Source organism: Geodermatophilus sp. URMC 65, from assembly GCF_053502545.1.
Map to the genome: position 1 here is coordinate 4,651,365 of NZ_CP199954.1, position 57,671 is coordinate 4,709,035.

At 74.2% G+C, this 57,671-nt stretch carries 52 protein-coding genes and 1 riboswitch (2 of these 53 cut by a window edge); of the genes, 30 read left to right on the forward strand and 22 right to left on the reverse strand.

Features of this window, described 5'->3' with window-relative positions; all coding sequences use genetic code 11:
• The 7 genes in view from sufB to ACWIX7_RS22535 are tightly spaced (at most 15 nt apart) and all read left to right on the forward strand, a layout consistent with a single transcriptional unit that may run on beyond the window.
• Positions 1-1,029 carry the 3' portion of a Fe-S cluster assembly protein SufB gene (sufB, locus tag ACWIX7_RS22505; protein WP_448618620.1) on the forward strand. Its footprint begins 414 nt before the window's first position, so only the last 1,029 of its 1,443 coding nucleotides appear in the window; its start codon lies beyond the left edge, outside the window; it ends in the stop codon at positions 1,027-1,029.
• On the forward strand, positions 1,029-2,348 hold the full coding sequence (gene sufD / locus ACWIX7_RS22510) for a Fe-S cluster assembly protein SufD (RefSeq protein WP_448618621.1): 1,320 nt from the start codon (positions 1,029-1,031) through the stop codon (positions 2,346-2,348). Before sufB ends, sufD begins: the two co-directional genes overlap by 1 nt.
• A 3-nt stretch (positions 2,349-2,351) precedes the next feature.
• On the forward strand, positions 2,352-2,705 hold the full coding sequence (locus ACWIX7_RS22515) for a non-heme iron oxygenase ferredoxin subunit (protein ID WP_448618622.1): 354 nt from the start codon (positions 2,352-2,354) through the stop codon (positions 2,703-2,705).
• 15 nt (positions 2,706-2,720) lie between these two features.
• Positions 2,721-3,524, forward strand: a complete 804-nt coding sequence (gene sufC / locus ACWIX7_RS22520) for a Fe-S cluster assembly ATPase SufC (RefSeq protein WP_448618623.1) — start codon at positions 2,721-2,723, stop codon at positions 3,522-3,524.
• The gene (locus ACWIX7_RS22525) at positions 3,521-4,861 is read left to right on the forward strand and encodes a cysteine desulfurase (RefSeq protein WP_448618624.1); all 1,341 of its coding nucleotides are present in this window, start codon (positions 3,521-3,523) and stop codon (positions 4,859-4,861) included. Before sufC ends, ACWIX7_RS22525 begins: the two co-directional genes overlap by 4 nt.
• Positions 4,861-5,358, forward strand: coding sequence for a Fe-S cluster assembly sulfur transfer protein SufU (gene sufU, locus ACWIX7_RS22530; RefSeq protein ID WP_448618625.1), 498 nt, complete (start codon positions 4,861-4,863; stop codon positions 5,356-5,358). Before ACWIX7_RS22525 ends, sufU begins: the two co-directional genes overlap by 1 nt.
• Positions 5,355-5,744, forward strand: a complete 390-nt coding sequence (locus ACWIX7_RS22535; protein ID WP_448618626.1) for a metal-sulfur cluster assembly factor — start codon at positions 5,355-5,357, stop codon at positions 5,742-5,744. The genes sufU and ACWIX7_RS22535 overlap by 4 nt, the downstream gene beginning before the upstream one ends.
• Positions 5,745-5,833: 89 nt before the next feature.
• Here ACWIX7_RS22535 and ACWIX7_RS22540 read toward each other — a convergent pair whose 3' ends face one another.
• A complete protein-coding gene (locus ACWIX7_RS22540) occupies positions 5,834-7,630 on the reverse strand; it encodes an SCO7613 C-terminal domain-containing membrane protein (RefSeq protein ID WP_448618627.1) in 1,797 nt (598 codons plus the stop codon).
• A 71-nt stretch (positions 7,631-7,701) separates the two neighbouring features.
• Complete coding sequence (locus ACWIX7_RS22545) at positions 7,702-9,858, reverse strand: SCO7613 C-terminal domain-containing membrane protein (protein ID WP_448618628.1); 2,157 nt, start codon at positions 9,856-9,858, stop codon at positions 7,702-7,704.
• Between the two features lie 127 nt (positions 9,859-9,985).
• On the opposite strand from ACWIX7_RS22545, the gene ACWIX7_RS22550 reads away from it, so the two are divergent.
• The 5 genes from ACWIX7_RS22550 (at position 9,986) to ACWIX7_RS22570 (ending at position 15,354) form a co-directional block, all read left to right on the forward strand.
• Complete coding sequence (locus ACWIX7_RS22550; protein WP_448618629.1) at positions 9,986-11,587, forward strand: ABC-F family ATP-binding cassette domain-containing protein; 1,602 nt, start codon at positions 9,986-9,988, stop codon at positions 11,585-11,587.
• Between the two features lie 203 nt (positions 11,588-11,790).
• Positions 11,791-12,018 (forward strand): helix-turn-helix domain-containing protein, encoded by a 228-nt coding sequence (locus ACWIX7_RS22555; protein ID WP_091150986.1) that lies wholly within the window; start codon positions 11,791-11,793, stop codon positions 12,016-12,018.
• A 73-nt stretch (positions 12,019-12,091) separates the two neighbouring features.
• Positions 12,092-12,868 carry an enoyl-CoA hydratase/isomerase family protein gene (locus ACWIX7_RS22560; RefSeq protein WP_448618630.1) on the forward strand — a complete coding sequence of 259 codons (777 nt, stop codon included), beginning with the start codon at positions 12,092-12,094 and terminating at the stop codon, positions 12,866-12,868.
• Between the two features lie 85 nt (positions 12,869-12,953).
• Complete coding sequence (locus ACWIX7_RS22565; protein ID WP_448618631.1) at positions 12,954-14,846, forward strand: ABC transporter ATP-binding protein; 1,893 nt, start codon at positions 12,954-12,956, stop codon at positions 14,844-14,846.
• Positions 14,847-14,889: 43 nt separating this feature from the next.
• On the forward strand, positions 14,890-15,354 hold the full coding sequence (locus ACWIX7_RS22570; protein ID WP_448618632.1) for an SgcJ/EcaC family oxidoreductase: 465 nt from the start codon (positions 14,890-14,892) through the stop codon (positions 15,352-15,354).
• Between the two features lie 151 nt (positions 15,355-15,505).
• Here ACWIX7_RS22570 and ACWIX7_RS22575 read toward each other — a convergent pair whose 3' ends face one another.
• From ACWIX7_RS22575 to ACWIX7_RS22590, 4 genes are all read right to left on the reverse strand, one after another.
• A complete protein-coding gene (locus ACWIX7_RS22575) occupies positions 15,506-15,820 on the reverse strand; it encodes a DMT family transporter (RefSeq protein ID WP_448618633.1) in 315 nt (104 codons plus the stop codon).
• 10 nt (positions 15,821-15,830) lie between these two features.
• A riboswitch (guanidine-III (ykkC-III) riboswitch) is annotated at positions 15,831-15,896 on the reverse strand.
• A gap of 28 nt (positions 15,897-15,924) precedes the next feature.
• Positions 15,925-16,641 (reverse strand): sirohydrochlorin chelatase, encoded by a 717-nt coding sequence (locus tag ACWIX7_RS22580; RefSeq protein ID WP_448618634.1) that lies wholly within the window; start codon positions 16,639-16,641, stop codon positions 15,925-15,927.
• Between the two features lie 70 nt (positions 16,642-16,711).
• Positions 16,712-17,473: an SDR family oxidoreductase gene (locus ACWIX7_RS22585; RefSeq protein ID WP_448618635.1), complete on the reverse strand. Its 762-nt coding sequence runs from the start codon at positions 17,471-17,473 to the stop codon at positions 16,712-16,714.
• A gap of 9 nt (positions 17,474-17,482) precedes the next feature.
• Entirely contained in the window at positions 17,483-20,332 is a 2,850-nt protein-coding gene (locus ACWIX7_RS22590; RefSeq protein ID WP_448618636.1) for an aconitate hydratase, read from the reverse strand.
• A 314-nt stretch (positions 20,333-20,646) separates the two neighbouring features.
• Between ACWIX7_RS22590 and ACWIX7_RS22595 the strand changes: the two genes are divergently transcribed.
• From ACWIX7_RS22595 to ACWIX7_RS22630, 8 genes are all read left to right on the forward strand, one after another.
• A complete protein-coding gene (locus ACWIX7_RS22595; RefSeq protein WP_448618637.1) occupies positions 20,647-21,381 on the forward strand; it encodes an SIR2 family NAD-dependent protein deacylase in 735 nt (244 codons plus the stop codon).
• Positions 21,378-21,689 (forward strand): hypothetical protein, encoded by a 312-nt coding sequence (locus ACWIX7_RS22600; protein ID WP_448618638.1) that lies wholly within the window; start codon positions 21,378-21,380, stop codon positions 21,687-21,689. Before ACWIX7_RS22595 ends, ACWIX7_RS22600 begins: the two co-directional genes overlap by 4 nt.
• Positions 21,686-22,108 (forward strand): DUF1772 domain-containing protein, encoded by a 423-nt coding sequence (locus ACWIX7_RS22605; protein ID WP_448618639.1) that lies wholly within the window; start codon positions 21,686-21,688, stop codon positions 22,106-22,108. The genes ACWIX7_RS22600 and ACWIX7_RS22605 overlap by 4 nt, the downstream gene beginning before the upstream one ends.
• Before the next feature lie 94 nt (positions 22,109-22,202).
• Entirely contained in the window at positions 22,203-23,738 is a 1,536-nt protein-coding gene (locus tag ACWIX7_RS22610) for an AMP-binding protein (RefSeq protein ID WP_448618640.1), read from the forward strand.
• A gap of 242 nt (positions 23,739-23,980) precedes the next feature.
• Positions 23,981-25,333 carry an NlpC/P60 family protein gene (locus ACWIX7_RS22615; RefSeq protein WP_448618641.1) on the forward strand — a complete coding sequence of 451 codons (1,353 nt, stop codon included), beginning with the start codon at positions 23,981-23,983 and terminating at the stop codon, positions 25,331-25,333.
• A 289-nt stretch (positions 25,334-25,622) separates the two neighbouring features.
• Positions 25,623-26,912 carry an AAA family ATPase gene (locus tag ACWIX7_RS22620; protein ID WP_448618642.1) on the forward strand — a complete coding sequence of 430 codons (1,290 nt, stop codon included), beginning with the start codon at positions 25,623-25,625 and terminating at the stop codon, positions 26,910-26,912.
• Entirely contained in the window at positions 26,909-27,973 is a 1,065-nt protein-coding gene (locus ACWIX7_RS22625; protein WP_448618643.1) for a DUF58 domain-containing protein, read from the forward strand. Before ACWIX7_RS22620 ends, ACWIX7_RS22625 begins: the two co-directional genes overlap by 4 nt.
• 55 nt (positions 27,974-28,028) lie before the next feature.
• A complete protein-coding gene (locus ACWIX7_RS22630; protein WP_448618644.1) occupies positions 28,029-28,985 on the forward strand; it encodes a VWA domain-containing protein in 957 nt (318 codons plus the stop codon).
• Between the two features lie 53 nt (positions 28,986-29,038).
• On the opposite strand, the gene ACWIX7_RS22635 is transcribed toward ACWIX7_RS22630, so the two are convergent.
• From ACWIX7_RS22635 to ACWIX7_RS22650, 4 genes are all read right to left on the reverse strand, one after another.
• Positions 29,039-30,520, reverse strand: coding sequence for a glycosyltransferase family 2 protein (locus tag ACWIX7_RS22635; protein WP_448618645.1), 1,482 nt, complete (start codon positions 30,518-30,520; stop codon positions 29,039-29,041).
• Positions 30,517-31,155: a hypothetical protein gene (locus ACWIX7_RS22640; protein WP_448618646.1), complete on the reverse strand. Its 639-nt coding sequence runs from the start codon at positions 31,153-31,155 to the stop codon at positions 30,517-30,519. Before ACWIX7_RS22640 ends, ACWIX7_RS22635 begins: the two co-directional genes overlap by 4 nt.
• A 173-nt stretch (positions 31,156-31,328) precedes the next feature.
• Positions 31,329-32,300 carry a quinone oxidoreductase family protein gene (locus tag ACWIX7_RS22645; protein ID WP_448618647.1) on the reverse strand — a complete coding sequence of 324 codons (972 nt, stop codon included), beginning with the start codon at positions 32,298-32,300 and terminating at the stop codon, positions 31,329-31,331.
• A gap of 99 nt (positions 32,301-32,399) precedes the next feature.
• The gene (locus ACWIX7_RS22650; RefSeq protein WP_448618648.1) at positions 32,400-33,407 is read right to left on the reverse strand and encodes a GlxA family transcriptional regulator; all 1,008 of its coding nucleotides are present in this window, start codon (positions 33,405-33,407) and stop codon (positions 32,400-32,402) included.
• 102 nt (positions 33,408-33,509) lie between these two features.
• On the opposite strand from ACWIX7_RS22650, the gene ACWIX7_RS22655 reads away from it, so the two are divergent.
• The 4 genes from ACWIX7_RS22655 to ACWIX7_RS22670 all read left to right on the forward strand — a co-directional run bounded on the left by ACWIX7_RS22655 (position 33,510) and on the right by ACWIX7_RS22670 (position 37,527).
• A complete protein-coding gene (locus tag ACWIX7_RS22655; RefSeq protein WP_448618649.1) occupies positions 33,510-34,262 on the forward strand; it encodes an SDR family oxidoreductase in 753 nt (250 codons plus the stop codon).
• A 64-nt stretch (positions 34,263-34,326) separates the two neighbouring features.
• Positions 34,327-34,785 (forward strand): hypothetical protein, encoded by a 459-nt coding sequence (locus ACWIX7_RS22660; protein ID WP_448618650.1) that lies wholly within the window; start codon positions 34,327-34,329, stop codon positions 34,783-34,785.
• 92 nt (positions 34,786-34,877) lie between these two features.
• The gene (locus ACWIX7_RS22665; protein WP_448618651.1) at positions 34,878-36,218 is read left to right on the forward strand and encodes an alpha/beta fold hydrolase; all 1,341 of its coding nucleotides are present in this window, start codon (positions 34,878-34,880) and stop codon (positions 36,216-36,218) included.
• A 271-nt stretch (positions 36,219-36,489) separates the two neighbouring features.
• Positions 36,490-37,527, forward strand: a complete 1,038-nt coding sequence (locus ACWIX7_RS22670; RefSeq protein ID WP_448618652.1) for a serine hydrolase domain-containing protein — start codon at positions 36,490-36,492, stop codon at positions 37,525-37,527.
• Positions 37,528-37,627: 100 nt separating this feature from the next.
• Here ACWIX7_RS22670 and ACWIX7_RS22675 read toward each other — a convergent pair whose 3' ends face one another.
• Positions 37,628-37,780, reverse strand: coding sequence for a Zn-dependent oxidoreductase (locus ACWIX7_RS22675; protein ID WP_448618653.1), 153 nt, complete (start codon positions 37,778-37,780; stop codon positions 37,628-37,630).
• 122 nt (positions 37,781-37,902) lie between these two features.
• Positions 37,903-39,303, reverse strand: a complete 1,401-nt coding sequence (locus ACWIX7_RS22680) for a glucose-6-phosphate dehydrogenase (RefSeq protein WP_448618654.1) — start codon at positions 39,301-39,303, stop codon at positions 37,903-37,905.
• 332 nt (positions 39,304-39,635) lie between these two features.
• Here ACWIX7_RS22680 and ACWIX7_RS22685 point away from each other — a divergent pair, with 332 nt between their 5' ends.
• A complete protein-coding gene (locus ACWIX7_RS22685) occupies positions 39,636-40,466 on the forward strand; it encodes an oxidoreductase (protein WP_448618655.1) in 831 nt (276 codons plus the stop codon).
• Here ACWIX7_RS22685 and ACWIX7_RS22690 read toward each other — a convergent pair.
• From ACWIX7_RS22690 to ACWIX7_RS22700, 3 genes are all read right to left on the reverse strand, one after another.
• Positions 40,444-40,734, reverse strand: a complete 291-nt coding sequence (locus ACWIX7_RS22690) for a hypothetical protein (protein WP_448618656.1) — start codon at positions 40,732-40,734, stop codon at positions 40,444-40,446. The genes ACWIX7_RS22685 and ACWIX7_RS22690 overlap by 23 nt on opposite strands.
• Before the next feature lie 201 nt (positions 40,735-40,935).
• Positions 40,936-42,933 (reverse strand): amidohydrolase family protein, encoded by a 1,998-nt coding sequence (locus tag ACWIX7_RS22695; protein WP_448618657.1) that lies wholly within the window; start codon positions 42,931-42,933, stop codon positions 40,936-40,938.
• A gap of 1,579 nt (positions 42,934-44,512) precedes the next feature.
• Positions 44,513-45,577 carry a DUF2332 domain-containing protein gene (locus ACWIX7_RS22700; protein ID WP_448618658.1) on the reverse strand — a complete coding sequence of 355 codons (1,065 nt, stop codon included), beginning with the start codon at positions 45,575-45,577 and terminating at the stop codon, positions 44,513-44,515.
• Positions 45,578-46,076: 499 nt separating this feature from the next.
• Here ACWIX7_RS22700 and ACWIX7_RS22705 point away from each other — a divergent pair, with 499 nt between their 5' ends.
• Together ACWIX7_RS22705 and ACWIX7_RS22710 are read left to right on the forward strand one after the other, a co-directional pair.
• Complete coding sequence (locus ACWIX7_RS22705; protein WP_448618659.1) at positions 46,077-46,901, forward strand: alpha/beta fold hydrolase; 825 nt, start codon at positions 46,077-46,079, stop codon at positions 46,899-46,901.
• Between the two features lie 234 nt (positions 46,902-47,135).
• A complete protein-coding gene (locus ACWIX7_RS22710; protein WP_448618660.1) occupies positions 47,136-48,314 on the forward strand; it encodes a 3-deoxy-7-phosphoheptulonate synthase in 1,179 nt (392 codons plus the stop codon).
• Positions 48,315-48,327: 13 nt separating this feature from the next.
• On the opposite strand, the gene ACWIX7_RS22715 is transcribed toward ACWIX7_RS22710, so the two are convergent.
• The 5 genes from ACWIX7_RS22715 to ACWIX7_RS22735 form a co-directional block, all read right to left on the reverse strand.
• On the reverse strand, positions 48,328-48,465 hold the full coding sequence (locus ACWIX7_RS22715) for a hypothetical protein (RefSeq protein WP_448618661.1): 138 nt from the start codon (positions 48,463-48,465) through the stop codon (positions 48,328-48,330).
• 77 nt (positions 48,466-48,542) lie between these two features.
• The gene (locus ACWIX7_RS22720; protein ID WP_448618662.1) at positions 48,543-49,193 is read right to left on the reverse strand and encodes a maleylpyruvate isomerase family mycothiol-dependent enzyme; all 651 of its coding nucleotides are present in this window, start codon (positions 49,191-49,193) and stop codon (positions 48,543-48,545) included.
• A 37-nt stretch (positions 49,194-49,230) separates the two neighbouring features.
• Positions 49,231-50,208, reverse strand: coding sequence for an NAD-dependent epimerase/dehydratase family protein (locus ACWIX7_RS22725; protein ID WP_448618663.1), 978 nt, complete (start codon positions 50,206-50,208; stop codon positions 49,231-49,233).
• An 8-nt stretch (positions 50,209-50,216) separates the two neighbouring features.
• A complete protein-coding gene (locus ACWIX7_RS22730) occupies positions 50,217-52,787 on the reverse strand; it encodes an alpha/beta fold hydrolase (protein ID WP_448618664.1) in 2,571 nt (856 codons plus the stop codon).
• Complete coding sequence (locus ACWIX7_RS22735; protein ID WP_448618665.1) at positions 52,784-53,809, reverse strand: 3-oxoacyl-ACP synthase III; 1,026 nt, start codon at positions 53,807-53,809, stop codon at positions 52,784-52,786. The genes ACWIX7_RS22730 and ACWIX7_RS22735 overlap by 4 nt, the downstream gene beginning before the upstream one ends.
• A gap of 202 nt (positions 53,810-54,011) precedes the next feature.
• Between ACWIX7_RS22735 and fabG the strand changes: the two genes are divergently transcribed.
• The 3 genes from fabG (at position 54,012) to ACWIX7_RS22750 (ending at position 56,725) form a co-directional block, all read left to right on the forward strand.
• Positions 54,012-54,716, forward strand: coding sequence for a 3-oxoacyl-ACP reductase FabG (gene fabG / locus ACWIX7_RS22740; protein ID WP_448618666.1), 705 nt, complete (start codon positions 54,012-54,014; stop codon positions 54,714-54,716).
• Positions 54,716-55,489: an enoyl-ACP reductase FabI gene (fabI, locus tag ACWIX7_RS22745; protein ID WP_448618667.1), complete on the forward strand. Its 774-nt coding sequence runs from the start codon at positions 54,716-54,718 to the stop codon at positions 55,487-55,489. Before fabG ends, fabI begins: the two co-directional genes overlap by 1 nt.
• 69 nt (positions 55,490-55,558) lie before the next feature.
• A complete protein-coding gene (locus tag ACWIX7_RS22750; protein WP_448618668.1) occupies positions 55,559-56,725 on the forward strand; it encodes a ferrochelatase in 1,167 nt (388 codons plus the stop codon).
• A 159-nt stretch (positions 56,726-56,884) separates the two neighbouring features.
• Here the strand turns inward: ACWIX7_RS22750 and ACWIX7_RS22755 are convergent, their stop codons facing one another.
• Positions 56,885-57,295 (reverse strand): hypothetical protein, encoded by a 411-nt coding sequence (locus tag ACWIX7_RS22755; RefSeq protein WP_448618669.1) that lies wholly within the window; start codon positions 57,293-57,295, stop codon positions 56,885-56,887.
• Between the two features lie 80 nt (positions 57,296-57,375).
• Positions 57,376-57,671, reverse strand: partial view of a hypothetical protein gene (locus ACWIX7_RS22760; protein ID WP_448618670.1) — the end only. The gene runs 454 nt beyond the window's last position; only the last 296 of its 750 coding nucleotides appear in the window; its start codon lies beyond the right edge, outside the window; the stop codon is at positions 57,376-57,378.

Here is a 57,671-nt window from a genome sequence, read left to right on the forward strand (position 1 = left end):
GAGTCCGAGGTCGTCTACCACCAGATCCAGAAGGAGCTGGAGGACCAGGGCGTCGTCTTCCTGGACACCGACACGGCCCTGCGCGAGCACGAGGACATCTTCAAGGAGTACTTCGGCTCGGTGATCCCGTCCGGCGACAACAAGTTCGCCGCGCTGAACACCGCCGTGTGGTCCGGTGGCTCGTTCATCTACGTGCCGAAGGGCGTGCACGTCGACATCCCGCTGCAGGCCTACTTCCGCATCAACACCGAGAACATGGGCCAGTTCGAGCGGACGCTGATCATCGTCGACGAGGGCGCCTACGTGCACTACGTCGAGGGCTGCACCGCGCCGATCTACAAGTCGGACTCGCTGCACTCCGCGGTCGTCGAGATCATCGTCAAGAAGAACGCGCGCTGCCGGTACACGACCATCCAGAACTGGTCGAACAACGTCTACAACCTGGTCACCAAGCGGGCGATCGCCCACGAGGGCGCGACCATGGAGTGGGTCGACGGCAACCTCGGCTCCAAGGTGACGATGAAGTACCCGGCGGTCTGGATGACCGGCGAGCACGCCAAGGGCGAGGTGCTCTCCATCGCCTTCGCCGGCGAGGGCCAGCACCAGGACGCCGGTGCCAAGATGGTGCACGCCGCGCCGAACACCTCCTCGACCATCGTGTCGAAGTCGGTGGCCCGCGGCGGCGGCCGGACGTCCTACCGCGGTCTCGTGCAGATCGACGAGGGCGCGCACGGGTCGAAGTCGACGGTGAAGTGCGACGCGCTGCTGGTCGACACGATCAGCCGCTCGGACACCTACCCGTACGTCGACGTCCGTGAGGACGACGTGGCCATGGGCCACGAGGCGACGGTCTCCCGCGTCAGCGAGGACCAGCTCTTCTACCTGATGAGCCGCGGCCTGTCCGAGGACGAGGCGATGGCCATGGTGGTGCGCGGGTTCGTCGAGCCGATCGCCCGTGAGCTGCCCATGGAGTACGCCCTCGAGCTGAACCGCCTGATCGAGCTGCAGATGGAAGGTGCCGTCGGCTGATGTCGGCCAGCGACAACGTCAACACCACCGGTCTCACCACGGATTCGGCCACCCTCGCCGGCGAGCTGTTCGGCGAGGGGGTCGGCACCCAGGCCGGCCCGCCCGCCACCCCGGCCGCGGGCACCGGCACCGCCGGCCAGGCCGCACCGGGGGCGCACTCGCACGGCGGGACGGCTCCGACCGGCTCGCCCGCGGAGCGCTTCACCTCGACCGACCCCGACGCCTTCGGCGTGCCCACCGGTCGCGAGGAGACGTGGCGCTTCACGCCGATGCGGCGGATCCGCCCGCTGCTCGACGGCGCGCCGTCCGACGCGCACCTGACGTGGACGACGGACCTGCCCGAGGGCACCGAGCTCACCAGCGTCGAGGCTGACGACCCGCTGCTCAAGGGCCTGCCCGAGCCGGTCGACCGGCTGGCGGCGCTCGCCCGCCGGCGCGCGGGCGGAGCCGCCCTGCTCCGGGTGCGTCCCGAGGCGGTCCTCGACCGCCCGGTCACGCTCGCCCTGGCCGGCACCGGTTCCGACGACGTCGTGTGGGGCCAGCTCGTGATCGAGGTCGGCGCCTTCGCGCAGGCGACCGTCGTCCTCGACCACAGCGGCCTGGCGAGGTACGCCGGAGGTGTCGCCGTCCTGGTCGGGGACGGCGCGCAGGTGGCCCTCGTGTCGGTGCAGGACTGGGCACCCGGTGCCGTCCACGGCGCGCAGTACGACGCCGTCATCGGCCGCGACGCCTCCTTCACCCAGACCGTGGTCACCCTCGGCGGCGACCTGGTGCGCTTGGTCAGCAACGTGCAGTACGCCGGTCCGGGCGGCTCGGCCGACCTGCTCGGTGTGTACTTCTCCGACGAGACCCAGCACCAGGAGCACCGGCTCTGGGTCGACCACGCGGTGCCCAACTGCCGCAGCAACGTGCTCTACAAGGGCGCGCTGCAGGGCGAGGGTGCGCGCACGGTGTGGATCGGCGACGTCCGGATCCGCCCGTCGGCCACCGGCACCGACACCTACGAGCTCAACCGCAACCTGGTGCTCACCGACGGCGCCCGCGCCGACTCGGTGCCCAACCTGGAGATCGAGACCGGCGAGATCGTCGGCGCCGGCCACGCCAGCGCCACCGGCCGCTTCGACGACGAGCAGCTGTTCTACCTCTGCTCCCGGGGCATCGACGCCGAGACCGCGCGCCGCCTCGTCGTCCGCGGGTTCTTCGCCGACGTCGTCCAGCGCATCGGCATCGACGAGCTGCAGGACCGGCTGATGCGCACCATCGAGACCCGCCTCGGCGCCCTGCCCGGGCTCGACGAGCAGCCGGTCGAGGTGGCCTGACCCATGGCCTTCGAGCGGGTCTGCGCCCTCTCCGAGGTGCCGGAGGACGGCGCCCTGCGGGTCGAGCTGTCCGACATCGACATCGCCGTCGTCCGGTTCCAGGGCGAGGTCTACGCGGTCCAGGACGTCTGCTCGCACGCCGAGGTCCCGCTGTCGGAGGGCGACGTCGAGGAGCTCGACGGCGCCCCCACCATCGAGTGCTGGCTGCACGGGTCGTGCTTCGACCTGCGCACCGGCGAGCCCACCAACCTGCCGGCCACCGAGCCGGTCGACGTCTACCCGGTCCGCGTGGAGGGGGAGGACGTGCTCGTCGACACCGAGTCCGACGGCCGCCTCCGGCTCGCGGCCGGCAACTGAGGAGCGAGAAGAGAAGTGTCCGTTCTGGAGATCCGCGACCTGCACGTCAGCGTCGGCGAGGGTGACGACGCCAAGGAGATCCTCCGTGGTGTCGACCTGACCATCCGGTCGGGCGAGACGCACGCGATCATGGGGCCGAACGGGTCGGGCAAGTCGACCCTGGCCTACTCGATCGCCGGCCACCCGAAGTACACGATCACCGGCGGCACGGTGACCCTCGACGGCGAGGACGTCCTCGCGATGACCGTCGACGAGCGGGCCCGCGCCGGCCTGTTCCTCGCCATGCAGTACCCGGTCGAGGTCCCCGGCGTCTCGGTGTCGAACTTCCTGCGCACCGCCGCCACCGCCATCAAGGGCGAGGCCCCCAAGCTGCGCACCTGGGTCAAGGACGTCAAGACCGAGATGGCCGGCCTCGAGATGGACCCGGCGTTCGCCGAGCGCAACGTCAACGAGGGCTTCTCCGGCGGCGAGAAGAAGCGCCACGAGATCCTGCAGATGCGGCTGCTCAAGCCGGCCATCGCGATCCTCGACGAGACCGACTCCGGCCTGGACGTCGACGCGCTGCGGGTCGTCTCCGAGGGCGTCAACCGCACCCGCGGGGAGGGTGACGTCGGCGTCATGCTGATCACCCACTACACGCGGATCCTGCGCTACATCAAGCCCGACTTCGTGCACGTCTTCGTCGCCGGCCGGATCGTCGACGAGGGCGGCCCGGAGCTGGCGGCCAAGCTCGAGGACGAGGGCTACGCCGCCTACGTCAAGGACTCCAACGAGCAGGCGAGCATCGAGAAGGCCGCCGCGGAGGTCGTTCAGGCATGACCCAGACCGTCTCGCGTCCCGGTGCCGGGGCGCAGAAGGCGCCCCTGCCTCTGGACGTCGAGGCGATCCGGGCGGACTTCCCGATCCTGTCCCGTACCGTGCGGGACGGGAAGCGGCTGGTCTACCTGGACTCCGGGGCCACCGCGCAGAAGCCGATCAGCGTGCTCGACGCCGAGCGCGACTTCTACCTGACCTGCAACGCCGCACCGCACCGGGGCGCGCACCAGCTCGCCGAGGAGGCGACCGCCCGCTACGAGGCGGCCCGCGCCACCATCGGGGCGTTCATCGGTGCGCCGGCCGAGGAGGTCGTGTTCACCCGCAACAGCACCGAGGCGATCAACCTGGTCGCCTACGCGCTGTCGAACGCGGCCACGGCCAAGGAGGAGCAGTTCCGGCGGTACGCCGTCGGGCAGGGCGACGAGATCGTCGTCACCGAGATGGAGCACCACGCCAACCTGGTGCCCTGGCAGCAGCTGTGCGAGCGCACCGGCGCCACGCTGCGCTGGCTCGGGCTGACCGACGGCGGCCGCCTCGACCTCTCCGACCTCGGCACCGTGGTCAACGAGCGGACGAAGCTGGTCGCGGTCACCCAGCAGTCGAACATCCTCGGCACGATCAACCCGCTCGAGGACATCGTCGCCCGGGCCCGCGAGGTCGGCGCCCTGGTGCTGGTCGACGGCGCGCAGTCGGTGCCGCACCAACCGGTCGACGTCACCACGCTCGGCGCGGACTTCCTGGTGTTCTCCGGGCACAAGATGCTGGGCCCGACGGGCATCGGCGTGCTGTGGGGCCGCTACGAGGTGCTCGATGCGCTGCCGCCCTTCCTCACCGGCGGCTCGATGATCGAGGTCGTGCGCATGGAGGGCAGCACCTTCATGCCGCCGCCGCAGCGCTTCGAGGCCGGCGTCCCCATGACCGCGCAGGCGATCGGGCTCGCCGCCGCGGTCGAGTACCTGCAGCAGCTCGGCATGGACCGGGTGCAGGCGCACGAGGAGGCGCTCACCGCCTACGCGCTGGAGAAGCTGGCCGAGATCCCCGGCGTCACGGTGATCGGCCCGCCCGACACCGTCGCCCGCGGCGGGGCGGTCTCCTTCACCGTCGAGGGCATCCACCCGCACGACGTCGGCCAGATCCTCGACGACCTCGGCGTCGAGGTGCGGGTCGGCCACCACTGCGCCTGGCCGGTGGTGCGCCGCTACGGCGTCCCGGCCACGACGCGGGCCACCTTCTACGTGCACACCGGCTACGACGACATCGACGCCCTGGTCGACGCCGTGCGGGAAGCCCAGCGCTTCTTCGGCGTTGTACCTGCCGTGACACCGGGTGAGGCGAGCTGATGCAGCTGCAGTCGATGTACCAGGAGATCATCCTGGACCACTACCGCAATCCGCACGGCCGCGGGCTGCGCGAGCCGTTCGAGGCCGAAGTGCACCACGTCAACCCGACGTGCGGTGACGAGGTCACCCTGCGGGTGCACCTGGACGGCGACACCCTCGCCGACGTCTCCTACGAGGGGATGGGCTGCTCGATCAGCCAGGCGTCGGTGTCGGCGATGTACGAGCTCGTCATCGGCCGGTCGGTGCCCGAGGCGCTGGAGACCGGCGAGCACTTCATGACGCTGATGCAGAGCAAGGGTGACGCGTCGGTGGCCGAGAAGCTCGAGGACGAGCTGGAGGACGCCATCGCGTTCGCCGGCGTGTCCAAGTACCCAGCGCGGATCAAGTGCGCGCTGATGAGCTGGATGGCCCTCAAGGACGCGTCCGCCCGCGCGCTGGCCGCCACCCCCGCGTCAGCCACCCACCCCACCACTCCAGCCGGAGGCGACAGGGCATGAGCGAGACCACCGAGAACGCCACCCCGGCGACCGACGGGGCGCCCGGCGACCTGCCGGCCTACAAGTCGGCGCTGCTCGAGGACGTCGAGGAGGCCATGCGCGACGTCGTCGACCCCGAGCTCGGCGTCAACGTCGTCGACCTCGGCCTGGTCTACGGCATCGACGTCGTCGACGAGGTGGCCGTCATCGACATGACGCTGACCTCGGCGGCCTGCCCGCTGACCGACGTCATCGAGGACCAGGCCCGGCAGGCTCTCACCGGCGGCCCCGGCCCCGGCCTGGTGGACGACGTGCGGATCAACTGGGTCTGGATGCCGCCGTGGGGTCCGGACAAGATCACAGACGACGGCCGCGAGCAGCTGCGCGCCCTCGGCTTCCGCGTCTGAAGCAGGACACCCGCGCGATCATGGCGCCGTGACCACGTCGTCCGACCGGACGGTGGTCACGGCGCCATGATTGCCTCCGGGATCTCCTGTCACCGCATGTCCGCCAGACGGGCGTCGAAGCCGGCGACGGGGTACCGCTCGCGCCGGGCGCCGACCGCTAGCAGCACCACGCCCACCACGAGCGCCCCGGCCACGGGCAGCGGCAGCGCCCGCACGGCCAGGCCGAGGGCCAGCGCCACGATGGTCCAGGCGGCGACCAGCAGGGGAGCGCGCACCGCCCGCCACGCGGCCGCGGCCATCACCGCGGCGGCGACGAGGAGCACCAGCACCGGGCGGGTGCTCCCGGGTGTCATGACCGCCCACACCACCGACGGCACCGCCGCGACCAGCAGCCCCGGACCCCACGCCGGCCAGGACGGTCCGCCGGCCAGCCGCGGCCCCGCAGCGAGCAGCAGCCCCAGCGCCGCCGGCAGCGTGTACGCCTCGACCACCGACCAGCCCGCGAGCGCGGCGGCCGTCCACGCGGCTCCCACCAGCTGGGCGGCGCCCGCCCGCCACGCAGGGGATCCCTCGGGCTGGCCCCTGCGCGGGTCCGGCGTGTGCCACACGAACCAGCCCCAGGCGGAGGTCAGCAGTCCCTGCGCGGCCAGCTGCACTGCCAGCATCGTGCGGTCCCGGGCGACGACCAGCAGCACCACGGCCAGGGCCGCGCACACCGCGCCGGTGACGACGGTGGCCCGCCGGGTCCGCGGGTCGAGCACCAGGCCCGCGCCGAGCGACGCCGCGTAGAGCACGCCCAGGCATCCTGCGGCTCCGCCGACGCCGACCAGCCCGCTCGCGGCCGCGACCAGTGCCGCAGCGGCCAGACAGCCGACCGCCGCGGGGACGGCGACCGGCCGGTCTTCCCCGCGCAGCGCCGCGACCAGCACGCACGGCAGCGCGGTGAGCACCAGCAGGAGGACCAGCTCCAGCCACCGCGATCCGGCGACCAGCTGACCGACGCTCAGCACCACGAGCGTGCCGCCGGCGGCGAGGGCCGCCGGCAGGAACAGTCCGCGCACCCAGCCGGTCAGCAGCGCCGCGGCGGCCGCGGCGATCAGCACCCCGGTGTAGCCGGCCAGCAGCACCGCACCGGGTCCAGGGGCGCCCAGGGCACCGCAGAGCGCCGCGCCCGAGACCGTGCCGGCCAGCACGGGGACGGCGACCGGTGGCCCGAGCAGCGGCTCCAGGGTGCGCACCAGCCGGGCGGCGACCAGCTCCAGCGCCGCGGCGACGGTGAGCGCGGCCGACGTCCAGCGGGCGGCCGCGTCGCCGCTCCACGCCGTCCCCAGGGCGCCCACCACACCGGCCACCCACCACGGCGCGGCGGTCACCAGGGAGACCCGCGCGACGAGCCGTCGGGCGCCGAGAGCGACGCCGAGCCCGACCAGTGCCACGGTCAGCAACTCGGCGGTGCGGACGACGCCGGCCCCGGATCCGTCCAGCGCGCGCACCGCGGCCAGCTGCAGGGCCAGCCAGGCCGCCAGCGGCCAGGTGGCGGGACGCCGGAGCAGGCGGGCGAGGACGAGGAAGACGCCGCCCAGCACGAGCGGGGGGACGACGGAGCCGCGCAGCAGCGGGGTCCCGGCATCGGCGCCCAGCACGGCCAGCGCCACCGCGGCGGCGGCCAGCGTCTCCTCGGTGGCGCGCAGCCGGGCGTGGGACCCCCACGCCGAGGCACCGGCGGCCGCGGCGGCCAGCGCGAGCAGCAGCACCCGCGCGGACCCGCCGCCGTAGACCGCGGCCGCTGCCCCGCCGGCGCTGACGACCAGCACGGCGCCGACGACCAGCAGCAACTGCGACGGACGGGCGCGGTAGGGGAGCGGCGGCACCGGCGCTGAGCCCACGACCTCCCCTTCCTGCGACCCTGCGACCGGTCCACGGTAGGGCGGCGCGACCCCCGGCGCGCTCCGGTCGCTCAGCGCATCTGCGCCACCCAGGCCACCGCCTCGCGGGCCTGCTGCCGTCGGCGCTCGTAGGTCGCGCCCAGCGCCAGCAGGAGCAGGCCGACCACCGCCAGCGTCAGCCACCGCGGGGCCAGTGGCGCGTAGGGCGTCAGCCGGCCCAGCACAACGAACGCCAGCGACGCGGCGCCCACCACGAACGGCGCCTGCCGGTGCGTCACCGTGCCGACGACGGTCAGCGCGCCGGCGGCCACGACGACGAGCCCCAGCCGCAGCGCCGAAGGCTCCGCGACCGCCACCAGGGCCGAGGGGACCAGCGCGGTGGCCACCGCAGCGCCCTCGGCCGCCCACGACCGGGCACCGGCCCGCAGCTGCGGCAGGGCCACGACGAGGAGACCCGCCGCGGCCGGCAGCGTGTAGACCTCCACCGTCTGGACCGCTGCGCCGCCCGCGGCCACCCAGCAGGCCACTACGAGGTCGACGACGGCGAGCACGGCCACGTCGCGCCGATGCGCCACGAGCGCGTAGGCCCCGGCTGCGGCGCCGGCGACGGCGAGCTGGACGGCCACCTGGCCCCAGGCCCCCGTCTCCGCCGAGGACACCGCGGCCAGCAGCGTGGCCAGCGCCGCCGCGCCCGCCCCGGCCGGCTCCTCGGGCGTACCGGCCCGGGCCGCGGCCAGCGCGAACCCGGCTGCGGCGACCAGCACGACCAGGAGACCGGCGACGGCGGCGCCGAGCCACCCCGCGTCCCGGGCGAGCAGCACCGCCCCGACCGGGCACAGCAGCGCGGCGACCGTGGCCTGCGGCCGGAGCCCCGGCAGCCGGACCGCGGCCAGCGCCGCGGGGACCGTGCCGGCGAGGGCGACGAGACCGAGGACGCCGGCGTGGCCGTCCGCCGCCAGCAGCGCCGCGCCGCCCGCGGCGAGCAGGCCACCGGCGGGCACCAGGGCGGCCAGCGCCGTCCGGTGCGGCGCGGCGGGCACGGCCGCGGTGAGCAGGACGAGGCCCAGCGCGGCGGCCGCGACCCAGCTGGGCAGGTCGGCCCGGGCCAGCGCGCCGGTGAGCGCCAGGGCGGTGGCGGTGGCTCCTGCGGCGGCCACGGCCGGGGCGGCGGGGAGGCGGCCGGCCAGCCGCGCGTCCTGCCGCAGCAGCAGCCCGACCGCGCCGGCGGCCGCCAGCAGGGCGGTCGTGGTCCACGCGTCGACCGTCGTCCCCGTCCAGGCCACGAGCACGCCGCCGACCGCCGCCGCGGCCGCCCACAGGGCGGCCAGCACCTGCGCGACCGGTGCCAGCAGCCGGCGCAGGCCCAGCAGGACGACCACGTCGAGCAGCGCGGCGCCCAGCACGGCCGCCACCCCGGCCGCCCCGGTGATGGCGTCCTCGGGGAGCAGCAGGAGCGGGACGAGCTGCACCGCGAGCAGGGCGACCAGCGGCCAGGTCACGGTGCTGCGCGTCAGCCGGCTCGAGCCCAGCGCCACCGCCGCGACGAGAGCACAGGAGACCGCGGTCCACAGCCGCACCGGGACGCCGTCCAGACCCCACAGCCCCAGCGCGTGCGCTGCGCCGAGGTCGACGGCGAGCAGCGCCGCTCCCGCCGCGGCCAGCGCCTCCTCGGTGGCCCGCAGGCCGCGGCGCGCCGTCCACGCCGAGACGCCGCAGGCGGTGGCGGTGACGGTCGCCATCACGGCGGACTGGAAGACCAGGCCCAGCCGGGTCCAGGCGACCGCGACGAACGCGATGCCGGCGGCTACGACGAGCAGCGCCCCCAGACCCAGGAGCACCTGCTGCGGGCTGACCCGGCGCGGCGGCCGGCCGGGCGGCGCGGGGGACAGCGGCGGTGGAGCGGCGACCGGTGGCTCCGGGGGAGCGGGGGTGGTGACCTGGGAGACCGGAGCGGTGACCTGGCGGACCGGGGTGGCGAGCACCGCTGACGGCGCGGGGGCCGGGGCCGGGCGTGGCGGCGCGGTCGTCGCCGTCCGCAGCGTGGTCAGGAGCCGGTCGCGGTCGCGCTCCAGTTCTTCGATGGTCGCCCCCATGCGGGCGACGACGCGGGCCGCCTCGCCGACGGCGGGCAGCCCGCAGGAGGGGCAGGGTGCCGGCCCCGGTCCGGCGCTCGGCAGGCCGCACACGGGGCACGGCAGGCCCCACGAGGGGCCGGACGTCGAGGTCATGGCCGAGATGGTGGCGTGTCGTGGGTCCGCGTGGGAGCCGCTTCCCCCGTCTGTGGACGACGGGCTGCCGCCGACGTCACCCGGAACTCGGTCGGGTGCGGGCCGCCGAGCGCCTATCCTGGGATCGGTGATCACGACGACCGGCCTCGAGCTGCGCGCCGGGGCACGCGTCCTCATCAGCGACGCTGACCTCCGCGTGCAGCCCGGCGACCGCATCGGCCTCGTCGGCCGCAACGGCGCCGGCAAGACCACCACGCTCACCACGCTCGCCGGCGAGCGGCTGCCGCACGCCGGCAAGGTGGCGGTCACCGGCGAGATCGGCTACCTGCCGCAGGACCCGCGCAGCGGCGACCTCGACACCACCGCGAGCGACCGCGTGCTGTCCGGCCGCGGGCTCGACGTGCTGCGCGCGCAGATGACCAAGGCGCAGGTCGCGATGGCCGAGCCCGCCGACGACACCGAGCGCGACCGGGCGGTGCGTCGCTACGGGCGCCTCGAGGACCAGTTCGCCGCGCTCGGCGGGTACGCCGCGGAGAGCGAGGCAGCGCGCATCTGCACCGCGCTCGGGTTGCCCGACCGCGTGCTGGGCCAGCCGTTGCGCACCCTGTCCGGCGGTCAGCGGCGCCGCGTCGAGCTGGCCCGCATCCTCTTCTCCGACGCCGAGACGCTGCTGCTCGACGAGCCCACCAACCACCTCGACGCCGACTCGATCACCTGGCTCAAGACGTTCCTCGCCGCGCACAAGGGCGGCCTGATCGTCATCAGCCACGACGTCGAGCTGCTGGACGCCGTCGTCAACAAGGTGTGGCACCTGGACGCCAACCGGGCCACGGTCGACGTCTACAACCTCGGGTGGAAGCCCTACCTCGCCCAGCGGGAGACCGACGAGCGCCGGCGGCGGCAGGAGCGGGCCAACACCGAGCGCAGGATCGACGCGCTGACCGCGCAGGCGGACAAGATGCGCGCCAAGGCCACCAAGGCCAGGGCCGCGCAGAGCATGGACAAGCGCGCGCAGCGGCTGGCCGCGGGGCTCGAGGAGGTCCGCGTCGCCGACCGGGTGGCCAGGCTGCGCTTCCCGACGCCGGTGCCGTGCGGGAAGACGCCGCTGACCGCCGAGGGGCTGTCGAAGAGCTACGGCTCGCTCGAGGTCTTCACCGACGTGGACCTGGCCGTCGACCGGGGGGCGCGGGTCGTCGTGCTGGGGCTGAACGGCGCCGGGAAGACGACGCTGTTGCGGATGCTGGCCGGCACCGAGGCGCCCGACACCGGCGAGGTGAAGGCCGGGCACGGGCTGCGCGTCGGCTACTACGCGCAGGAGCACGAGACCCTCGACCACGACCGCTCGCTGCTGGAGAACATGCGCGCGGCCGCCCCGCAGAGCACCGACACCGAGCTGCGGCGGATCCTCGGCGCGTTCCTGTTCTCCGGGGACGCCGCCGACCAGCGCGCCGGCACCCTCTCCGGCGGCGAGAAGACCCGGCTGGCGATGGCCACGCTCGTCGTCTCTGGCGCCAACGTGCTGCTGCTCGACGAGCCGACCAACAACCTCGACCCGGCCAGCCGCGAGCAGGTGCTCGACGCCCTGCGCACCTACGCCGGGGCGATCGTGCTGGTCACCCACGACGAGGGCGCGGTGCGCGCCCTGGACCCGGACAAGGTGATCCTGCTGCCCGACGGCACCGAGGACGCCTGGAGCGAGGACCTCGCGGACCTGGTCGAGCTGGCCTGAGCCACCGGGGCGGCCGCCTGGGGAGGCGGCCCTGCGCCGGTGGGTGGAGTCGGTCCCCCCGATCACCCGTTCGCGTGGCCGACGTCGCCCTCCTGGGTGATCATGAGGAGGTGGGACGCCGAGGTCAGCGGGGCCCGGCGCCGACGGGACGAGCAGCCTCGACGGGCCACGGGCCCGCGGCTGGTTGCTGACGGAGGGGAGTCATGGCCGACTCGAGCACCGCGGATCTCAGCAAGGGCAAGCGCATCACGGGGGGCGACCGCACGTCACTGGCCGACGAGCTGCGCAAGCGCTACGACGGCGGGGAGAGCATCCGGTCGCTGGCGTCGTCGACCAACCGGTCCTACGGCTTCGTGCACCGGCTCCTGTCGGAGTCCGGCGCCACCCTGCGCAGCCGTGGGGGAGCCAACCGGAACAGCAAGAAGAGTTGAGCGAGCCCGCGAGCTCGACCGGGGACGGAGCACCTGCGGGCAGGCGGTCGACGAGCGTCAGCGAGGAGGACGCGTGACCGGTCCCGACCAGGACGGGTGGGTGAGGACGGCGCGCGACGGCGCCGTCCTCACCGTCACTCTGGACCGGCCGGACCGGCTCAACGCGCAGACCCCCGCCACCTGGGCGGCCCTCGCCGCCGTGGGTGCCGCCCTGGACGACGGCGTGCGGGTCGTCGTCGTCCGCGGCGAGGGGCGCTCGTTCTCCGCGGGGCTGGACCGCAGCCTGTTCAGCACCGACCCCGGCACCGCCGGCGGCCTCGGCGAGCTGGGCCGGCTGCCCGCCGAGGAGACCCAGGAGCGCATCCGCCGCTACCAGGGCGGGTTCCGGTGGCTGCGCTCGCCGGGGGTCGTCTCCATCGCGGCGGTGCAGGGGCACGCCATCGGCGCCGGCGCGCAGCTCGCGCTCGCCTGCGACCTGCGCGTGCTCACCGAGGACGCCGACCTGCGGCTGCCCGAGGCCACCCTCGGGCTGGTGCCGGACCTCACCGGCACCAGCACGCTCACCGAGCTGGTGGGCTACTCGCGGGCGATGGAGATCTGCCTGACCGGCCGCCCGGTGCCGGCCGCCGAGGCGCTCGCCCTCGGGCTGGCCAATGCCGTCGTCCCCGCCGAGGCGCTCGACGGGGCGGTCGGCGCGCTGGTCGCCGCGATCACGGCGGCGCCCGTGGGGGCCAGCCGGGAGACCGCGGCACTGGTCCGCTCCGCCGTCCGCAACGACCCCGAGACCCAGGACGCCGCCGAGCGGGCCGCCCAGACCCGGCGCCTGACCGAGCTGGTCGGCGGCCGCTGAACCGTCGGAGCGCACTGCCAGACTGCCTCCGGAACAGCCCGCCCGGTGGGGGTGTTGGCCGGTCGGGAGAGGGGGTGGCATGGACATGAGCGGTCCCATGACCTCCATGGCGGCGATGCGGTCCTTCCGCCGCGACCCGTCGGTCGTCGCGCGGGAACTGCCCAAGGGCACCGTCCGGCGCATCCTCGGCATCGCCCGGCCCTACCGGCGCGACCTGACCTGGTTCGTGCTGCTGGTCGTCGGCTCGTCGGTCATCGGTGTGCTGACCCCGCTGCTGGCCGGGCAGATCGTCAACCGGATCGCGAGCCTGCAGGGGACGACGGGCGACATCGTCCGCATCGCGCTGGTCATCGCCGGTCTCGCGGTCCTCGACGCCGGCATCTCGCTGGCCACCCGCTGGTTCTCCGCGCGCATCGGCGAGGGCGTCATCTACGACCTGCGCAGCCGGGTGTTCGAGCACGTCCAGCGGATGCCGGTCGCCTTCTTCACCCGCACCCAGACCGGAGCGCTGGTCAGCCGGCTGAACAACGACGTCATCGGCGCCCAGCAGGCCTTCACCTCGACGCTGTCCGGGGTGCTCTCCAACGCCATCGGCCTGGTGCTCACCGCCGGCGTCATGTTCTCGCTGTCCTGGCAGATCACCGCGCTCTCGCTGGTGCTGGTGCCGGTCTTCGTGCTGCCCGCGCGCCGGATCGGCCGGCGGCTGCAGGAGATCACCCGGGAGTCCTACGGGCTCAACGCCTCGATGAACTCGACGATGACCGAGCGGTTCAACGTCGCCGGCGCGCTGCTGGTCAAGCTGTTCGGCCGGCCCGAGGCGGAGGCCGAGGGGTTCCGGGGTCGGGCCGCCCGGGTCCGCGACATCGGCGTCCTCTCGGCCATGTACGGCCGCACCTTCTTCACCGCGCTCACCCTCGTGGCGGCGCTGGCTACCGCGCTGGTGTACGGCCTCGGCGGCTGGCTGGCCTTCACCGGGTCGCTGAGCCCCGGCGACGTCGTGGCGCTGGCGCTGCTGCTCTCCCGGTTGTACGGCCCGCTGACGGCGCTCTCCAACGTCCGGGTCGACGTGATGAGCGCGATGGTCAGCTTCGACCGCGTCTTCGAGGTGCTCGACCTGCAGCCGATGATCCGCGAGGAGCCCGACGCGGTCCCGCTGCCCGACGACGACCGGTCGATCGAGTTTGAGCACGTCTCCTTCAGCTATCCCTCGGCCGCGGACGTCTCGCTGCCGTCACTGGAGGACGTGTCGTTGCCCGAGCACGGCGGGCCGGCGGCGGTGCTGCGCGACGTCTCCTTCCGCGTCGAGCCGGGCCAGCTCGTCGCGTTGGTCGGCCACTCCGGCGCGGGGAAGTCGACGATCGCCAACCTGGTGCCGCGGCTGTACGACGCGACCAGCGGCACGGTGCGGGTCGGCGGCATCGACGTCCGGCGGGCCACGCTGGCCTCGCTGCGCGACGCGATCGGCGTGGTCACCCAGGACGCGCACCTGTTCCACGACACGATCCGCGCCAACCTGCTCTACGCCCGGCCGCAGGCGACCGACGACGAGCTGTGGGCCGCGTTGGGCGGCGCCCGCATCGCCGGGCTGGTGCGGTCGCTGCCCGACGGCCTGGACACCGTGGTCGGGGACCGCGGCTACCGGATGTCCGGCGGGGAGAAGCAGCGGCTGGCGATCGCGCGGGTGCTGCTCAAGGCGCCGGGCATCGTGATCCTCGACGAGGCCACCGCGCACCTCGACAGCGAGTCGGAGGTGGCGGTGCAGCACGCGCTGGACACCGCGCTGGAGGGCCGGACGTCGCTGGTGATCGCGCACCGGCTGTCCACCATCCGCAGCGCCGACCAGATCCTCGTGGTCGACGAAGGTCGCATCGTGGAGTCGGGCACGCACGCCGAGTTGCTGGCGCTCGGGGGCCGGTACGCCGACCTCCACCGCACCCAGTTCGCCGTCGGCGAGGGGCGAACGGTCGGCGCGGCGTGACCACTACCGTCACTCCTGTCCCAGCAACGCAGGAGGAGCCAGCGTGACGTCCGCGCACCCGAACGACGCCCAGATCCGTGCGCTCTACGCCCAGTTCCTCGACGGCTGGAACCGGCGCAGCGGCGCCGCGGTCGCGGCCGCCTTCGCCGACGACGGGGACATCATCGGGTACGACGGCACCCACCACCACGGGCGTCTGGCCATCGCGGCCGACTTCCGGCAGATCTTCGGGAGCCACCCGACGGCCGCCTACGTCGCGGTGATCCGCTCCGTGCGTCCGGTCGCGCCGGGCGTCGCGATGCTGCTGGCCCACGCCGGGATGATCCCGCCCGGGGAGAGCGACATCGACCCGCGCTACCACACGGTTCACACGGTGGTCGCGGTCGACGAGGGCGCCGGCCGCTGGCGGATCTCCCTGCTCCAGGCCACCCCGGCGGCGTGGCAGCAGCACCGGGGGGGCCGCGAGGCGCTGACCCAGGAGCTGCGGGGGCTGCTCGCAGCCCAGTGACCTGCGGATCCGTCGTCCTCGGTACAGCGACTGCAGGAACCGGTACCCGGAGCGGCTCTGCTGGCATCTCCCGCCTGCCCCGTCCCGGGCCCCGCCCTGAGCCCGAGAGACGGGGTCCTCCTCGAGGCGGGGGGAGAAGGGTGGTCCCTTCTCAGTGCAGGACCTTGAGCCCCACGACGCAACCGACGATCCCGGCGAGCAGCAGCAGCTTCACCGGGGACACCGCCTCCTCGCCGGACACCATGGCGATCACGACGGTCAGCACCGCGCCGATGCCGACCCACACCGCGTACGCCGTCCCGACGGGCAGCTCACGCATCGCGTAGGCGAGCCCCACCATGCTCAGGACCAGGGCGACGACGAACACCACCGACGGGGCGAGGCGGCTGAACCCCTCGGAGCGGCCGAGGGCGGTGGCCCAGACGGCCTCCAGCACACCGGATAGGACGAGCACGAGCCAGGACACGACGCCTCCACGGGCGCCGTCTTGTCGCTGTCCGGGTACGGCACCGCTCGTCCGGGGGCCCGTGAGCAGGCCCGTCCCCATGGTCCCAGACCGCGGGCTGTCCGTCAGACGGACCAAGCGGCGACCGCGGCGTCGTAGCGGTCGAGCAGGACGGCGGCGATGCGGTCGTCGGGCAGCAGGGGAGCGGTGAGCACGTCCGCACCGGCTCCGCGGAGCTTGTCGTGGAAGTGACCGGGTGCCAGCAGGTAGGCGGCGAGCACCACCCGCCGGGCGCCGGCGGCCCGGGCGGCGGCGACCGCCTCGGGCACCGGGGGCTGCGCGGCCGAGCCGTAGCCGGTCGTCACCGGACCGGTCCAGCGCTCCTGGAGCGCCGCCGCGGTGGCGCCGACGTCGGCGACCGAGCGCGGGTCGCTGGAGCCGGCCGCGGCGAGCACCACACCGGTGGCCGGGTCGTCGGGGTCGGCGCCGGCAGCGAGCAGCCGGTCGTGCAGGACGGCGACCAGCCGCGGGTCGGGGCCCAGCGGACGGGCGGCGTGGGCCGCGGCGTGCTCCTGCACGGCCCGCGCGATGTCGACGTGCACGTGGTAGCCGCCGGACAGCAGCAGCGGGACGACGACCGAGGGCCGCCCGTCCCCGGCCAGGCCCGCGACGACGTCGGCCACCGTGGGCGGCTGCACGTCGACGAACGCCGCGGTGGTGACCAGGCCGGGGCGTAGATCGCGGGCGGCGAGGGCCAGCTCGGCGATCAGCCGCCGGCCGGTGGGGTTGCGAGTGCCGTGCGCGCAGGCGACCAGCACCGGGGTATCGGTCACGGTGTCCATGGGTTCACCTCCGCGGCCGCTCCGCTCCTCGCTCGCTGGCGCTCGCTGCGATGCTCACGCCCACGTCGGCTCACGGTGTCCTCAGCCGGCCGCCGTCCACCGCGACGGAGGTGCCGGTGACGTAGGAGGCGGCGGGGGAGAGCAGGAAGGCGGCCACCCGGCCGAACTCGGCGGGCTCGCCGACCCGGCCCAGCGGGATGCCGGCCTCGGCGCAGGCGCGGGCGCGGGCCGGGTCACCGGAGGCGTCCTCGCGCCCGACGACCAGCTCGGTGGCGAAGGTGCCCGGCAGCAGCCCGACCACCCGGATCCCGCGGGGGGCCAGCTCGTCGGCCAGTTGCTTGGCGGTCATCGCCAGGCCCGGGCGCAGACCGTTGGAGACCGCCAGGTCGGGCAGCGGGGAGCGGGCCGAGGTGGAGAGCACGAAGCCGATCACGGCGCCCGCGCCGAGGTGGGGGACCAGCGCGCGCACCAGCCGGAGCGGGCCGAGCAGCACGGCCTCCATGCCGTCCCGCCATGCCTCCTCGGGGGTGTCCAGCACGGTGCCGGGATCCGGGCCACCGACGCTGATCAGCGCGCCGTCCACCCGGCCGAGCCGGTCCCGGGCGGCGGCGACCAGCCGCTCGGCCGTGTCGGCGGCGGTGAGGTCGGCCGCCAGGCCGTGCGCCGCCGGAGGTCCGCCCAGCGTGGCGACGGCGGCGTCCACGGCGTCGGCGGCGCGTGCGCTCACCAGGACGCGCGCCCCGTCAGCGACGAGGGCCTGGGCCGCCGCGAACCCCAGCCCCCGGCTCGCGCCGGTGACCAGGTATCCGCGGCCGCCCAGGCCCAGGTCCATGCGGTGTCGTCAGCCGCGCAGCGAGCGCAGCACGTACTGCATGATCCCGCCGTTGCGGTAGTAGTTCGCCTCGCCGGGGGTGTCGATCCGGACGGTGGCGTCGAACTCCACGTCGCCGGCCTGCACCTTCACCGTGCGGGGCGTGCGGCCCTCGTTGAGCTCGGTGATCCCGGTGATCGTGAACTCCTCGTCGCCGGTCAGGCCGAGGGACTCCCGGTTCTGGCCCGCGGGGAACTGCAGCGGCAGCACGCCCATGCCGATGAGGTTGGAGCGGTGGATCCGCTCGTAGCTCTCGGCGATGACCGCCTTGACGCCCAGCAGCGCCGTCCCCTTGGCCGCCCAGTCGCGCGAGGAGCCGGAGCCGTACTCCTTGCCGGCGAGCACGACCAGCGGGATGCCCTGCTCCTGGTAGGCCTGCGAGGCCTCGTAGATCGACGTGGTCTCGCCGGTGAGGTGGTTCCTGGTGACCCCACCCTCGGTGCCGGGCACCAGCTGGTTGCGCAGCCGGATGTTGGCGAAGGTGCCGCGGATCATCACCTCGTGGTTCCCGCGCCGGGAGCCGTAGGAGTTGAAGTCGCGCCGCTCCACGCCGTGCTCGCGCAGGTACTGACCGGCCGGGCTGTCGGCCTTGATCGAACCGGCCGGCGAGATGTGGTCGGTGGTCACCGAGTCACCGAGCACGGCCAGCGTGCGGGCGCCGGCGATGTCCTGCACCGGAGCCGGCTCGGCCGGCATGCCCTCGAAGTACGGAGGACGCCGGACGTAGGTGCTCTCCGGGTCCCACGCGAAGGTGTCGCCGGTCGGCGTGGGCAGGTTCTGCCACTGCTCGGTGCCGGCGAAGACGTCGGCGTAGTCCTTGCTGAACATCTCCGCCGAGACGGCCTCGTCGATGACCCGCTGGACCTCCTGCGGCGAGGGCCAGATGTCGTGCAGGAAGACGTCGTTGCCGCCGGGGTCCTGGCCCAGCGGGTCGTTGTTCAGGTCGACGTCCATCGACCCGGCCAGCGCGTAGGCGATCACCAGCGGCGGGCTGGCCAGGTAGTTCATCTTCACGTCCGGGTTGATCCGGCCCTCGAAGTTGCGGTTGCCCGACAACACCGAGACGACCGCGAGGTCGGCCTCGTTCACCGCGTTCGACACCGGCTCCGGCAGCGGGCCGGAGTTGCCGATGCAGGTGGTGCAGCCGTAGCCGACCAGGTAGAAGCCGAGCTTCTCCAGGTACGGGGTGAGCTCGGCCTTCTCGTAGTAGTCCATGACGACCTTGGACCCGGGGGCCAGCGTCGTCTTCACCCAGGGCTTGCTCGTCAGGCCGCGCTCGACGGCGTTCTTGGCCAGCAGGGCCGCGCCGATCATCACCTGCGGGTTCGAGGTGTTGGTGCAGGAGGTGATCGCGGCGATCACCACGTGGCCGTGGTCGACGAAGGTCTCCGTGCCGTCCTCCAGGACGACCTTGGTCGGCTTCGACGGGCGGTCGGGCACCCGGTCGGGGACGACGTTGTGGTGCGGCTTGCCGGCCTCGCCGTTGCCGTGCGCGAACGGGCTGACCGGGTCGGACGCGGGGAAGGACTCGGCCGAGGCCTCGTCGGCCGCCGACTCCACGCCGTAGGGCTGCTCCTGCTGCGGGACGCCGGGCTTGCGGTCCTCGCCGCCGGTCTGGTCGTCCTGCACGTAGTCGGCGAGCGCGGTGCGGAACGAGGGCTTCGCGTCGGTGATCGCCACGCGGTCCTGGGGCCGCTTCGGGCCGGCGATGCTGGGCACCACGGTCGCGAGGTCCAGCTCGAGGTACTCGGAGAACGCCGGCTCGCGGGAGGGGTCGTGCCAGAGGCCCTGCGACTTGGCGTAGGCCTCGACGAGCTGGACCTGCTCCTCGGAGCGGCCGGTGAGCCGCAGGTAGGTGATGGTCTCCTCGTCGATGGGGAACATCGCCGCCGTGGAGCCGAACTCCGGGCTCATGTTGCCGATCGTGGCGCGGTTGGCCAGCGGCACCGCGGAGACGCCCTGGCCGTAGAACTCGACGAACTTCCCGACCACACCGTGCTCGCGCAGCATCTCGGTGATGGTGAGGACCAGGTCGGTGGCGGTGGCGCCGTCCGGCAGCTCACCGGTGAGCTTGAAGCCCACGACCCGGGGGATGAGCATCGAGACGGGCTGGCCGAGCATCGCGGCCTCGGCCTCGATGCCACCGACGCCCCAGCCCAGCACGCCCAGGCCGTTGACCATGGTGGTGTGGCTGTCGGTGCCCACGCAGGTGTCGGGGTAGGCGACGACGCGGTCACCCTCCTGGCGCGGGAAGACCACCCGGGCCAGGTGCTCGATGTTGACCTGGTGGACGATGCCGGTGCCCGGGGGGACGACCTTGAAGTCGCTGAAGGCGCCCTGGCCCCAGCGGAGGAACTGGTAGCGCTCGCCGTTGCGCTGGTACTCGATCTCGACGTTGCGCTCGAAGGACTCCGGCGTGCCGAAGACGTCGGCGATGACGGAGTGGTCGATGACCAGCTCGGCGGGCGCCAACGGGTTGATCTTCTGCGGGTCGCCGCCGATCTCCGCCATGGCCTCGCGCATGGTGGCCAGGTCGACGATGCAGGGGACGCCGGTGAAGTCCTGCATCACCACGCGGGCCGGGGTGAACTGGATCTCCTGGTCGGGCTCGGCGTTCGGGTCCCAGTTCGCGATCGCCCGGATGTGGTCGGCGGTGATGTCCGCGCCGTCCTCGGTGCGGAGCAGGTTCTCGAGGAGGACCTTGAGGCTGAAGGGCAGCTTCTCGGAGCCCTCCACTGCGTCGAGCCGGTAGATGTCGTAGTCGGTGCCGTCGACGCTCAGCGTCGCCCGCGCTCCGAAGCTGTCCTTGCTGGCTACCACTTCTCTGCGCCTACCCCTCAGCTGGTCCGTCGCGCTGCTTGCCACCCCGCATCATCCCAGGGCCCCGCCATCCTGCAGAGGTGAGGCGACCCTTCCTCGTCCCGAGGGGCTCCTCCGGCCCCTCGATGATCAGGTGAGCTGGTCGATCCGGCTCCTGGCTCAGCACCGGTGGTGAGCCAGGAGCCGGATCGGTGATCCGGGCTGATCGTCGGGGAGAAGCTCCTACGGTGGACGACGTGACCGGGCTTGCGGGGTCACGCAGGGACACAGCACCGTGGCAGCACGGCGCTGACGAGCGCCAGCGAGGAGGTGACGTGACACCTCCTCGCTGGCTGACCGGCGCGCGGCGCGTGACCGTGCTCACCGGCGCGGGCATCTCCACCGACAGCGGCATCCCCGACTACCGGGGGCCCAACGGCCTGTGGACCCGCGACCCGGACGCCGAGAAGCTCGTGACGCTGTCCTACTACGTCGCCGACCCCGACATCCGCCGCCGGGCGTGGCTGATGCGCCGCGACACCGCGCCCGACGCCCGCCCCAACGCCGGGCACGCCGCGCTGGTGGACCTGGAGCGGCAGGGCCGGCTGCGGGCGCTGCTCACCCAGAACGTCGACGGGCTGCACCAGGCGGCCGGGTCGTCACCGGAGCTGGTCGTCGAGCTGCACGGCACGGTGCACGCCGTCGCGTGCCTGGCCTGCGGCGACCGGACGACGATGGCCGAGGCGCTGGCCCGCGTCGCCGCCGGCGAACCCGACCCGTCCTGCCGCGTCTGCGGAGGCATCCTCAAGTCGGCCACGGTGAGCTTCGGCCAGGCGCTGGACCCGGCGGTCATCGAGGCCGCGGCGGAGGCGGCGACCGACTGCGACGTCTTCCTCGCCGTCGGCACCTCGCTGACCGTGCACCCGGCGGCCGGGCTGACCGACCTGGCGCAGCAGTCCGGCGCGCGGGTCGTCGTCGTCAACGCCGAGCCGACCCCCTACGACGTCGTCGCCGACCTGGTCGTGCGCGAGCCGATCGGGACGTCGCTGCCCCGGCTGCTGGCACCGTGACGCGGGACGAGCTCCACGCCCGCTACCGGGAGCTGGTGGACGACGAGCTGCCGCGGCGGGCGCGGGAGGGCCGCTGGGTGGTGACCGCCGACCACTGCTTCGGGCGGATCCTGCTCGACCACGCCGTGGGCGGACGCTGGTACGACGCCCTGGACCGGCGCCGCTCGCCGGCCTCCGCCCAACTGGACGACGACCAGCTGGCCGCCGCGGTCGCGCTGACCGAGCGGGTGCTCGCCGAGGGCGACCCGCTGCTGCGCGAGCTCGACGCGCAGAGCCTGGCCTGGCGCGACAAGCGACCGAAGCGGTGACCCTGCTCGCCGTCCACCTGGCGCTGACCGCCGCCTACGCCGGCTTCCAGTGGACCGTGCGGGCGCTGGTCTACCCGCAGTTCGCGCTCGTCCCGCCGGCGGTCTTCCCGGCCTACGAGCGCTGCCACCAGCAGCGGATCACCCGGGTCGTGGGCCCGTTGTTCGCCGGTCAGGGCGTCACGACGTCGTGGCTGCTCGCCGCCCGCCCGGAGGGGACGCCGCTGCTGCCGGTCCTCGTGGGTGCCGCCTGCCTGGCCGTCGTCCTCGGGGCGACCGCATGGGGCGCCGTCCCGCTGCACCGCCGGCTCGGGGCGGCGTGGGACGACGCGGCGTACCGGCGGCTGCTGCGGGTCGACACCGTCCGCGCGCTCGCGGCCACGACCGGGAGCGCCGCCGCACTGGCCGCGTTGCTCGGCTGAGCCGAGGACCACCGGACCGGGACCGGCCGCTAGCGTGATCGGCACCACGTCGAGCGGCCGGCCGGCTGGTCGGCCCGAGGACCCGGGAGCTCCGATGCGCGTGCCCTTGACCACCCGAGACTTCCTCGACCGCGCCGAGCTGGTCTACGGCGACCGCGTCGGGATCGTCGACGAGCCCAACCAGCCCGCGCCGTCGCTGGGTGACGTCACCTACCGCGAGGTCGCCCGCCGCGCCCGCGCCATGCAGGCCGCCCTCGACGGGCTGGGCATCGGCGAGGGCGACCGGGTGGCGGTCGTCAGTCACAACGCCGGGCGGCTCATCGAGCTGCTGCTCGGCGTCCCGTCGTCGGGCCGGATCCTCGTGCCGATCAACTTCCGGCTCTCCCAGGAGGAGGTCAGCTACATCGTCGGCCACTCCGGGGCTCGTGTCCTCTTCGTCGACCCGGAGCTGGAGTCGTCGCTCAAGCCCGTCGAGGCCGAGCACCGGTTCACCATCGGCGAGGAGTACGAGCAGCTGCTGCGGTTCGACGTCGAGCCACGACCGTGGTCGGAGCCCGACGAGGACGCGACCGCCACGATCAACTACACGAGCGGCACGACGGCGCGGCCCAAGGGCGTGCAGATGACCCACCGCAACGAATGGGTCAACGCGGTCACCTTCGGCATGCACATGCAGGTCAGCGACCGGGACGTCTACCTGCACACGCTGCCCCTGTTCCACTGCAACGGCTGGGGCATGCCCTACGCCCTGGCCGGCCTCGGCGCCCGCCAGGTGGCCCTGCGCAAGGTGGAGGGTGCGGAGATCCTGCGCCGCGTGGAGCAGCACGGCGTGACGTTGATGTGCGGGGCGCCGGCCGTGTGGAGCGCCGTCCTCGACGCCGCAGCCTCCTGGGAGGGGGAGATCCCCGGACGCGACCGGGTGCGCATCGTGGTCGCCGGCGCGCCGCCGCCGTCGCGGACCATCGCCCGCATCGAGGAGGAGCTGGGCTGGGAGTTCAACCAGATCTACGGCCTCACCGAGACCGCCCCGCTGGTCACCGTCAACCGGCCGCGTGAGGAGTACGACGCCCTCGAGCCGGAGGAACGGGCCAGGAAGCTGTCCCGCGCCGGCGTCCCGGCGCTCGGCACCCGGATGAGGACCAGCGAGTCCGGCGAGGTGCTGGTGCAGAGCAACACGGTGCTGGCCGGCTACTGGAACAACCCGGATGCCACGGGCGAGGCCCTCGAGGGCGGCTGGTTCCACACCGGGGACGGCGGCAGCATCGACGACGGTGGCTACCTCACCATCTCCGACCGCAAGAAGGACGTGATCATCACCGGCGGCGAGAACGTCTCGTCGATCGAGGTCGAGGACGTCCTCTTCAGCCACCCGGCGGTCGCGGAGGTCGCGGTCATCGGCGTCCCGGACGAGAAGTGGGGCGAGATGGTGACCGCCGTGGTGGTCGTCGCCGAGGGCCGGCAGGTCACCGCCGAGGAGATCGTCGCCCACTGCCGGGGCCGCATCGCCGGCTACAAGATCCCCAAGCGGGTGGAGTTCCGCGACGAGCTGGCCCGCACCGCGACCGGCAAGATCCAGAAGTTCAAGCTGCGGGAGGCCTTCTGGTCGGACTCCGACCGCCAGGTCAACTGAAGAAGGACCCCGTCCGCCCCACCCTTCGCAAGCTCAGGGCGGGGCCCGGGACGGGGCCGCCCTGCCCCCGCCACTCGCGAGCTCCAGGCGGGCCGCAACGGGGCCGCGTCTGACACCCCATTTCCGGCGGCGGCCTCCCCCCATGTGGGGAGTGCCCGTTCAACCCCTTCTCCGATCTTGTCGTTCCGGCACCGGAGCGCGCCTCCGGGCGCCGGTCGACGAGGTCGTGAGGAAGGTCGGACGTGGGCAGGACGGACGAACGGGAGAGCCATCCGAGGCGCTCCGGGTGGCTGGTGCGCGGAGCCGGGGCGGCGGTCACCGCCCTGGTCCTGGCCGGCCTGGTCCCGGGGACGGCCGTGGCCGCCCCCGGGGACGACGAGGTGGCCGCCGCGCAGAGCGAGCGCGACGCCGCGGCCGCCCGCGTCGGCGCGATCAGCGCGCAGCTCGCGCAGGCCCAGGAGCGGGTGGACGCCGCCCGGCGGGGCGCGCAGATCGCGCTGCAGGAGTACGAGGTCCGGCAGGCCGCGCAGGAGGAGGCGCGCGTCGCGGCGGACGCCGCCGCCGCTGCTGCCGAGCGGGCTGCTGCCGAACTGGGCCGCGGCCGGGACCAGGTGGTCGCCTTCGCGCGGTCGAGCTACATGCAGGGCAGCACCAACCCGGGTGCGGCCGCGCTGGTCACCGCCGAGGGTCCGGCCCAGCTGGTGGAGCGGGCCGCGCTGCTCGAGGCCGCCGGCGGCCACCGGGCCGACGTCGTCGCCGAGCTGACCGTCCTGGAGCAGCAGGCCGCCGCGGCGGACGACGCGGCGCAGACCGCGGTGCGGGCGGCCGACGAGGCCGAGGACGCCGCGGCCGGGGCCCTGGCCAGCGCCCAGGAGCAGGAGGTCTCAGCGCGCGCCCAGGCCGCCGAGCTCGCCGACCGGCGCCAGGTGCTGGAGGCCGAGCTGGCCGAGGCCCAGGAGCTCCTCTACGGCGCCGAGGGTGCGGCTGCCGCGGCAGCTGCAGCCGAGGCCGCGACCGCCGCGGCGCAGGCGCGCCCGCCGGCGCCGAGCACGCCGTCGGCCTCCTCGTCGGCGGGGTCCCCGACGCGGAGCGCGCCGTCCTCCGGGTCGTCGTCCTCCGGCTCGTCCTCCGGCGGCGGCTCGCCGACCGGCACGGCCACCACGGCCGGCGAGCCCACCGGGTCGGTGGTGCAGCGGGCGATCGCGGCGGCGAAGAGCCAGCGCGGGCTGCCCTACAGCTGGGGCGGCGGGAACGCCAACGGCCCGACGTGGGGCATCCCGCCGGACACCGACGTCTTCGGGTTCGACTGCTCGGGCCTGACCGAGTACGCCTACGCGCGGGCCGGCGTCCGGATCGGCGGTACCAGCCGCGAGCAGTACTGGCGCTTCCGCGACCGGACGGTGGCCGCCGACGACCTGCAGCCCGGCGACCTGGTGTTCTGGGGCGAGACCGCCGACCACACGTCGATCTACCACGTGGCGCTCTACATCGGCGGCGGTCAGGTCGTCCAGGCGCCGCAGAGCGGGGACGTCGTGCGCATATCGAGCATGTGGTTGGGCAGCGACTACTACGGCGCGGTCCGGCCGACGGCTTAGCGCGGGCGTGGTCCGGGCCTGGAGATGGGGCGTCGGGCAGCCACGGGGGGAGCTGCCCGACGCAGGACCGAGGCTAGCAGTCGGCGGAGGCTGCGGGCAGGTGTGTGCACGCGACCCGTGCTCCCCGGGCGTCGTTCACCGTGGGTGCCCGGTCGGCTCGCCCGCGTGCGCGGCCAGCTGGCGCCCAGGAACGTGTAGGACACTGGCGGGGACGGGCACGCCGTCCGTCGTCGGCCCCATGGCGTCCTGTCGGACGCGGGGCCGTGGACCGGCTCGACCAGGGAGTTCCGTGAGCAGCGCCGCCAGCACCTCGCTCGACCAGTCCGCCGGGCAGCTGGTCCCGCCGTCGGTCGATGCCGCCCGCCTGGAGCGGGTGCTGTTCGAGATCAAGCGGGTGATCGTCGGTCAGGACCGGCTGGTCGAGCGGATGCTCGTCTCCCTGCTGGCCCGGGGCCACGTGCTGCTCGAGGGCGTTCCCGGGGTGGCCAAGACCCTCGCCGTCGAGACGCTGGCCACCGTCGTCGGTGGTCGCTTCGCCCGCCTGCAGTTCACCCCCGACCTCGTGCCCGCCGACATCATCGGCACCCGCATCTACAAGGCCGGGCAGGACGCCTTCGACACGGAGCTGGGCCCGGTGTTCGCCAACTTCGTGCTCACCGACGAGATCAACCGCGCGCCGGCCAAGGTGCAGTCGGCGTTGCTGGAGGTGATGGCCGAGCGCCAGGTGTCCATCGGCGGCGTCACCCACCCGCTGCCCGACCCGTTCCTCGTGCTGGCCACCCAGAACCCGATCGAGTCCGAGGGCGTCTACCCGCTGCCCGAGGCCCAGCGCGACCGCTTCCTCATGAAGGTGCTCGTCGACTACCCGAGCCCGGAGGAGGAGCGCGAGATCATCTACCGGATGGGCTCGACCCCGCCGGTGCCCGAGACCGTCCTCGGCCCCGAGGACCTCGTCCGCATGCAGCGCACCTCTTCACAGGTGTTCGTGCACCACGCCCTGGTCGACTACGTCGTCCGGCTGGTGGTCGCCACCCGCGCGCCGCGCGAGCACGGCATGGAGGACGTCGCGCAGTGGGTCTCCTACGGCGCCAGCCCGCGCGCCTCGCTCGGGCTGATCGCGGCGAGCCGTGCGCTGGCGCTGGTCCGCGGCCGCGACTACGTGCTGCCGCAGGACGTCCTCGACGTCACTGTCGACGTGCTGCGCCACCGGCTGGTGCTCTCCTACGACGCGCTGGCCGACGGCGTGCCCGCCGACCACGTGGTCAAGCGGATCCTGCAGACCGTGCCGCTGCCGCAGGTGGCCCCGCGCCAGCGCTCCGGCGGCTTCGGCCCCGGCACCCCGGGCGGCCCCTCGGTGCCGACCGCGCCGCCGTTCGGCGCGCCCCAGTTCGGGCCGCCCGGACCTCAGTACGGCCAGCCGGGGCAGCCCTACAACGGCCCCGGGCAGCCCGGTCCCGTGCCGCCGACCGGGCCCTTCGGGGCTCCGGGCCAGCCGGCCGCGGGTCAGCCCGGCCCGGCGTTGCAGGGCCGGCCGGACCCGTCCGCCAACGGCGCCGAGCGCGGGTCCTCGCCGGCGTGATCCTGCGTCGCCGGTCCGGCGGCGCCACGACTCCGGAACAGGCCCCGGAGCAGGCCGGCCCTCCGCCCACCCCGGGTTCCGGCATCGACCCGAGGGCGGGAGACGACGCCCACACGCCCGGGTCCGGCGGGGCACCGCCGCACTTCGGCGAGGGCCCGTCCGACGTCCTGCTGCAGCGACTGGAGCTGACCGTCCGGCGCCGGCTCGACGGGCTGCTGCAGGGTGACCACCTCGGCCTGGTGCCCGGCTCGGGCACCGAGGCCGGCGACTCGCGCACCTACCACCCGGGGGACGACGTCCGGCGGATGGACTGGCCGGTGACCGCGCGCACGCAGGTGCCGCACGTCCGGGAGACGATCGCCGACCGCGAGCTGGAGACCTGGGCGGTGGTCGACCTCTCGGCCAGCCTCGACTTCGGCACCGCCAACTGCACCAAGCGGGACCTGGCCATCGCCGGGCTGGCCGCGGTCAGCCACCTCACCGTCCGCGGCGGCAACCGGCTGGGGGCCGTCGTCACCACCGGCGAGCGGGTCGACCGCCACCCGGCCACCGCCGGACGCTTGGCCGCCGACCGGCTGCTGCGCGCCGTCGTCGCGACGCCGCGGGCCGCCGGCGGGCGCCGGGGCGACCTCGCCGCCGCGCTGGAGTCGCTGCGCCGACCGCCGCGCCGCCGCGGCCTGGTGGTGGTCGTCTCGGACTTCCTGGGCTCCGACGCCCAGGGTGCGCCCGACTGGGAGCGCCCGCTGCGGGGCCTGAGGGCCCGGCACGAGCTGCTGGCCATCGAGGTGGTCGACCCGCGGGAGCTCGAGCTGCCCGACGTCGGACTGCTCACCGTCGTCGACCCGGAGAGCGGCCAGACCCTGGAGGTGCCCACGGGCGACGCCGGGTTCCGGGCCCGGTTCGCCGAGGGGGCGGAGGCCCAGCGGCGGGCGATCGCCGCGGCGCTGCGTCGCGCCGGCGCCGGGCACCTGCAACTGCGCACGGACCGGGACTGGCTGATGGACGTCGTCCGGTTCGTCGCGGACCGGCGACGGGCGGGCTCCGGAGGCGCGTCCCGATGACGTTCCCGACGACACCTGGCGACCGCCGGCGCGCCGGCAGCGGAGGACCCTCCCGATGAGCTTCCAGGCCCCGTGGTGGCTGCTCGGCCTGCTGGCCGTCGTCGCGCTGGTGGCGCTGTACGTGGTGCTGCAGCTGCGGCGCAAGGCCTACGCCGCCCGGTTCACCAACGTCGCGCTGCTGGGCACGCTGGTGCCCAAGCGCCCCGGCTGGCGGCGGCACCTGGCCTTCGGCCTGGTCGCGCTCGGGCTGGCCGCGCTGATCGTGTCCCTGGCGGTGCCCAGCACCGAGGTGCGGGTGCCGCGGGAGCGGGCGACGGTGGTCATGGCCGTCGACGTCTCGCTGTCGATGCAGGCGACCGACATCGAGCCCAGCCGCTTCGAGGCGATGCAGGTGGCGGCCAAGCAGTTCGTCGACGTGCTGCCCGAGCGGATCAACCTCGGCCTGGTGTCCTTCGCCGGCACCGCGACCACGGTGGTGACCCCGACGACCGACCGCGGTCAGGTGCGCACCGCGATCGACAACCTGGAGCTGGCCGAGTCGACCGCGATCGGCGAGGCGGTGTTCACCTCGCTGACCGCGATCGAGAACTTCCAGTCGTCGCTGGACGCCGACGGCGAGGAGGTGCCGCCGGCGCGGATCGTGCTGCTCTCGGACGGCTACAACACCGTGGGCCGCCCCGACACGCAGGCCGTCGACGCCGCGCTCGACGCCGGCATCCCCGTCTCCACGATCGCGTTCGGCACCGACTACGGCACCCTCGACCTCGACGGCGAGCGGGTCCCGGTGCCGGTGGACCGCGCGACGCTCGAGGACATCGCCGACCAGACCGGCGGCAGCTACAGCGAGGCGGCCAGCGCCGCCGAGCTCGAGCAGGTCTACCAGGACCTCGGCAGCCAGATCGGCTACACGACCGAGCCGCGCGACGTGAGCTACTGGTTCGTCCGCGGCGGGGTGCTGTTCGCCCTGCTCGGCGTCGTCCTCAGCCTGCTCTGGACCAACCGCCTGCTGTAGGGGGAGGCCTCCCGGGTCCCCGCGCTCACCGGGGGACGCCGGGAGGGGTCCGCTCAGACCGTGAAGCCGCGCTGGCGGCGGACCAGCTTGCGCACCATGAACAGCGTCTGGAGCACGGTGAGCAGGTAGAGCACCGGCCAGCCGATGGACAGGATCGCCGACTGGATCCCGATGCTCTGCTGACCCCAGGCGACGATCAGGACCACGAACGTCGCCACGGCGCAGACCGCGGGCATGACGTAGGCCGACCCGCGGCCCCGCTCCGCGGCCGCCTGCGCGGCCCAGTTGTCCTTCTCCACGCGGGCGAAGAACTGCACCCACGCGGTGAGGAAGTGGCCCATCCGGAGCCACATGTAGAGCTCGGCCGGCGCGACCAGCAGCGCGTAGAGGATGTCCGAGGCGCTCTTGTCGTGCATCGACGCGGCGATCCGCAGGTTGAGCAGCGTCGCCACCACCGGTGGGATGAGCCAGACCGGGTTGAACACGAACGCGTCGATGGACAGTGCCGCGGCCAGGAGCAGCAGGAAGCCCATGCGCGCGGTGATGTTGGACAGCATCGCGATGTTCTCGTACCAGCGCAGCCGCAGGTTGGGGTGCAGCGGCTGCCCCTTGCTGTCGCCGCGCTGACCGGGCCACAGGAGATCGATGCCGCCGTAGTTCCACTTCACCTGTTGGCCGTGCAGAGCGCGCAGGGTCTCCATCGGACCCACGAAAGCCCGTGCATGGGCACTGATCTTCGTGCTGAAGCCCGCGTCCTTGATCTGCAGCGAGAGCTTGGAGTCCTCGACCTCCGAGTCGCGCACCCACGGCGCGGCCTGGTGGTGGCGGTACATCACCGATTCGAGCGCGCGGACGTTGAACAGGCTGCACTGGCCGCCGAGCACGGCCATGTTCCGGCCGCGCACCAGGTTGTCCATGTTGAAGCCGGCGAACTGGGCGCGCTGGCCGGCGACCAGGAACCTCGCCATGGCGCCCTTCACCCTGGTCTTGTCGAACGTGTAGATGGCCGAGATCCCGCCGATGCGCGGGTCGGAGACCATCTCCTTCTCCAGCCACTCGACGCAGCGCCGGTCCAGCGTCGTGTCGCCGTCGACCCCGAGGATGTAGTCGTGGCCGCGGCTGACGTAGTAGCCGAAGTTGAGCGCGCCGACCTTCTTGTCGGGGTTCGCGCCGATGTCGTGGACGTGCACCACGGTGGTGAACACCTCACCCTTGACCACCCGCTGGTGCTCGCCCTCGAAGCGGCGGGCGATCTCGGAGGTGTCGTCGTCGGTGTTGTTGATGACGACGTGGATGGCGTCGGGCAGCCGGGTCTGGCTGAGCAGCGAGGAGAGGACGTCGGCGATCGACGACTCCTCGTTGTAGGCCGGGATGATGCAGCTGATCGTCGCGTGCCGTCGCTCCTCGGCGGCCTGGGGACCGCCGAACTCGGCGGGGACCAGGGAGCTGATGTCGGGGACCTGGGCGGTCCCCTTGGCGAGCAGCTGGACGCGGTCGGTCGCCCGCCGCATGCCGTGCAGGACGACCTGGCTCACGGGGTCTCCTCCTGGGTGAACGGCAGCACGATGCTGTCGAGGACGGTCTGGCGGAAGTAGCGCTCGGACCCGGGCTCGGTCTCGACCAGGAGGTCGAACTGGATCGAGAGGGTGACCTGCTCGGCGTCGGGGGCCGAGGGGGTGAGGGCGAGGGCGGTGCCGTAGCTGTAGGGCGGCTGGAGCGCGAACTCGCCGCGGTCCTCGGCCACGGTGGTGCGCGCGGTCCTGTCGTCGGCGGTGGCCACGAAGCGGGTGACCAGCACCTCGAGGTCGGCGTCCCCACCCTCGAGGTGGGCCGACAGCTGTACGCCCTTGGTGTCGGCGGCCCGCCACTGCGTGGCCTGCTCGGTGGTCCACCAGTCGACGACCAGGGTGCGCTCGCCGGCCGGCACGGTGCGGGTGGTGGAGCCCGTGTCGAGGTCACCGGCCGGACGCGTCGGGGCGGGGGCGACGACCGGGACGGTGGCGGGTGCCTCCGGCTCCGGGCTCGGAGGGGGCGCAGTGGTCGACGCCGACGCGTCGCCGAGTCCGGGGCTCATGCTGACGTCGGGCAGCGTGCAGCCCGAGAGGGCCACGCCGGCGGCGACGAGCAGTACGACCCCCGCCCGGAGCTGCCGGGACACGGGTTTGATCACGAGGTTCTCCCTGAGTGCGGCACGAGGCCGCGGCTGACGGACACCCGCACGGGGGAGAGCGGCATCGGCCTCCGGCTGCGGTCATGCCTGACAGTAGGGAGATCATCACCTCAAGTCATGCTCATATCACCCGTTCGAGGAGGACTCCCGCTGGTCCGGGGCTGCCCGGACGGTCATCGAGCAGGGTCGAGGACGAGCTTGCCGGTGGTGCGGCGGGCCAGCAGGTCCTGGTGCGCCTCGCGGACGGCGCTCAGCGGGTAGCGGCCGCCGACCACCGGGCGCAGCGCGCCGTCGGCCACCAGGGGCAGCAGCTCGGCCATGGCGTCGTCGAGCATCGCGGGCCGCGCCATGCAGTGCGCCAGCCAGAAACCGACGACCGCGCGGCTCTTCTGCAGCAGCATCCCCGGCGGGACGGCGGCGGTCTCCTGGCGGGCGGCCATCCCGTAGGTGACGACCCGGCCGAACGGGGCCAGGGCGGACAGCGAGCCGGCGAAGACGTTGCCGCCGGTCATCTCCAGGACGACGTCGACCGGGCGGCCACCGTTGGCCTCGCGCAGCGCGGCGGTGAAGGCCCTGGGGTCGTCGTCGGCCAGGGTCGGGTCCACGGAGGCGTCGGCGCCGAGCTCCTCGGTGAGCGCCCGCTTCTCCGGGCTGGACGCGGTGGCGATCACCCGGCCGGCGCCCCAGCGGCGGGCCAGCTGCACGGCCAGCGACCCGACGCCGCCCGCGCCGGCGATGACGACGACGGTCTCCCCGGCGGCCAGGTGGGCGCTGGTGCGCAGTAGGTGGTAGGCGGTGCTGCCCTGCAGGACGACGGCCAGCGCCTGCTCGTCGCTGACGCCTTCGGGCACCTGCCAGGTCAGCCGCGGGTGTGCGGCGACCTTCTCCGCGTAGCCGCCGCCGTCGAGCAGGCCGACCACCCGCGGGCCGCCGCCGGCCGGCGTCCCCACGAACTCCGCGCCAGGCACCAGCGGCAGCTGCTGGGCGGCGAGGTAGCTGTTCTCGATCTGGTGGGTGTCGGCAAAGTTAACTCCTGCCGTGCTGACCTCGAAGAGCTGCTCGCCGTCCCCAGGGACGGGGTCGGGAAGGTCGACGACGTTGAGGACCTCGGGCCCACCGAACTCGGTGATCTGCACAGCACGCATGCACGTGAGGTTAAAGCTCCGCGGCCGTCAGCAACGGTGAACGGCTGCAGCGGGAAGACGGAGCGGCCGAGGGACGGCGTAGCTGGTGCGGTGGGGCGACTATTGCCCGGCGAGGTGGCCGAAGTGCCGGCGATGGTCTCCAGGGGTGATGTTCAACCGACGACGGAACGCGCGGTTCAGCGTCTCCGGCGCCCCGAACCCGCAGAGGCGAGCGATGTGGTCGACTGAGTGGCTGGTGGTCTCGAGGAGTTGGCAGGCCGCCTCGAGACGCAATCGCTCCACGTGCTCGCTCGGCGTCACCTCGACTTCGGCCTTGAACACCCGGCTGAACTGTCGCTCGGACAGGTGCACGCGGCGGGCCAGGGCGAGCACCGACAGGTCTGCGGTGAGGTGGTCGGGCAACCACGCCAGCAGCTCCCGTACCGGTTCGCTCTCCGCTGCCTGTGCGGCGAGCAGCGTGGAGAACTGCGCCTGCCCTCCGGACCGCCGCAGGTAGACCACCAGGTGCCGGGCGACCGCCGCCGCCGCTCGTGCCCCGTGGTCGTCGGCGAGGAGGGCCAGCGCCAGGTCGATGCCCGCCGTCACCCCGGCGGAGGTCCACACATCGCCGTCGCGCACGTAGATCGCATCGCCGTCGACCGACACCTCGGGGTGCGCGGTTGCGAGCAGCTGGCACTCCGCCCAGTGGGTGGTGGCGCGTCGCCCGTCCAGCAGTCCGGCGGCTGCGAGGACGAAGGCCCCGGAGCAGACCGAGGTGACCCGTCGGGCGCTGCCCGCCAGCCGCCGGACGTGGGCCAGCAGGTCCTCGTCCGCGCACGCCTGGTCCATGTCCCGCCCGCCGGCGACGACCAGCGTGTCGACCGGCTCCACGATGTGGGGGAGCGCGGTGGTGCTGAACGAAAGCCCAGAGCTGGCCAGCACCGGACCGCCCGACGTGCTCACCACCTGCGTGCGGTACTCCGCCGACGGCAGCAGGTGGGTGGCGCTGGAGAAGACCTCGAGCGGGCCAGTCACGTCCAGGATCTGCGCCGACGGGAACGTCACCACGGCGACGTCGAGGGCAGCCACGCCCCGCACAGTACGGCCCGGCATGTCCGGAATCGTCAAGACCGCGTCCTGGCGCCTTCGAGTCTCCGTGCCCCATCGTTGTCTCGTGCCCGCATTACAGATCTGCCTCGGTCTGACCAGGGTGAGGACGGGAGATCACCCATGACGACCACGCTGGTCACCGGAGCTACGGGCACCCTCGGCGCCCCCACCGTCACTCGCCTGCGCGCGGCCGGGCACGACGTCCGAGCGCTGAGCCGACGCAGCGGTCCTGGCCTGACGACCGGTGACCTGCTCACCGGGGCCGGCATCCACGAGGCGGTCGCCGGCGTTGACACCATCCTGCACCTGGCCACCGGTTCGCGCGGCCGGGGCGACGTTGAGGCGACCCGCAGGCTGCTGGAGGCGGCCGACGAGGCCGGAGTGCGGCGCCTGGTGCTCATCTCCATCGTCGGCATCGACGACATCCCGCTGGGCTACTACCGGGACAAGGTGGTCATCGAGCGCTTGGTCCAGGAGTCGGGCCTGGGCTACAGCATCCTGCGGGCCACCCAGTTCCACTCCTTCGCCGAGGCGATGTTCACCGCTCAACGCCGTTCGCCGGTCGTGGTCGCGCCGTCGTTCCAGCTGCAGCCCATCGCGGTGGGCGAGGTCGCCGACCGCCTGGTCGAGCTGGCCGGCGAACCCCCGGCAGGCCGGGTCGCCGACATCGGCGGCCCGGAACAGCACCGCGTCCCGGCCGTGGCCCGGCTGTGGGCACGCGCCACCGGCACGCACCGGCCCGTGGTGCCCCTGACGTTGCCGGGAAAGCTGTTCACCGCTTACCGGGCCGGCTCGGCGCTCGTGCCGGATCCCGCCTACGGCAGGCGGACCTTCGCCGATCACCTGGCCGCCCGGGTGGAGGCGCTTCGATGAGGCGGCTGCTGCGGCCACCGTTCAGCGAGCACCACGCCAGCACGTCCGATCGGGCCTCGGTCCCGTGACGGCAGAGGCCCGCGGCCTTGCGCCGGCCACCTCGTCCGGCTCCACGCACCGTCCACTGCGCGCACCGCTGATCTGGGGCGTCGTCTTCGGCGTCCTGCAGGCGGCCTCGCCGCTGGCGTTCTTCTGGCTGGACACGGCAACCGTCTACGCGCTCGGCCTCACCCTCATCGCCGCGGTCTACGTCGGCTTCGCCGTGGCCGACGGGCGCCGGCACGTGCTGATCGCCGAGGCGGCAGTCGCGTCGGTCTTCGTGGTCGCTGCCGCCTCCGCGGAACTCGGCTCGGCCTGGCTGATCGTCGCCGGCCTGGCCGGACACGGCTTCAAAGACCTCTGGCAGCACCGCACCGGCTTCGTGGCCGGCACCCGCTGGTGGCCCCCCTTCTGCGCGACCGTCGACTGGGTCGCCGCCGCCCTGATCGCGGTCACGCTGGCCGCGGGACTGCTCCCGACCTGACCGTGACTGCGACGGACCTGGCGCGAATGCCGGTTCTGCGTGCACACCTCGACGGCAATTCCAGACCGACCGAACCGCAGGAGATCCCACCGATGCCCGCACCCGCCTCGACCGCGGAAGCCACCGGGCCCATCCCCGACGGCGAAACCAACACCGGCCCCATCCGCCGGATCGTCGCCGCATCACTGGTGACCGGGACATCGCTCGCCGCCGTGCTCACCCTCGTCGTCTTCGCCGGCGCGCGAGAGCACGTGATCACCGGGGCGGCCCTGCTCGGGTTCGCTGCCGGATGGGCGCTGCTGGCGGCGCTGTCGGCGCGGATGACCAGCCAGCCGCAGCCGTGGGCGTGGGTGCCGGCCGGCGGACTCGCCGCGACAGGGCTGGGGCTCCTGGCCCTGGCGCCGGACGACTGGGGGCTGACTGCCGCCGGATGGGTGTGGCCCCCGGTCCTGCTGGCGCTGGCCGTGTGGATGGGCGTACGGATCCGCCGCACCCTGGCCGCCGGCAGCGGCCGCTGGTTGCTCTACCCCGTCGTGGTGGCCATCGCCGCTGCCGCGGTTGGCGGCGCTGTGGAGACGGTCGGCCTGGCCTCCGACGATCCTGGCCGCAGCATGCCTGGGCAGGCCTACGACGTCGGCGGCTTCCGGTTGCACCTGGACTGCACCGGCTCCGGCGGGCCCACCGTGGTGCTGTTCAACGGGCTGGGCCTGACGTCGGCCAACTGGGCGCGCGTCGTCCCGGAGGTCGCGAGCGGCGGCCGGGTCTGCGCCTACGACCGCGCCGGGCAGGGATGGAGCGAGGACGCCCCGCAGCCGCGAGACGGCCACCGGGCCGCAGCCGACCTGCACACCCTGCTCGAGAGCGCCGGCGAGGACGGCCCCTACGTGCTGGTCGGGCACTCCATCGGCGGGGACCACGCGATGACCTACGCCGCCCGCTATCCCGAGCAGGTCGCCGGCATGGTCCTGCTCGACGCCACCGACCCCTACCGCGTCGGCGGCGGTCCCCCCAGCGCGATGGCGATCCTGCCCAGCCTCTCCCGCCTCGGTGTCGGGCGGCTGTTCCCCACGTCGTACTGGTCCACCCTGCCCGAGCCGGCCGCCGGGCAGGTACGGATGTTCAGCGCCAACCCCCGCGGCTGGCGCAACATCCGCGACGAGGTCACCACCCTGCCTGCGCTTCTCACCCAGGCCCGTGCGCTGACCACCCTCGGCGCCACGCCGCTGGTGGTGCTCACCGCCGCCGGGGCCGAGAACGATCCGGCCCGGCTCGCCGGGCAGGAGCGCATGGCCGCGCTGTCGACCAACAGCTCGCACCGGCACGCGGATGCAGGGCATGGCGCCCTGCTGGACGAGGAGCGTGGCGCCACCGGCTCCGTTCAGGCGGTCGAGGACGTCGTCCGGGCCGTGCGCGCCGGCGCGCCGCTGCTGTGACCCGACGGTTTTCCCGGCGTGAGAGCGACGAGCGGCTCCTGGGGCCGGAGCTACCCCCCGCTCGGACCGGCCGCTCAGGACCACCACCGCGGCGACGAATCCAAGACCCGCAGCCCGTCCGACGGGGCTGCGGCTGCCCATGCAGCGTCGATCACGATCGGCCGAAGGAGGCACCGATGGCCACCACGACCATGCACACGCCCCCGCACTCGAGCTCAGCGAGCGACGTCGCAACAGCTCCGCTCGCCAGCCAGCAAGTGGAGGAGGGCGCGTGAGGGACCCTGGAGCTCTCGGTGAGGCCGTCGAGCGCATCGCGGCCCGGCACGGCAAGCAGCACGTCGGGTTGGTGGTGGGGGCGGTGACGTCCGCGGGCGCGCGCTTCGTCGTGCCGGCCGGGCGTGTTCGCGCGCCTGACGGCCCGGTTCCCCGCGCGGACACACTGTTCGAGATCGGCTCGGTCACCAAGGTGTTCACCGCGTTACTGCTGGCCGAGGCCGTGACTCGCGGCGAGCTCTCGCTGGGCACGCCGCTCGGTGACCTGTTGCCGGAGGTGGACGTCCCGACTCGCGACGGCGTCGCGATCACCGTCGAGCACCTGGCCACTCACACCGCGGGGGTGCCCAACAACCCGATGCCGTTCTCGGCTGCGCTGCGCGCCCAGTGGAGGGCACGTGGGGGCGACCCGTGGGAGGCGATCGACCGCGCCGCGCTGCTGGCCGCGCTGGGCCAGACCAAGTTGCGCCGCACGCCCGGCAGCGGCCGTATCGCCTACTCGAACTTCGGTGCCGGCGTGCTGGGGCACGCGCTGGTCGCCGCGGCTGCCACCCGCGACTTCGGCGAGCTGGTGCGCTCGCGGATCTGCGAACCGCTCGGAATGGCGGACACAGTCCTCCTCCCGGACCGGGAGCAGACCGAGCGCGAGGCCGTCGGCCACCGTGGGCGCCGCCGGACCACCGGCCACTGGGAGGTCGCCGGCCTTCCCGGCGCCGGTGCACTGCGCTCCACAGCCACCGACATGCTCGCCTTTCTGCACGCCCAGCTGCGCCCGGATGACACCCTGCTCGGACCGGCGATCGCGCTCACCCACCCGGAGCGCCGCCCAGGCAAGCGACTTGGCATCGGGCTCGGCTGGCTGCGGGTGCCGATGAAGGGCGACCAGGTCGTGCTCTGGCACAACGGCGGCACCGGCGGATTCCGCGCGTTCGCCGGGTTCGCGCCGGCTGCCGGTGTGGGCGTGGTCGCCCTGGCCAATGACGTGCGCAGCGTCGACAGAGTCGGCCTGGACCTGCTCACGGCGCTCAGCACCTAGGCGCTCGAGCGGTTCGCTGGTCGCCCCCACCCCGCGCCGAGGGCGCGCACACGCCGCACGTCACTGCACCCCGGTTCCCCGGAGGCCAGTCCCTGCCAAGTCAGACAGGCAGCCGGTGGTGGGTGTCTGCTAAGTTAACTCCTGCGGCACTCACCTCGTAGAGCTGCTGGCCGTCGCCGGGGACGGGGTCGGGGAGGTCGACGACGTCGAGGACCTCGGGGCCGCCGAAGCGGGTGGTCTGCACGGCTCGCACGCGCCTGAGGCTAGGGCTCCACCGGCATGCAACGGCTCCAGGGGCCGACAGCGGACGGCGCACGAGGCAGTCCTGTGCGGGCAGGCCCCCGACACCGGATGGTGCCGCTCGTCTCGGAACGCTCACCACCGCCTCGAGCCGGCGGTCTCCTCGAGCGGGGGAGGGCCGGCCCCGCCGGCGGGGTACTCCAGCATCGGCACGGCGTCCTGCGCCCACGCCTGCAGGACCGGATCGACGATCCGCCAGGCCTGCTCGGCCTCCTCGCCGCTCACCGAGAGTCGGCTCCCGCCGGACAGCAGGTCGGTCAGGACCTGGCCGTACGCGGCGCGCTCGCCCGGGGCCGCCACCTGCACGCCGGGCTGCCGGGTCTCCTCCGGCGCGTCCAGCTCGATCCACACCCGGTCAGCCGCCACCCGCTCGGCGTCGCGCGGGTCGCACGCCGGCGCGGCGGTCCGGAAGTGGAGGGCGACTCCCTTGCGAGGCGTCCCCAGTGCCTTTCCGGTGCGCAGCACGAATCGGGTGCCGGTCCACCGAGGGGTGTCCAGCTCCAGGAGCAGCTCGGCGTAGGTCTCGGTGCCGCGGGCGGGGTCGACGCCGTCCTCGTCGGTGTACCCGGGCACGGCCCGACCGCCGGTCGCGCCCGTCCCGCTCAGTGTCCCGGCGGTGTAGCGCGCCCGTCGGGTCCGAAGGGGGACCTCCGCGGCGGAGAGCACGCGCACCGACCGCAGCAGCTCCAGCTTCGCCGCATGCAGCTCGCCCTGGGTCTGGCCGGCCGGCGGATCCATCGCGACGAGGGTCAGGACCTGCAGCATGTGGTTCTGCATCACGTCCCGGACGGCACCGGTCCGGTCGTAGAAGTCTGCCCGGCCCTCGAGCCCCAGCGTCTCCTCCCACAGCACGTCGACCTGTGCGATCGAGGCACTGTTCCAGGAGGGGGCCAGCGAGCGACCGGGTGCGTGCAGGTCGAGCAGCGCCTGCACCTTCGGCATCCCGAGGAAGTGGTCGACGCGGAACGCGGCCTCCTGGTCGCCGCCGGTCACGCGGGTGAGCAGCTCGTTGAGCGCCACCGCGCTGCGCAGGTCGGAACCGAACGGCTTCTCCACCGCGGTGCGGCTGCCGGCCGGCAGGTCCGCCCCACTGAGCGCGCCCAGCACCGCCGGGAACAGCGCCGGGGGCAGGGCCAGGTAGACCGCTACCGCCGCCCGGTCAGTGGCATCGCCGCCATCATCGAGTGCGCGCACCGCGGCGGCGACGGTGTCGGGCTGCTCGGGGTCGACCGCCCGGTACCGCAGTCGATCGACGAGCGCGTTCCGCACCTCGGTCGGCACGTCCCCGGCGTGCTGCTGCAACCGGGTGGCCGCGTGGGTTCGGAAGGTCTGGTCGTCCCAGTCCTGGTGAGCGCCGCCCACGACCTGCAGGCCATCGGGCACCCGGCCGTCGGCCGACAGCCGGGCCAGCGCGGGCAGCAGGAACCGTCCGGCCAGGTCCCCCGTGGCACCGAGCAGGAGCAACCGGCTGATCACGAGTCCTCCTGGCGGACGGTGACGGCCTGGGGTTGGCTCCGTCCGGGCCGTGGGTCGGGTCGGACGGGCGGCGGGGCTGTGACCATGGCGCGACCAATCCTTCCCGAGCCCCGCGACCGGCGTCCACGCGGCCGAGGTGGCCGTTCGCGCGGGACGACCGGCGCGTAGTACACCCTTTCGTCAGCGGCGGCCCCGTGCGGTTCGCGGCATCTCGGGTGGGGCATCGTGCCCGCGGAGTCGGGACCGGGCGACGGCTGTTGCAGTCGCGGTCGACCGTCTAGATCGTGCGGGCCTCCGCAACCCGAGCAGGACCACCGTCGGAGAGGAACTCGATGTCCACCTGGCTCATCACCGGCTGCTCGAGCGGGCTTGGCCGAGCCCTTGCCGGAGCAGTCATCGAGGCCGGCCACCACGCCGTGGTCACCGCGCGCTACGAGGCCAAGGTCGCCGACCTCGTGGAGCTGGCCCCGGATCGCGTGCTGGGCGCGGCGTTGGACGTCACCGACCCGGCGCGAGCGGCAGCCGTCATCCAGCAGGCCGAGGACCGCTTCGGCGCCGTCGACGTGTTGGTCAACAACGCCGGGTACGGCTACCGCGCCGCGGTCGAGGAAGGGGATGACGCCGACGTGCGTGCGTTGTTCGAGACCCACTTCTTCGGGTCGGTGACCATGATCAAGGCGGTGTTGCCCGGGATGCGTGCGCGTGGTGCGGGGGCGATCGTCAACATCTCCTCGATCGGGGCGCAGATCACCCCACCGGGATCGGGCTACTACTCGGCGGCGAAAGCGGCACTCGAGGGGATGTCCGGATCCCTGCGCGCCGAGCTGCAACCGCTGGACATCTCGGTGACGGTCGTCGAGCCCGGCGGATTCCGCACGGACTTCTCCGGTCGGTCGCTGACCCAGTCCCGAACCGTGATCGACGACTACGCCGAGACGGCGGGCAAGCGCCGCAAGGAGCGCGACACGACGCACGGAACCCAGCCCGGCGACCCGGTGCGCGCCGGCCGGGCCATCCTCACCGCCGTGGAGTCCGCCCAGCCGCCGGCGATGCTGCTGCTGGGCACCGACGCCCTGACCAGCTACCGGCGGGTGCTCCGCACGGCCCTCGCCGAGGCCGACCAGTGGGAGGAGCTGAGCGTCAGCACCGACTTCGAGGACTGATCCCGCAGCGCGGGCCGGGTGACCGGCGGTGTCGCTGTGGACGTCGGGGTCCCACCGCACCCGTCCGGCCGGGTTCGTCGAACTGCGGGCCGCCTCGGCGTCCTGGCTCGGGCATGTCCTGGGGCAGGGCGTGGTGGGTGTCGGCGTAGTTGATGCCGGCGGTGGAGACGTCGAACAGCTGCTGCCCGTCCGACGGGACGGGGTCGGGAAGGTCGACGACGTCGAGGACCTCGGGGCCGCCGAAGCGGGTGATCTGCACGGCTCGCATGCAGCCGAGGCCAGGGCTTCACCCGCGGGCCACGACCAGGGAGCCGGGACGTCAGCCCTTCCTGCCGCGCCCACCGCGGCATGACCGCCACACATGACGTGTACGGAGAACCGGCTCAGGCTCCCGGAGGCACGGACGGCCGTTGGGAGAGGAGGCTCCCGTCGCCCGGAGCACCAGGTCCGTGTCGGGCCCGGGCCGCGATCACTCCTCGCAGCACGCCCGGTGCAGCCACTCCGGCTCGTGCCACCAGTGCGTCCGGTCGTGGGGGTGGTCGCCGAGCCGCCAGCCGGGGGTCGCTCCTGCGGGTGCCCGGACGAGCGCGGGGACGGCGGGTGGCCGGGCGGCCCCGTCGAACGGCGCGAGCAGCTCGTCGACGGTGTGCAGCCGCCCGGCGACCATCACCTGCGCCACGTCCGCGGCCGCACGGATGTCGGCGAGCGGATCACCCCGGACGAAGGACAGGTCGGCCTGCGCGCCGGGTCGCAGGACGCCGAGCCGGTCCTCCGCGCCCAGCCACCGGGCCGGGTTGCGGGTCGCCGTGACCAGCGCCTCGTACGGGGTGAAGCCCCCGCCGACCATCGCGCGCAGGTTGGCGTGCAGCGAGATGGCCACGTTGTCCAGCGGGGCGTCGGTGCCGGCGATGACGAACCCGCCGCCGCGGTGGATGCGCAGGAGCATGTCGACGTTGCCGGCCAGCAGCACACGGGTCGTCGCCCCGGCCGGACCGGCGGCCTGCGCCACCCGGTCCAGCAGCAGCTGGTACTCCCACGCCGGGTACAGCGTGCGGGTGCGCCGGTCCTCGACCAACGCCGGGTCGTCGACGTGCACGACCGTGGAGTTGAACAGCGTCGGGGTGATCGACATCCCGGACGTGGTGAACAGGGTGACCACGTCGTCGTAGGCGCGCCCCAAGCGGCTGACCGTCTGCGAGTAGCCCAGGCGGTTGGTGGCGCCGGTGTGCTCCATCCCGTCCATGCCGATCGTGGCGGCCGGGTACAGGTAGTGCGACGTCAGCCGCAACCGCAGGTCGTGGGCCACCTGCACGGCACGCTGCTGCAGGCGCACCGGCAGGCGCACGTAGGTCTTGACCAGGTCGTAGCGCAGCCGGCGGGCACGCTGCATCTCCAGGTCCACCTGCTCGAGCGACAGCGTGGGCCGCATGAAGTTGTAGTAGACGCGCGAGCCGTCGATCGCCTCACCGGTCGCGAACAGGCGCGGGCCGACCAGGGTGCCCGCGGTGAGCGCCTCACGGGTCTCCTGCATCTGGTAGGCCGGGTCGCCCGGCGAGCGCGTCGTCGTGACGCCGTAACTTAGCCAGACCAGACCCTGCCGCGCTCCCCAGGCCCGGCCGCGCAGGTGCCAGTGGTTGTGGGCGTCGATGAGCCCGGGCATCACGGTGAGCCCGGAGGCGTCGACGTCGGGACGGCGGGTGGGGTCGTGCGGGTGCACCGCGGCGATGCGTGGCCCGTCGAGCACGACGTCGACGTCCGAGCGCAGCTGCTGCGCGACGCCGTCCCAGAGCCGGCCGGCGTGGACGACCTGCGGTTCCCGCACCACGGCCCGGGCGTAGCGGAGGTGCAGCGGGACCGTGACCGCCGGGTCACCGGCGATCGTCGTCCGCCGCAACCGGCCGCCGCTGAGGTAGAGCAGTGTGCGCTCGTCGAGCCAGACCGGGGAGTCGGTGATCTCGCTGGTCACCGCCCGCGGGGTGCCCGTGGGCCGGCCGGTCGGGCCGACCGGCACGACGTGCAGCAGGCTCTCGACGACGAAGGCCAGGTGCCGCCCGTCGGGGGAGAAGACCGGACCGTCGTCGCCGCGCGTCGACAGCGAGCGGAACGGCATCGGTTCGACGTACTCCAGCGCGCCGGAGGCGACGTCGACGAACAGCAGCTGGCTGGTGCCCTCCCGGAAACGCCCGGTGAACGGCTTGACCGCGGCCAGGACCAGCGTGCGCCCGTCGGGGGACCAGCTCATCCGGCCGGGCTGGAAGAGAGCCGGGGTGACCTGCCGGATCTGCAGGGTGTCGAGGTCCAGGACGCTGCCCACGCCGTTCTGGTCCTGGTAGGCGACCTGCCGGCCGTCGGGTGAGAAGCGCGGTGCCGTCTGCGCCCCTGTCAGGGCGGTGACCCGGCGGTCGACGCCGGTGGTCAGGTCGCGCAGCCACAGGTCGGCCTCGCCGGCCCGGTCGCTGGAGTACACGAGGCTGCGGCCCGTCGGGGGAGAAGTCCGGGTCGGCGTGGAAGTACCCGCCACCGAGCAGGCGGCGCGGTCGGCCGCCCCCCGCCAGGTCGGCGGTCCACAGCGCGTTCAGAGCGCGGAAGGCGATCCGGCGACCGTCCCGCGAGGCGACCGGGCTGGCGATGCCGAGCGCCTGCCGCGTGTCCGGGGAGCCCAGGTCCACGGCCCGGGGCTGCGGGCGGCGGGTCTGCACGGGCACGACCGCGGTGAACGGGACCTCGTCGGGGGGCCCGTCGACCAGCTGCCGCCAGATGCGCCCGTCGGCGGTGTAGACCAGCTCGTCGTCGGACAGCCACGACGGCGGCAGGGCGAAGACGTCGCGTCCCCGGGTGGCCTCCTTGCCGTCGACCACGAGGTCGCTGCGGGCGCCGGTCAGGCGCACGTGGGCCAGCCGACCCGAGCCGGGGGAGAACGACGGGCCGTAGACGGAGGTGCCCTCGACGGCGGGCACCAGCGTGCGGCGGGCGCCGCCGGCGAGCACCACCTCGTCGATGCGGGTGGCGTCGACGGTGAAGGCCACCCGGGCGCCGTCCGGCGACACCGTGGGCTCCCCGTCCTCACCCGGGCCCTCGGTGAGGGCGAGGACCTGGCCGGTGGCCAGGTCGAGCAGGTGCAGGTCGTAGGTGCCGGCACCCGCCCGGTCGGACGAGAACACCAGCCCGGACCCGTCCGGCAGCCACCGCGGCTCCCGGTGGTCGTGGGGGCCGGAGGTGTGCTGGGTCAGCCCGCTGCCGTCGGGACGCACCGTCCACAGGTGGAAGTTGCCGTCCCGGTAGGACTGGAACGCGATCGTCCGCCCGTCCGGCGACCAGGCGGGCCGGGTGGCGTCCTGCAGGTCGTCGGTGAGCCGGCGGGCCGGGCCGCCGCCGGTGGGCAGCACCCAGATCGACACGACCAGGTCGAGGGCGAGCTCCTGCCCGCCGGGTGCGGCGGCGACCATGACGTTGGTGCCCTGCCGCAGCGTCGTGGGGAGACCGGCCACCGCCCGCGCGGGCGGGGCCCACGGGATCGGCAGTGCGGCGGCCGCAGCGAGCAGTCCGCCGGCCTGCAGCACGCGCCGCCGGGTGATCCCGGCGGGAGAGCTGGGTACGTCGTCGTCCGGGCGCTGGAAGGGGTGCGGCACGAGGTCCTCCTGCGGCCGCCCACCCCCTCGTGTCCTCGGGTGAGGACGGTGGGTCACCGGGCATCCTGCCGCTGCCCACAGCGGCGCGTCGAGGGCCCGTCACGATGCGCGGTCGCAGGCAGCTGCGGCTCCCGTGCCACTGGCCGAGCCCGTGGTCGGCTCGACGAGGCGACGCGGATCGCCGATCTCCCGCTCCGCGTCCGGACGCGGCCGGCGTCAGCCCGGGGAGCGGTGTCGAGGTCGGCGGCGGTCCGGCCGTGGGTCTCCGCCCCCCGGGTGCTCGCCTCGGAGCTTCCGGGGTGCCCGTGAGGCGCCAGCACTTCCTGCACGGTGCTGAGGGAGTCCCGGGCCTCGATCTCGTGCGCTACGACGATCGAGAGGTTTTCGGGTGGCGCGGCGCGCAGCGGATCGACTGCCTCACGAGTTCGCCAGCCACGCGAGCAAGGAGCCCCGCGACCAGCAGCGGCCGATGGCCTCGGCGCGCAGAGCCGACCGGTCGAACACCGCCAGGCCGATGGTGCTGTGGCCGGAGGCGCGGCGATCGCCGAGCGTCGGTATCGCCGGCGCGACGCCGACCCCCTCCGCTGGCACCCACGCCACCGTGCGACCGGCCACCGCTTCGTCGAGGCGGTGCAGGAAGCGCAGGCGGCTCTCGAGCGGGAAGCGCGACAGCGCCCACGTCGTGGTGACGACGGGCAGGGCGTCCGCGGGCACCCGGGCGAAGGCGTCGGGCAGCACCTCGACGGCGTTCCCTCGCAGCAGCAGCGGAGGGGCCGCCGCCACCAACGCCATCTCCGCGTCGAGCCTCGCGACCCGCTCCGGCTGATCCGGCCACAGGCAGGCGCGCAACCACCGGGCGTCATCGGCGTCGGTCACGTCGACCGGATCGCGGTCGATGCCGATCCGGGCGACGACCTCGGGCACCGCCCGCGTAGGGACGGGCCGGTCTCCCACGATCGACGCCGACAGCTGCACGGGAGATGACGGGTCGCCCAGCGATCGTCCGTTGCTGTACGTGATGCCGACCCGGTCGACATGGAGGTTGAGCCCAGCCGAACAGCCCACGTCGATCAGGCCGACCGCATGCGCGCCCACCCGGCGCGCCGCCTCGGCGATGGCCGGGTACAGCACGGCGCAGCGTCCGGTCTCGAAGGTCTGCGTCTGCCGGCGCTCGGCGATGGCCACGACCGAGTCGGTCATCCGCAGCAGCGTGTCGATCGCCGCGCCGGCGGCAGCGTCGCCGTCGGCAGCGGCACAGGCCGCGGCGAGCGCCGGGGCGCGTCCGGCGAGGGCGAGGTCGTGCAGCGCCGCGAGGATCACCGTGGGGTGCCGCTTGCGCGCCGGCGCCGCCTCGATGGCGCGCAGCGCCTCGTCGGACTCGCTCAGGGCGACGGCGACGCGCTCGTACAGCGGCGATGTCCCAGCGGCGTCGACCTCACCGAAGTGGCGGTACACCTGGGCGAGTGTGCGGGCCCTGCTCACGAGTGCGGCGCCTCCTGCGGTCGATCCCGGCATGCCGACGATGCCAGCCACCGAAGCGACGACCCCGACCCTCCACCTGACGCAGGAGCGCCGAGGAGATCCTGCCGGTCCGCCGGCCACCACCGGTCCCTCGACCGACGGCGAGCGCGCTCACGTGACAGGACACCAGGACAGGTGGACGGTTGGATCGCCGGCGCGGTCGGCGGCCGCGAGGAGAGAACTCGGCGACGCAGGGCCACGGCAGATCTGCCTGGCCGGGCCTGGGCGGCCGGGACGCCGCGAACCGCGACGGTGCTCAGCGACCCCATCCGCCAGCGGAACGCGACCGCCCCGTGACGGATCCGGTCGGGCGCTCGAAGCGCCCGGGCACCCGGCGACGAATCCCCTCGGTACGCGACGGCCGGCCGCGATCCTCGTGCCGGGGCCACCCGTGGTGGTGCGGCGGGCGACGGCTTGCCTGGTGCCCCATCCCACCCAGTGCCGAGCGCAGGAGACAGGAATGAGCAGCATCACGACCGCTGACGGCACCGAGATCTTCTACAAGGACTGGGGCACGGGCCAGCCCATCGTGTTCAGCCACGGCTGGCCGCTGTCGGCCGACGACTGGGACGCGCAGCTGCTGTTCTTCCTGCAGCACGGCTACCGGGTCATCGCGCACGATCGGCGCGGACACGGTCGCTCGAGCCAGACCGGTGACGGGCACGACATGGACCACTACGCCGACGACCTGGCCGCCCTCACCGCACACCTGGACCTGCAGAACGCCGTGCACGTCGGTCACTCCACCGGCGGCGGCGAGGTGGCGCACTACATCGCTCGCCACGGTGAGGACCGGGTGGCGAAGGCCGTGCTCATGAGCGCCGTACCCCCGCTCATGGTGCAGACCGAGAACAACCCGGGCGGCCTGCCGAAGAGCGTGTTCGACGACCTGCAGGCCCAGTTGGCCGCCAACCGGTCGGAGTTCTACCGCGCGCTGCCCGCCGGGCCGTTCTACGGGTTCAACCGGGCCGGGGTCGAGCCGTCCGAGGCGATCATCCAGAACTGGTGGCGACAGGGGATGATGGGCGGCGCGAAGGCGCACTACGACGGGATCGTGGCCTTCTCCCAGACGGACTTCACCGAGGACCTCCGGAAGATCACCGTGCCGGTGCTGGTCATGCACGGCGACGACGACCAGATCGTCCCGTACGCCGACTCGGCACCGCTGTCAGCGGAGCTGCTGCAGAACGGGACCCTGAAGACCTACGCGGGCTTCCCGCACGGTATGCCGACGACGCAGGCCGAGACGATCAACGCCGACGTGCTGGAATTCATCCGGTCCTGACCGGTGGTGCGGCTGCACCCGCCGCGGTGGTCGAGGGCCGCCGGCGTCGCGCCGGGGCGGGTCCCGCCACCGGTCCCGTGCCGGGGGGATGCTGGACCCACCGGCCCTGGCGGGTCGTGGCCCACTCGGGGTGCCGGCGACCGGTAACGACGGAGGAGGCACCCCATTCCGGCCGACCAGATCCTCGACGAGGCGACGCGGATCGCCGATCTCCTGCTCGACGTCCAGACGCGGGTGAACGGGCAGATCGACGCCGCGCTGACCGACCTGCTGCCCGAGGTGCAGCACCGCCTCGGTGTCCCGCAGGAGGACGCGGTCGACCTCTCCGGCCTGGTGAACACCAGGATCACCGGCCTGAGCGTCGTGGTCACCCCAGCAGCGGTCGCGACCGTCGTCCCGCTGTCGGCTGCGTCCGCCGCCACGACCAGGGCGGGGCGCCGTGCCGTGACCGGCATCGTCACCGGCCTCGACGACCGCCTGGCCGTCATCGCCGGACCCTGCTCGATCCACGACCCGGAGGCCGCGCTGGAGTTCGCCGCCTTCCTCGTCCGCATGCGGGAGCGGCACGGGGACGACCTCGAGATCCTGATGCGGACCTACACCGAGAAGCCGCGGACCGAGGTCGACTGGAAGGGGTTCGCCTACGACCCGTTCCTGGACGGGTCCAGCCGGATCAGCGTCGGGCTGGTGGCAACCCGGTTGCTCATGTGCCGCATCACGGCCATGGGCGTGCCGGTCGCGGCCGAGCCGCTGAACGCGCTCACGCCGCAGTACGTCAACGGACTGGTCACCTACAACGGCGTCGGCGCGCGCAACGTCACCGACCAGACCGCCCGGGAGCGGGTGTCGGGCTTCTCGTCCGTCGTCGGCTTCAAGAACTCCCCGGAGGGGAGCATCGACGCCGCCGTCTCGGCGGTGCTGACCGCGCGCGCTCCGCACGAGTTCCTGGGCGTCGACCACCACGGGGTCAGCGCGCAGCTGTCGACCACCGGCAACGACACCGCTCACGTCATCCTGCGCGGGGACAAGGACGCCCCCAACTACTCCGCCGCGCACATCGCCGACACGAAGCGCAAGCTGGCGCAGCGCGGGCTGCCGGAGGTGGTCGTCGTCGACGCCTCCCACGGCAACAGCCAGAAGGACCACCGGCGCCAGATCGGCGTCGTGCGGGACCTGGCCGGGCAGGTCGCCGGCGGTGAGCGTGCGATCCGCGGCGTGATGGTGGAGAGCAACCTCGTCGCCGGGAGGCAGGACCTCGACCGCCGGCACCCCGAGCGGCTCGAGTACGGCCTGAGCGTCACCGACGCCTGCGTCGACCCCGGGACGACGGAGGTGGTGCTCGCCGAGCTGGCCGACGCCGTCCGGGCACGGCGCGGGGCCGTCAGCAGGGAGCCCGCACCTCATCGAGCCTGAGGCCGGGACCCGGTCAGCCGCGCAGGCGCACGGGCAGGCAGGTCACGCAGCCCTCGAGCTTCTCGAACTCGGTCGCGTCCACCGCGACGACGCGCAGACCGCGCGCCTCGAGCAGCCCCCGGGTGGCCGGCGCGCTCGAGGACATCAGCACCGTGGCACTGTCGAGCAGGACGACGTGCGAGCCCTCCTCCTGGGGAGCGCAGGCCGACCGCGCCGGGCAAGCGGCCCTCAGCCCAGGCGCGCACCCACGACCGCGACCCCGGGACCCTGCAGCGCCTCGAGCCCGGCGCGTCGTCCCGCCGCGACCAGCAGCAGGTCGATGTCGGGCCCGCGCAGTTCGGCGCCGTCGCCGTGGGTCCACCCGGTGTCGGTCGAGACCAGTCGCACCCCGGCCAGCCGCCGCGGACCGCCCATGAACCGGTTCGTGGCGACGTAGGCCAGGCAGTCGGCCACCACGTCGGGAGGCGACACGGAGCGCCGGCCCAGGGGGCGGGCGATGTCCTGACCGTGCACGACGAGGTCCATGAGCGGGTCCCTCGGGGTGCTGCCCGGGAACCGCCGCGTGGAGTCGGCGCTCTCGCGCAGCTGCGCGACCAGTTCGTCGGCGGAGTACGCCGCGGCCCGCTGCGCCGCGAGGTCGATCTCCATCCGGTCGAAGCTGCCCCGGGCCCGCACTGCCGCCCGCACGAGCCGCGGCACGGTCATCCTCGTCGTGACCGTGAGGTGGGCGACGACGTCGCGCACCGTCCAGGCCGTGCACAGCGACGGCGTCGTCCACTGCTCGTCGGTGAGGTCGGCCACGAGGTCGGCGACGCGGTGCCGCTCGGCGGCGACCGCCGCGTCGACCTCGGCGGGGGACAGGGCAGGCGGCGTCCTCATGAGGGTCTCGACTCCGACTCCTGCGGGAACTCGTCGGTCAGGGGGTGACGGGCGTGGCGTCGTGCCCGAGGTACCAGGCGCGCAGGCGGGCAAATCCCTCGTCGAGGCGCACGGTCGGGCGCCAGCCCAGGGCGGCCCGCGTCCGGCGCTGGTCGAACCAGTGGGCGGTCGCCAGCTGCTCGGCCAGGAAGCGGGTGAGCGGCGGGACCGACCGCCGGCGCGTTGCCGCCCAGACGGTCTCCGCGGCGGCGCCGACCACCCAGGCCGCCCCGAGCGGCACCCGGCCGCGCGGCCCCGGGACCCCCGCCGCCCGGCACAGCCGGCCGAGCACCTCGGCCACCGGGCGGGGCTCCCCGTTCGAGACGACCAGCGCCTCGCCGTGCACCGGGCCGCACGCGTCCACGGCGGCGACCAGGGCCGCTGCGGCGTTGTCGACGTACGTCGTGTCGATGAGCGCTGCGCCCGACCCGATCACCGGCAGCCGCCCGGCCCGCGCCCGCTCGACGATGCGGCCGACGAGCTGGGTGTCGCCCGGGCCCCACACCAGGTGGGGGCGGACGGCCAGCACGGCCAGCGCGGAGGAGTCCGCGGCCAGCGCGTCGAGCTCGGCCACGGCCTTGGATCGGGAGTAGCGGCCGCGGGCACGGGCGGGGTCGGCTCGTCCGGCGCCGACCCCGGCGAGCGCCGTCCCGGCGTGCGCCACCGACGGGGAGGAGACGTGCACCAGCCGGCCGACGCCCGCGTCCCGGCACGCGTCGAGGACGGCCCGGGTGCCCGCGATGTTGGCGTGCGCGTACTCCGCCCACGGCCCGGTGACGTCGACCTTCGCGGCCAGGTGCAGCACGGCGTCCTGCCCCCGGGCGGCCCGCCCGACGACGTCCGGGTCGGCGACGTCCCCCAGCACCTCCGCGCACGGCAGGCGGGAGGGACGACGCTGCAGCACCGTCACCTCGTCCCCGCGCTCCAGCAGCCCGGTGGCCGTGGCCCGGCCGAGCATCCCGCTCGCCCCGGTCACCAGCACCCTCACCGTCGGTGGAGGGCCCGTGCGCCGGCCAGCACCCGCGCGGCCCGGCGGGCGACCTCGCCCCGGTCCACCTTCGACTGGTGCCGGACGTCCACCGGCAGCCGGGAGGTGACCAGGACCGCGGCGACGTCGACGCCGGCGGCCGCGCGGACGGCGTCGGCGAGGTCCGTCCCGGCCAGCGCCGGTCGGCCGCCGAGCCGGGTCGGGCGTCCGGACGGCACGACGACCACCACGACGACCTGCGCCCCGGCGGGTCCCACGCCGACGGCCGCGGCGGCCGACACGCCGTCGACCGCCTCCACGCGCTGCTCGATGCCGACCGGCGTCACCGGCCCGGCGGCCGTGGTCACCACGTGCTGGAGACGCCCCTGGATCCAGAGCCGCCCGTCGGCGTCCAGGTGCCCGACGTCGCCGGTGCGGTGCCAGCCGGGGTCCCGGGACGTCGACCGCTCCAGGGCCCACAGGGCGTCGTAGCGGTCCTTGACGTGCGCGGCCCGCACGCACACCTCGCCGGGGACGCCGGGGCGGTCGGTCAGCCCGCCGTCGGCCCGCCCGTCGGGGGACAGCGGGCTGACCCGCACGTCGACGCCGGGCAGGGGCCGGCCCACGCACACCCCGTCGCCCGTGCCGGCGGCCTCGACCTCGGCGAGCGAGACGTCGGTGACCGGCAGCACCTCGGTCATCCCATAGGGCGTGTGCGCGTCGGCGGCGGGCAGCACCGCCCGCAGCGACCGCAGCAGGGACGCCGGGACAGGGGCGCCGGCGGACATGAGCAGCCGGACGCGGGCCAGGGCCGTGCGCCGCTGCGGGGGGAGGTCCGCCGCCGTGGCCACCACGCGCCGCAGCGCCGCAGGGGAGGCGAACACCACGGTCGCGTCGACGGCGGCCGCGGCGTCGGCCAGCGCCGCCGCGGTCAGCGAGCCGGGCGCGGTCACGTCGACGTCCGGCACCGCCGACCCGATGCCCAGCGCCGGCCCGAGGATCGCGAACGGCGCGAACGCCGCCACGAACCGGTCGTCGGCGGTGAGGCCGTAGGTGGACCGCACGAGCTCGAGCTGGGCGGCCGCCTGGCGGTGCGTGTAGACGACGCCCTTGGCCGGTCCGGTGGCCCCGGAGGTGAACAGCACGGCGCAGTCGGCGTCCAGCGGCGGTTCGGCGGGCGCCGGTGCCGACCGGCCGAGGGCCTCCAGGTCGGCGAGCGTGTACTGCGCGCCCAGGCCGCGCAGCGCCGTCCGGCCCCTCGGACCGGCGGCGACGCGGGAGCCGGGCAGGCCCATGAGGCGCGCCGCGGCCAGACCCGCCCGGCTGCCGACGACGGAGTCGACCGCGGCGCTGCGCAGCGCCCGGCGCATCCCGGCCAGCCCGAGGCCCTTGTCCGCGACGGCGACGACGCCCCCGGCCCGCCACACGGCGTAGACGGTCGCGGTGAGGTCGGCCGAGGGCTCCAGCAGCAGGGCGACGCGGTGCCCCGGGCGGACGCCGGTCGCCGCGAGCCCGGCGGCGAGGTGCGCCACCCGCCGGGACAGCTGCGCCCAGCCGACCGTCGCGCCGCCGACCTCGACGACGGCGGGGGAGTCGTCGTCCGCCCGCTCGTCCAGGGCCGACCACAGCCGGCGGCCGGTCGTCGCGGGGGCCGGCCGCGCGGGCGTGCGGTCCCCAGTGCCGAGGTCGGCCACCCACTGCGCCACGGCCCCGGCGTACTGCGGCGCGTCCTCGGGGAGCAGGTGGGAGGCGCCCTCGTAGCGGTGCAGCCGGGCCTGCGGCAGGCGGCCGCGCAGGTCGGTCAGGTACCGCTCGCCGAACACCGGGTCGCGGGGGCCCCACAGCAGCAGCGCCGGGACGTCGAGGCCGCGGATGCCCTCGGCGATCGCCTCCTGCACCGGGCGGGACGGGTGCCCGGGGGAGAACGGGATGTCGGCAACGAAGTCACCGACCGACCGTCGCCGCGCCGGCGAGCGGTAGGGCTCGGCGAAGGCGCGCCGGACGTCGGCGGGCAGCGCCGGCCGGGACAGCGCCGTCGTCGCCCGGACGAACACCGGGGTGCCCACGGTGACCGCCGCGCGCACGCCGGGGGCGTGGGCCAGCCGGATCAGGGCCGGCCCGAGGTCGCCCTCGGGCATGGCGACGGCCGTGTTGGCCAGGACGACACCCCGCAGCTGGTCGCGGTGCTCGAGTGCCCAGCCCAGGGAGATGACCCCGCCCCAGTCGTGGCCGACCGTGACCACCGGGCCGGTGACGCCCAGGGCCGCGGTGAGGTCGCCGAGGTCGGCCACCCGCTGGCTCAGGAGCCGCGGCTCGGCCAGCCGGTCGGACCACCCCATGCCGAGCTGGTCGGGGGCGACTACCCGCCAGCCGGGCGGGGCGGCGGCCAGCAGCCGGCGCCACAGGTAGGACCAGGTGGGGTTCCCGTGGACGCACAGCAGCGTGCCGACCGGCTCCCGGACGCCGTTGTCGAGGACGTGCCAGCAGTGCTCCACGCCGTCGGCGTCGGGAACGGTCAGGAGCCGGGACCAGGCCGGGTCCAGTCCCGGGAGTGCCGGCCGGGCGGGCGTCTCGTCGGCCGCCCTCACCAGGCGATCTCGAGGCAGGAGGCGTTGAGGCCCGAGCCGATCCCCATGAGCAGCACCCGGTCGCCGTCGACGAGGGAGTCCTGCTGGCCGGCCAGCGTGAAGGGGACCGAGGCCGGGCCGAGGTTGCCCCGGGTCGGGAACGTCGTCGGCACCAGGGCCGGGTCGATCGAGAACCGGTCGCACATGGCCGTGGTGTGCACCTTGGAGACCTGGTGGACGACGTAGCGGTCCATGCCGCGGGCCCAGTCGAAGTCCGCCGCGGCGTCGGCCCAGAGGTCCTGGGACAGGCTGAGCCCGGCGTCGAGCAGGCCCTTGAGGTCGGTCCGCATCTCGTCGTTGTCGCCGGTGCAGAGCTCGTGGTGCTCGCTGCCGGCCCGGCTCGCGGACCCGACCAGGCGGTGCCCCTCCGGGTGCTGGTCGGCGCGCCCGAGGACCATGGCGACCGCACCCGAGCCCAAGGTCAGGGTCGCGAACTGCGCCAGCACGTCCTTGGACGTGCTGTCCGGGCGGTTCAGCCGCTCGACGGTGCGCTCCTGCACCGGCCGGGAGTCCTCGCCGTTGACGACCAGGACGTGGTCGACCATGCCGGAGTCGATCATGGCGGCCGCCAGCTCCATGCCGTTGACGAAGCCGAGGCAGGCGTTCGTCACGTCGAAGTTCTGGCACGAGCGCGGCAGGCCCAGCGCGTGGTGCACCGCGACCGCCGTCGAGGGCTCGAGGTACCGGCGGCTCACCGAGGTGTTGACCATCAGGCCGATGGACGCCGGGTCGACGCCGCTCTCGCTGATCGCCTTGGCGCCGGCCATGGCGGCGCCGTCGACGAAGGTCACGCCGTCGGCCCACCACCGGCGCTCCCGGATGCCGGCGAGGCGCTCGAGCAGGCCGCGCCGCAGCCCCACCCGCTGGTAGGTCCCCTCGAGCGCGTCGTCGAGGTCGTCGGAGCCGATCACCCGGGTGGCGTCCTCCGTCTGGACGGACAGGACCGCCGTGTTCGTGAACCTGCGTGTGCTGTTGCTGCTCATCTGTGGGATCCAGTCCTCGCCGGGGCCGGCTCCCCATTCCGTGCCGCCCTCATCAGTCGCGCACTACCCGAGCCGTGCGCCACTACTCAACCAGCCGACCGGCCCCGGCGTCACCGTCCGGCCGCCGTCACCGGGTGTGACCTGCACCCACCGGCTAGGTTCTGGACCCGGACGTCAGCGACCGGCGCAGGGGGTGTGGCACGTGGCGAGATCGGTGCTCGTGACCGGTGGGAACCGTGGTATCGGGCTGGCGATCGCCCGCGCGTTCGGCGAGGAGGGCGACCGGGTGGCGGTCACCCACCGGGGCAGCGGCGCCCCCGAGGGCCTGTTCGGCGTGCCGTGCGACGTCACCGACGCCGAGGCGGTCGACCGCGCCTTCACCGAGGTCGAGCAGCACCAGGGGCCGGTCGAGGTGCTGGTGAGCAACGCCGGCATCACCCGGGACGGGCTGCTGATGCGGATGAAGGAGGAGGACTTCACCGACGTCCTCGACGCCAACCTCACCGCCGCCTACCGGGTGTCCAAGCGGGCCGCGGCCCGGATGGTGCGCGCACGCAGCGGCCGGATGGTCTTCGTCTCCTCGGTGGTCGGGCTGCTGGGCTCGGCGGGGCAGACCAACTACGCGGCGTCCAAGGCCGGGCTCGTCGGGCTCGCGCGCTCGATCGCCCGTGAGCTGGGCAGCCGGGGCATCACCGCCAACGTGGTGGCCCCCGGCTTCGTGCAGACGGACATGACCGCCGCGCTGCCGGAGGAGCGGCAGCGGGAGATCCTCGGGCAGGTGCCGCTGGGGCGGTACGCCGCGGCGGAGGAGATCGCCGGCGTGGTGCGCTTCCTGGCGAGCGACGCGGCCGGCTACATCACCGGGGCGGTCGTCCCGGTCGACGGCGGACTGGGAATGGGGCACTGATGAGCGGCATCCTCGAGGGCAAGAAGATCCTGGTCACCGGGGTCCTCACCGAGGCCTCGATCGCCTACGCCACCGCGCGCATCGCGCAGGAGCAGGGCGCCACCGTCGTCCTGTCCAACTTCGGCCGGGCGCTGTCGCTGTGCCAGCGGATCGCCAAGCGGCTGCCGCAGGAGGCGGCGGTCGTCGAGCTCGACGTGACGAACACCGAGCACCTGGCGACGCTGGCCGACCGGCTCCGCGAGCACGTCGGCGACACCCTCGACGGCGTTGTCCACTCCATCGGCTTCGCGCCGCAGGAGGCGATGGGGGAGGGCTTCCCGGAGGTCGCCTGGGAGCACGCGGCGACGGCGTTCCAGGTGTCGACCTGGTCGATGGCCTCGCTCACCCAGGCCTGCCGGCCGCTGTTCGGGGAGCAGGCGTCGGTCGTCGGGCTGACCTTCGACGCGACCGTCGCCTGGCCGGTCTACGGCTGGATGGGCGCGGCCAAGGCGGCGCTGGAGTCCACCTCCCGCTACCTGGCCCGGGAGCTGGGCCCCGAGGGCGTGCGGGTCAACCTCGTCGCCGCCGGCCCGCTGCGCAGCATGGCGATGAAGTCCATCCCGGGCAGCGCCCAGTTCGAGGAGGCGTGGGAGGCCCGCGCCCCGCTCGGCTGGTCGGTGACCGACACCGAGCCGGCCGGCAAGGCCGTCGTCGCGCTGCTGTCGGACTGGTTCCCGGCCACCACCGGCGAGATCGTGCACGTCGACGGGGGCTTCCACGCCGTGGGGGTGTGAGCTCCACCGCGGGCGTATGAAGGAGCGCGGGAGCCGCATCCAGCGGCGCTCAGAGGGAGAAGAGGAACCGTGCCGCTCGCCACCGACGTCGACATCACGCCCGCCGGCCAGCGCCCCGACGAGGACCCGTCGCTCGCCGTCCGCAACAACGGCGGGACGCCGCCGTCCGCCGACCCCGCGCCGTCCGGGCGGCGGGAGGCGCTGCTCGTGCTCGGCTTCGGTGGCCCGGAGGGGCCCGACGACGTCATGCCGTTCCTCGAGAACGTCACCCGCGGCCGCGGCATCCCGCGCGAGCGCCTGCTCGACGTCGCCGAGCACTACATGCACTTCGGCGGGGTCAGCCCGATCAACGAGCAGAACCGGGCGCTGACCGCGGCGGTCGAGCGGGAGCTCGCCGCCGCCGGCCTGGACCTGCCGGTCTACTGGGGCAACCGCAACTGGTCGCCCTACGTCGAGCACGTCTGGCAGCAGATGGCCGACGACGGCATCGAGCACGTCTACGTCTTCCCGACGTCGGGGTTCGCCTCCTGGTCGGGCTGCCGGCAGTACCACGAGGACGTCGCCCGGGCCCGCTCGGTGTCCACCGGCGCGGCCCCCGGCGGCGGGCCGACCGCCGAGAAGCTGCCGCACTACGGTGACCACCCCGGCTTCGTGCAGGCCAACGCCGAGGCGCTGGCGGCCGCGCTGGCCTCGCTGCCGGACGACCTCCGGGACACCGCGCGGCTGGTCGCGACGGCGCACAGCATCCCCGACACCATGGCCGCGGTGGCCGGGCCGGACGGCGGGGCCTACCAGGCCGAGCTGCTGCGCTCGGCGCGGCTCGTGGTGGACGCGGTCGCGCCCGGCCGCGACGTCGACCTGGTGTGGCAGTCGCGCAGCGGCCCGCCGTCGGTGCCGTGGCTCGAGCCGGACGTCAACGACCACCTGCGGGCGCTGGCCGCGGCGGGGGAGAAGGCCGTCGTCGTCTTCCCGATCGGCTTCGTCAGCGACCACGTCGAGGTGATCTGGGACCTGGACAACGAGGCGAAGGAGACCGCCGAGGAGCTCGGCATGGCCTTCGTCCGCGCGGCGACCGCGGGCACCCACCCGGCGTTCGTGGCGATGGTGCGCGAGCTGGTCGAGGAGCGCCGGTCGGGCACCCCGCCGCGGCTGGGCACCAACTGCCCGGCGTCCTGTTGCCATGTCCGACGTCGGCCTACCGGCCTCCACCGCGACCAGGAGCCGTCCCCGGCCTGAGCTGAGCCGCTGCGTCCCGCCTGCGCGGAGCCCTCCGGGCCCCACTCGGCGGGACCCCCTTCGCGGAGTCCGTCCCCGATGTCGCTCAGGGCGCGGAGGGCAGCGGCTCGGTCGACCCCGCCTCGAGCGCTTCCCGCACGTGCCACAGGCCGGCGCGGATCATGCGCCCGTAGTCGTCGTCCGCGAGCTCGTCGATCGACGCCGCCGCCGCTGCCAGGTGCTGCCGCGCGCCGGACCCATCGCCGAGCCGGCGGAGGCAGTCGGCGAGGTTGAGGTGCAGCGACGGCAGGAGGCCGCGCACCGGAGTGCCGCGTCGTACTGCTGTGCGCGCTCGTCGGTGAGGTCGCCTGATGGCATCAGGGCCGGCTCGTCCCAGCGCAGCTCCGCGCGGACGTCGTCCTGCAGGTCGGCGAGGAAGTGGGCGAGCGTCACCCGGTGCAGCGGGTCGCCGGCGGGCCCCACCCGCTCCCACAGGTCGGTCAGCCGCCGGCGGGCCTCCGCGCGCGCACCGCCGCGGCCGACCTCCACCGCAGCCACGATCTCCGCCATGGTCTCGTCGGAGGCACTCATCGGTCAGCGGTCCGTGGGGGTGGGAGCCGGGGATCCCGAGGTGTCACGCGCACATCGTGCGGTCGCGAGGAGATCGAGGGTCACGGGGTGCACTCCCGCGGGACGGCGTTGTAGGCGGCGGTGACCGCCTCGCGCACGGCGTCGCCCAGCGGACGCAGGGCGTCGTCCCGGGCCGCGGCCTGGCGGTGGGTGACCGCGCCGCCGGGTGCGTCGGTGAGCGCCAGGTCGAGCACCTTCGCCAGCCGCTGGGCGCGCGCCAGCAGCGACATCGCGACCGGATCGGTGCCCGGCGGCATCCCCGGCACGTGCGCGGCCTTCGCCAGCCCGGCCAGCAGCGCCGGCACCTCGGGGTGCCACCGCGCCAGGTCCAGCTCGG

Excerpts from the sequence above, each read along its gene's own strand:
- ACWIX7_RS22690 (WP_448618656.1), bottom strand. The coding sequence starts at position 40,734 with ATGCGAGCCGTGCAGATCACCCGCTTCGGCGGCCCCGAGGTCCTCGAC.
- ACWIX7_RS22565 (WP_448618631.1), top strand. The coding sequence starts at position 12,954 with ATGAGCGGTCCCATGACCTCCATGGCGGCGATGCGGTCCTTCCGCCGC.
- ACWIX7_RS22665 (WP_448618651.1), top strand. The coding sequence starts at position 34,878 with ATGCCCGCACCCGCCTCGACCGCGGAAGCCACCGGGCCCATCCCCGAC.
- ACWIX7_RS22555 (WP_091150986.1), top strand. The coding sequence starts at position 11,791 with ATGGCCGACTCGAGCACCGCGGATCTCAGCAAGGGCAAGCGCATCACG.
- ACWIX7_RS22735 (WP_448618665.1), bottom strand. The coding sequence starts at position 53,809 with ATGAGCAGCAACAGCACACGCAGGTTCACGAACACGGCGGTCCTGTCC.
- sufD (WP_448618621.1), top strand. The coding sequence starts at position 1,029 with ATGTCGGCCAGCGACAACGTCAACACCACCGGTCTCACCACGGATTCG.
- ACWIX7_RS22645 (WP_448618647.1), bottom strand. The coding sequence starts at position 32,300 with ATGCGTGCTGTGCAGATCACCGAGTTCGGTGGGCCCGAGGTCCTCAAC.
- sufU (WP_448618625.1), top strand. The coding sequence starts at position 4,861 with ATGCAGCTGCAGTCGATGTACCAGGAGATCATCCTGGACCACTACCGC.
- ACWIX7_RS22580 (WP_448618634.1), bottom strand. The coding sequence starts at position 16,641 with ATGGACACCGTGACCGATACCCCGGTGCTGGTCGCCTGCGCGCACGGC.
- ACWIX7_RS22585 (WP_448618635.1), bottom strand. The coding sequence starts at position 17,473 with ATGGACCTGGGCCTGGGCGGCCGCGGATACCTGGTCACCGGCGCGAGC.
- ACWIX7_RS22755 (WP_448618669.1), bottom strand. The coding sequence starts at position 57,295 with ATGAGTGCCTCCGACGAGACCATGGCGGAGATCGTGGCTGCGGTGGAG.
- ACWIX7_RS22535 (WP_448618626.1), top strand. The coding sequence starts at position 5,355 with ATGAGCGAGACCACCGAGAACGCCACCCCGGCGACCGACGGGGCGCCC.
- ACWIX7_RS22610 (WP_448618640.1), top strand. The coding sequence starts at position 22,203 with ATGCGCGTGCCCTTGACCACCCGAGACTTCCTCGACCGCGCCGAGCTG.
- ACWIX7_RS22655 (WP_448618649.1), top strand. The coding sequence starts at position 33,510 with ATGACGACCACGCTGGTCACCGGAGCTACGGGCACCCTCGGCGCCCCC.
- fabI (WP_448618667.1), top strand. The coding sequence starts at position 54,716 with ATGAGCGGCATCCTCGAGGGCAAGAAGATCCTGGTCACCGGGGTCCTC.
- ACWIX7_RS22515 (WP_448618622.1), top strand. The coding sequence starts at position 2,352 with ATGGCCTTCGAGCGGGTCTGCGCCCTCTCCGAGGTGCCGGAGGACGGC.
- ACWIX7_RS22705 (WP_448618659.1), top strand. The coding sequence starts at position 46,077 with ATGAGCAGCATCACGACCGCTGACGGCACCGAGATCTTCTACAAGGAC.
- ACWIX7_RS22545 (WP_448618628.1), bottom strand. The coding sequence starts at position 9,858 with ATGACCTCGACGTCCGGCCCCTCGTGGGGCCTGCCGTGCCCCGTGTGC.
- ACWIX7_RS22720 (WP_448618662.1), bottom strand. The coding sequence starts at position 49,193 with ATGAGGACGCCGCCTGCCCTGTCCCCCGCCGAGGTCGACGCGGCGGTC.
- ACWIX7_RS22630 (WP_448618644.1), top strand. The coding sequence starts at position 28,029 with ATGAGCTTCCAGGCCCCGTGGTGGCTGCTCGGCCTGCTGGCCGTCGTC.
- ACWIX7_RS22525 (WP_448618624.1), top strand. The coding sequence starts at position 3,521 with ATGACCCAGACCGTCTCGCGTCCCGGTGCCGGGGCGCAGAAGGCGCCC.
- ACWIX7_RS22685 (WP_448618655.1), top strand. The coding sequence starts at position 39,636 with ATGTCCACCTGGCTCATCACCGGCTGCTCGAGCGGGCTTGGCCGAGCC.